Genomic DNA, 57,199 nt, shown 5'->3' with positions numbered 1-57,199 from the left:
GTGTGCAGGGTGTGCAGGTTCAGCGGCAGGTGAGGTGAGGTCGGGTCGAGGCGGCTCACCAGGTGGTGGAACAGTCGCACACCCGACCAGGCTTTGGTGTCGTCGGCGAACATGAACGTGTCATCGGTCTGGTCGTCGCCGAGTTCGCCGATCCAGTGCGCCCAGTAGTTGAGGTTGGCGAGTTCGGCGCGGGTGCCGGTGGTGCGGGCGACGAAGTCGTACAGGTGGGTGCCGTCCCCTGTCGAGGCGAGCGCGACTGACGCGGAGCGGGCCTCGAGCAAGCTGGTCACGTTCCCGTCGGCGACAGGACGTCGCCCGGCGTTCTCCCATTCGTCGCGCAGCCACTCGCCGACCTGACCTCGTCGGTCGAATCCGAGTAGATACACCGCTTGCCGCCGCAGGAGTGCCCCAAGGGGGTGCACGCCGCGTTCCGCAACGGTCATCAGGTGATCGAAGAACCGGGTTTGCTCGTCAGCGCTGAGCGCGGGGCCGGACGCAACGGGTCCCCGTCGGGGGACCTTCGGCGTGAAGCCGTGCAGTTCGGGCGGGAGCTGTCCGGTGAACGGCCACGTGATCAGATTGGTGAGGGTCTTGCGGTGCACGCTCGCGGCGAGCGGGTGCAAGTCGGGGTCGACCCATGCGTTGCCGGCGGTGATGCCGGTCGAGAGAACCAGGTCGGCTTCGACGGCCGCGCGGAGGTGCCGACCGGTTGACGGAGGCGCGCCGAGCCGCGGCAGCCGGGCACACAGTCGGACGAAGTCGCCCGCGTTCATCGCGGCAAGTGGTCGTCGTCCCGACTCCCACCCTTGGACGGTGCTCACGTCCACCGTGAGGCGTTCGGCGAAATTCTCCTGGGTCAGACCTGCTGCCTGGCGTGCGAGCTTGAGGACGTAACCGGACACGACCCCGGCCGCCCGGGAACCCTGACCACCGGTCAGCGTTGCCGATCCTCCGCGCACGGACGCTCCAGGTCTGGCTGATCTCGGGCGAACCGCACTCGTACTCGCGGTCCGTTCTGCTTGCTCGCTGTTGATCGTAGCGTCATGCCGTGGAGCTGGGAGAAGCCTCTGAGCAGGCAAAGCGACAGACCATTGGTGCGAGGAACCAGACATGCCGAAGAGAATCTCCACCGCGCGTGGCCGTGAGTTCGGTGCAGGCCTGCGGGCGGCCATCACGGGTACCGGTCTGACCGGGCGCGCGGTCGCCGGCATCGTGGACTGGGACGAGGCGAAGCTCTCAGATGTGGTGAACGGCAAGGGCGGCGCCAGCCGCGTGGAAATCGCGGCGCTGCTGGGTGTCTGCCGGGCCAGGCCTGCCGAGGTCAGCCATCTTCTGACGCTGTACCCGGAGACGGATGTCAGGGGCTGGTGGCAGCAGCACGGCATGTGCGCACCTGTCCGGCTCCGCACGGTCGTGGAGCACTTGGCGGTGGCCGAGACTCTGACCAGCTGGCACACGCACATGGTGCCGTTCTTTCTCCAGACGGCGGACTACATGCGTGTGGTGCTGCTCGCGTCCGCAACTACGCCAGCGGTTGAGCTCCAAGAACGGGTGGAGGTGTTGCTTGAGATGCAGGAGTCACTGCGGAGCGGCGTGAAATGCACGTACTTCATCCACGAGTTGGCGCTGCACCTGCGGGTCGGCGGCGCCGAGGTGCACGCCGGGCAGTTGCTGCAACTGTTGCACCTGTCGAACTGGCTGAACATCACGATCCGGATCGTGCCTGCGGCGCTGGGCGCCCATGCGGGCCTGGCCGGGCCGTTCACGCACTTGAGCTTCACGAAGTACGAGCCACTGGTGTGGGTGGAAACCGAGAACTCCAGTCTCATCGTGGAGGCGACGGACGCGATCAAGGGTTACGACGAGGTCATTCGCGCACTCGACGAGTACAGCTTGAACGAGGACGACTCCGCGGCACTGATTGTCCGCCGGTACGACGCATCGACGGAAACATAGGACGAGGCACGATGCCCAAGAACTTCAAATCCAGCCTCCAAAACCGTGCGGTCGGCCGTGCGCTTGCGTTGTGGCGAAAGGAAAGCGGATTCAGCTTGGCTGAGGTGGGCGAACGTGTGGGCTGGTCGTCGGCCAAAACCTCGATGATGCAGAACGCGCTGATCCCGGTCATTGACGCTGATGTTGTGGCACTTGCGCTGGTGTACAAGGTCGGCAGCGAGCGCCGAAAGCCGGTGGTGCTGGGGGCACAGCGGGCACGTGATCCACTGAGGTTCGATCTGCTGACAGGTGACGCTTCATCATGCGTCGGGTGGACGTATGCCGAGGTGGAGGCCGAAGCAAGCCACGTGCGGGCGGTCGCGCTGGATGTGCTTTTTCCCTTCGTCCGGACACCGGAGTACGAGGCTGCGCTGCACGGCGTCCAAGTGGACGCTGTGTCCGAACAGCGACAGCGCCACTACGGTGATGCCTACCGCAAGCGAGTGATGCAACACCTCAGCGAAGGGCCTTCGCTGCGGCTGGATCTCGTTGTGGGAGAGGCAGTTCTGCGACGGCCGGTCGGCGGCGCGCTGGTGATGGCCGATCAGTTGTTGCGGTTGGCCGCGCTTGCGGAGCTTCCCGGTGTACAGGTGCGGCTTGTGCCGGACGAGCTGGGTGCGTTCCCGGGGATGACGTCGTTCACCCTGCTGTCGTTCCGCGAGAACGAGTTCGACGACGTGGTGCACGTTGACAACCTGCACGGCGGCACGTGGCTGGAAGCTGAGCCCGAGCGACAGCCGTACAGGGAGACGTTCGAGCGGCTGCTCACCACGGCGCTCCCCGCCGGGGACACCATCGGCCGGTTGGTCGAGGCTGCGCAGTCACTGAAGGACGACGCGGACTGAGCGGCCCGTGATCGCAATCGGTCAGGCGCGGTGTTGCGCGGCGACCGCCTCGACCGCGGGAGCGAGCGCCGCGGCGATGGCGCGGTACCCGGCGCCGGACGGGTGGAAGCGGTCCGGCGCGAAGAGTGACGGATCGGCGGCGAACTGCGTTGAGACCGCCTGCTCGACGTGCGCGACCACGCCGCCCGCCCGGATGACGGCCTGTTGCTGCGCCAGTGCGTAGTCGCGGCTGACCGTCGACACGATGTCGCGCAACGCGGGCGGCACGTGCGCGACGACGCTCAGGTCCGGTGCCGTGGCCACGACGACAGCGGCTCCGGCCCGGCGCAGGTCCGCGACCGCGTCGTGCAGCTGCTGCGCGCCGACGTGTGCGGGGACGAACCGGGTGAGGTCGTTCGCGCCGATCACGATCACGGCGATGTCGACCCCGCTCGTGACGGCGGCCCGCACCTGGGTGCTCAGTCCGGACGAGCGGGCACCGGGTACGGCGTGCACTCTCAGGTCGACCTCGTGGCCGGTCATACGCAGACGCGCGGCGAGCAGCGGGCCGAGGGTGTCCTCGCGTCGCGTGCTGCCGACGCCCGCGGCGATGGAGTCACCGAGCAAACGCAGACGCATGCCCGTAAAACGGCGAGCGTCGTGGCGGTGTTCCGGGTCAGACTGTGACGGTGGACGAACTGCTGGGGTGGTGCGTGGTCGCGAACGTGGCCACCGCCGATCTGAAGCACTTCTCGCTGGGCACGAAACTGTGGGTGCTGCCACCGCAATGGGGTGACGGCGGGCAGGACGTCGTGGTGGTCGGCCGGCACCGCGGCAGCCCAGGGCCGGTGTCCCAGATGGTCGTGCCTCGGGTGCACCTGACGAACTTCCGGGTGCGCGGGGTCTACGAGCCGGCCGTGCACCGCCAGCTCACCAAGCCGCTGAAGCGGAGGGTGCCCAGGCAGTGGGAGTCGCGGGAGGAAGCGGAGAAGGTCGTCGAGTGGTGGGCGCGCGACGCGGCCATCCACGCGGGAGTGCGCCGGCCGCTGAAGCGGGCCGACTTCTACTACCGGCTCTCGGACGTGCTGCCGGGACACGTCCTGCAGCAGTGGGCCGTCCAGGACGTCATGAACCCGAAGCTCCCGTTCGAACTCGGCGAGGTGTTCCGCGACCAGCAGGAGGTGGAGGCGGTCCGCGAACTGCGCGAGCTCCTTGACACCATCGAGACCGCCGGAGTTGCCAACTGGCGGAACAACGAGCTGTGGCCGGTTGTTGAAGCTGTCGCGGGCAAGATCCAGGCGCTCCTGGTTCGGTAAACCGCTGTCGTGCGGGCGTTCGTGTGTCTACACTCCACGATCAACATCATTGAGCGAGTGACGAGAGGAGACCGGCCATGCGCACCGCTGCCGTCCTCCCGTCCCGTTTCGACGTGATCCTCGTGTCTCCGCACCCCGGCTGCCCGCTGCGCGCCGGGCACCGGAGTGTCTGACGAACCCCTGTTTCGGGAGTTCGTCGGCTCATCGCGCTGACCTGTAGTCCTTTCGCATCGAAAAGGCACTGAGCCATGCGCACGATCACCCTGAACGCCGTCCGCAACCTGGGCATCCTCGCCCACGTCGACGCGGGCAAGACCACGCTCACCGAACGCGTCCTGTTCGCCACCGGCACCACCTACAAGCGCGGCGAGGTGCACGATGGCACGACCGTCACGGACTTCGACCCGCAGGAGCGCGACCGCGGCATCACGATCTTCGCCGCGGCCGTCAGCTGCACGTGGGACGGGCACCGGATCAACCTCATCGACACCCCTGGGCACGTCGACTTCTCCGACGAGGTCGAACGGGCGCTGCGCGTGCTGGACGGGGCTGTCGCGGTGTTCGACGGGGTCGCCGGGGTCGAACCGCAGAGCGAATCGGTGTGGCGGCAGGCAGACCGGCACGGCGTGCCGCGGATCGCGTTCGTCAACAAGCTCGACCGGGCGGGCGCGGACCTCGACACCGCAGTGGAGTCCATCCGGACGCGGCTGAACACCGTTCCGCTGGTGGTGCAGCTGCCGATCGGCGCCGAGGACTCGTTCGTCGGCGTCGTCGACCTGATCCGCATGCGTGCCCTGACTTGGGAAGACGCCCTGGAGGAAGGTCCGGTACCGGAAACGCTGATGGCGCAGGCACAACGACGTCGTCGCCTCCTGGAGGAGACGGTGGCGGAGCTGCACCCGGAAGCGCTGGAGGAGTTCTTCGCTGGAGGTTTGTCCGATGAGACTTTGCGCAAGGCGCTGCGGGAACTGACCCGGCAGGGCGCCGGAACCGTCGTGCTGTGCGGCTCGGCGTACCGGAACCGGGGCGTCGAACCGTTGCTGGACGCGGTGATCGCGTATCTGCCGTCCCCTGTGGACGTTCCGCCGGTGCGGGGCGTCGACGGTGAGGAACGGCATCCGGATCCGGAGGGGCCGTTCGCGGCGTTGGTGTTCAAGGTGAACGCCACTCCGAACGGGCGGTTGACGTACGTTCGTGTCTACTCCGGGACCCTCCACAAGGGAGAGACGGTCAGCGTGGCGGGACGGACCGAGCGCATCGGCCGGATCCTGCGCGTCCAGGCCGATCGGCACACGCCGGTCGACCAGGCCACCGCGGGCGACATCGTGGCGCTGGTGGGGCTGAAGTCGGCACGCACGGGGACAACCCTTTGCGCGCCAACGGCTCCGCTGCTCCTCGAACCGCCGGTGTCGGCTGATCCCGTCGTGTCGGTGGCGGTCGAGACGAAGACCAGCGCGGACAACGCCCGGCTCACCGAGGCGCTGGCGCACCTGGTCGACGAGGACCCGTCGCTGCAGGTCAGGACCGACCCCGAGACCGGACAGACGGTGTTGTCCGGCCTGGGTGAGCTGCACCTGGAGGTCGCGGTGGAGAAGGCGCGCACGAACCACCGCATCGAGATCACCATGGGACGGCCTCGCGTCTCCTACCGCGAAACCCTCGCGGCGGGCGTCACGGGATTCGTCTACCGGCACGTGAAGCAGGACGGAGGTTCCGGACAGTTCGCGCACATCGTCATCAGCACCGAACCGCTGGAGACCGGGTTCGAGTTCCGCTCGGCGGTCACCGGCGGGCGCGTGCCGCAGGAGTTCGTCCGCGCGGTCGAACAGGGCTGCCGGGACGCGCTGGCCGAGGGACCGCTCGGCCACCCGGTGACCGGGCTGCGGGTGACGCTCACCGACGGGTCCACGCACGTCAAGGACTCCTCGGAGATGGCGTTCCGCACGGCAGGGCGGCTGGGCCTGCGCGAGGCCCTGAAGGCGGGCGCGATGACGTTGCTCGAACCGATCGCCGAGGTCACGGTCACCGTGCCGGATGACTACCTCGGTGGTGTGCTCGGTGACCTGGCCGCGCGCCGGGGCCGGATCCTCGGTTCCGTCGCCCGGACCGGTACGACGGTGGTCACGGCGAGCGTGCCGCTGGCGGAGATGTTCGGTTACGTGACGAGGTTGCGCAGCCGGACGCAAGGCCGCGGCTCGTTCACCAGCCGCCCAACCGGTTACGCAGCCGCATGAGACACAGGGCGGCCCTGAACCAGGGCCGCCCTGTGCCATGATCGGCAAGGTGGATCCCCTGCGCGTCATGTCGTTCAACCTGCGGTACGCCTCGAACATCGAGCCGAACTCGTGGGCCGCCAGGCGCCCGGTGATGGCCCAGCTCCTGCTCAACGAGCGGCCGACCCTGTTAGGCACCCAGGAAGGCCTCTACGGGCAGCTGCTGGACATCGCGCACGACCTGCCGGACCGCTACGACTGGATCGGCCTCGGCCGCGCGGGCGGCAGTCACGACGAGTTCATGACGATCTTCTTCGACGCGCACCGGCTGGAGCCGCTCGAGTTCGACCACCACTGGTTGTCCGCGACGCCGAACGTCGTGGGCTCGACGTCGTGGGGCAACCGCGTCATCCGCATGGTCACGTGGGTGCGGTTCGGGGATCGCCTGACGGGCAAGCAGTTCGTGGCCGTCAACACCCACTTCGACCACGAGTCGGAGAACTCCCGGCTGCGCAGCGCCGAGTTCGTCCGCGACCGGCTCAACGCCTTCACGCTGCCGGTCGTGCTCACCGGCGACTTCAACGCGCCGGCCGCCTCGCCCACCTACTGCACCCTGACCAACGGCCTGACCGACACCTGGCTGGCCGGGCCGCGGATCACGCCCGCGTACGGGACGTTCCACGGCTACGGCCCGCTCGTCCCGGACGGTCCGCGGATCGACTGGATCCTCACCCGCGGCGCCACGATCCAGGCCGCCGCGATCAACACCTACCGGCAGGACGGCCAGTTCCCGTCCGACCACCTGCCGGTCCAGGCGTCGATCACCTTCTAGGAGCCCGCTCGTACGCCCGCGAGGCTGGCCATGAACGGCGCTTTTGTGGACCCCAGGTCCACAAAAGCGCCGTTCATGGCCAGCCTATCTGGGAGCCCATTCGGGCGGCAGTTCGTGGGAACAGGTGGGTGCACCGGCCGCCCGCGTCTGCCGCTGTTCCAGGTACGGCCCGGCGATCTGGTCTCGTGACACCGGTGCGAGCGCGGTGATGGCGTCGCCCGCGGCCAGCACCTGACGCCGCATGCGTTCGTGGTCGACGGCCTCGGCGCCGAACGAGGGGGCCCAGAGCGTCCACGGCCCCGAGATCATCGCCATCGTCGGCACCAGGTGCGAGTGGAAGTGCGTGCCGATGCCGCCGAACGAGCACTGCGGCGGTACCCGGCCGGGCACCGGCGCGTCGCTGCCGGGCAGGACGAACGTGCGGTTCACCGCCCGTCCCGCGAGCGCCGTGGCGGCGGCCTGGGCGAGCACCGGGCTGCCGGCGAACCAGCCGGACAGCTCCGCCGCGCCGGTCGGCCGCAGAGAACCCGCGCTGGGCAGGAACTCCCGCGTGCCGAGGTGTTCCAGCACGAACGCGAACGCCACGGAACCCCGGTCGTACTCGGCGTCGAGCGCGCGGGCGCGGAACTCGCTGCCCTCCGCCGGGCGGTGCAGGTGGCCGGTCGCGAAGACGAACTCCAGGGTTCTGGGCCGGCACCGCAGTGGCAGGCGGGCGAAGTGCTCGGCGAGCGCGAGGAGGCCGGCGGTGCCGTTCTCCTGCACCCATCCCACGCCGTCGGTGTTGGTGTCGATGACGATCCGCTCGCTGCTCAGGCCCGGCAGGGTCGCGATCAGCGAGCGCGTCGAGGCCGGGAAACGTCCTGCCAGCACACCGATCGTGGTGCGTTCGCCGACCCGCAGCTTCAGGGCCGCGTCGGAGCCGACGAACACGCCGGGCACGCGGTAGTGGGTGCCCAGGTGCGGGTCCCAGTAGCCCTTCACCTGCTCGTGCGGGAACGGGAAGGCGATGACCACGCCCGCCGCACCGGCGATGCCCGCGTCGACCATGTCCTGGTTGAGCAGTGGTTCGGCGAAGTAGCCGCGGTCGACGGCGGGGAAGTCGCGCAGCACGACCTTGCCGCGGGCGTTGGCGGCGGTGATCGGTGTGCCGGCGGGGAGCTTGATCAGTTCACCGGAGCCCAGACCTGGGGCGGAGTAGGGGATCGCGCTCGCGACCGGCACGACGCCGCCGGAGAGGAGCAGGCCGGGACCTGGCTGCCAGCGCAGGAGGGAGAAGCGTTCGGAGCGCACGGACATGCCGGGGAGGCGCTGGACCCGGTGGTCCAGCCAGGAGATGAGCCGGTTGTGGGCCGCGCTGCCGGTGGCGCGCACGCCGAAACCGGCCACCTGGGCGTTGAGATCGCGGAGTTGTGAGGCGGAGGCGAACGTCCGGTCGTCGACGGTGGGGGAGCAGTCCGTCGACGCGCTGACCGGCGACGTCAGCTGGAGGGCGAAAACCGTTACGACAGCTATGAATCCAAGCCATCTGGCAGGGCGCACGAGGCACACTCTGACCCTCGTGAGAGTGCCTCACAATCCGCTGTCCAGGTAGTTCGCGTCAACGGTGAACACGAATGGTTCAGACCATTATCCGCTACGGTCCGCCAGATGCGCCTGAATTCGACGTTCGGCCGCGTCGCGGTGATCGCGTACGCGCTGATGTTCACCCTCGGCTCGACGACCACGGCGAACGCCTCGCGTGGCAGCGAGTGCAGGACCCCGTCCATCGACCGGTTGCAGCAGTGGATCGCCAGCGGCGAAGGTGCCACCGAGCCCGCGACCGGCAGCATCCTCGTGCCGAGGAACAGGCACGACTACGCGGCGAAGATCAAGTTCCTCGCCGACGACTGGGCCGTCATGGTCGTGTGGCTGGGCAACAGGTTCGAGGCCCAGGCGGATCTCACGAAGTCGCACGGCTTCTGGATGACCTACCGCGCCACCGACGACCTCTACGTCCAGCTGCGGCCCGCGTCGCACTGGAGCGGTGGCGACAAATGGGTCACGAAGATCCCGTCGACTCGGGGCAGACTCGTCAAGCGGTTCTTCAGCTTCAACCCTGACAAGTGGACAACTTTGCCCGAACTGGGCAAGCCGGCCTACCCGCTCGCGGAGGCGCTCGACGACGCCCGTGGCCTGGTGTTCGTCGGCAGGACGAAGAACGACCTGGAGTTCCAGGGCCTGAAGATCGACGGTTACCGGCCATCCTGCGTTTACTAGAAACCGGTTAGTGTCCCGGGACGTGAGAGCGCTCCCGGTCCTCCTGGTCACTGTCCTCACCGCCGCGCTGGCGACTCCAGCGAGCGCGGCGCTGAGAGACGACACGAGGTACGTCGACCCGTTGATCGGCTCGGCGGGCGGCGGCAACACCTATCCGGGCGCGGTGCGGCCGTTCGGGATGATCTCGTGGAGCCCGACGTCCACCCGAGGCGACCAGACGAACACGGGTGCCGCCAACGGGTACGCCTACGACGCCACGAGGGTGCGCGGCTTCAGTCTCACCCACGTCAACGGCGCGGGCTGCCACCCCGGCGCGGCGGGGGACGTGCCGATCATGCCGCACGTCGGCGCGATCACGACCTCGCCGACCGCCGACACCAAAGACCAGGTCTACGCCAGCGACTTCGCGCACGCCGACGAGATCGCCGAGCCTGGCCGGTACCGGGTGGGCCTGAAGTCCGGTGCGAAGGCGGACCTGTCCGTGACGACGCGGGCGGGCATCGGCGAGTTCACCTATCCCGCGGCGAACACCGGATCGCTGCTGTTCCGCGCCTCGAACTCGCTCAACGGCAGCGAGGACGCCGAGATCACCATCGACCCGGCGACCGGCACGGTGAGCGGTTCGGTGCTCACCGGCGCGTTCTGCGGCAGGCGCGCGAACGGCGGCGTGAACAACCAGAAGACCTACTACCGCCTGTACTTCACGGCGTCGTTCGACCGCCCGATCACCGCGTACGGCACCTGGGTGAACAGCGAGCTGAAGCCAGGGGCCACCACGGCCCAGGGCGGCGAGGGCTACCTGACCGGAAGTGCCCGCGCGGGCCGGGGTTCCGGCGGCTACGTGTCCTTTGCGGACACTCAGGTGCGGATGCGCGTCGGCATCTCCTACACCGGCGCGGAAGCGGCCCGGCGCAACCTCGCGGTGGAGATTCCGAGACGCGCCACGGTCGCCGACGTCGCGAAGGACGCCCGCCAGGCCTGGGCGAAGCAGTTGCGCGCGGTCGAGATCGACGGCGGCACCACCGACGAGCGGACGATCTTCTACACCGCGCTCTACCACGCCTTCCTGCAGCCCAACGTGGCCAGCGACGTCGACGGCACCTATCTGGGCAGCGACCGGCAGGTCCGCCGGCTCGCGCCCGGCCAGAAAGCCCAGTACGGCAACTTCTCCGGCTGGGACCAGTACCGCGCCCACACCCAGCTGCTGGCCTTCCTCGAACCACGCGTGGCGAGCGACTACGCCCAGTCGTTGCTGAACCTCGCCTGGCAGAACGGCGGCGTCTGGGACCGCTGGGTGCACGTCAACGGCCCGACCCACGTGATGACGGGCGACCCGTCCGCACCGGCGATCGCGGGTATGTACGCGATGGGGGCCAAGGACTTCAACGTGCGCGCGGCCTACGACTCGCTGTTGCGCCAGGCCACCGTCCCGCACCCGGACGGCCTGTCCGACAAGGGCTGCCCCGGCCAGTGCGAGGGCCAGCGCCCCAACCTCGCCGAGTACCTGCGCCTGGGTTATGCGCCGCAGGACACCTGTCACTGCTGGGGCGGCGCCGCCGAAACGCTGGAAGACGCCGTCGCCGACCAGGCGCTGGCGGATCTGGCGAAACGCCTGGGCCGCCCCAGCGAGGAGTTGCGCAAGCGCGCGGGCTGGTGGCGCAACACGTTCAACCCGGCCACCGGTCACCAGCAGGCCCGGCGAGCCGACGGCACCTGGGTGACCCCGTTCAACCCGGCCTCCGACCTGGGCTTCGCGCAGGGCAGCAGCGCCACCTACACCTGGATGGTCCCGCACGACATCGCCGGGCTGGCCGAGGTGATGGGAGGCAAGGACATCGCCGCCACCAGGCTCGACGCGTTCTTCCACCGCCCGGACGGCTCGTGGGCGACCGGCGGCGACGCGCTGAGGTACGACCCGACGAACGAGCCCGGCATCCACACCCCGTGGATCTACAACGAACTGGGCCGCCCGCACCAGACCCAGGAAACCGTGCGGGCGATGGCGAAACTCGTCTACCGCACCGGACCCGGCGGCCTGCCCGGCAACGACGACCTCGGCACGATGTCCGCCTGGTACGTCTTCGCCGCGCTCGGCCTGTACCCGCGCACGCCCAGCAGCGCCGAGTTGCACCTGTCCAGCCCGATGTTCCCCAAGGCCCGGATAGCGCAGCGCAACATCACGATCTTCGCGCCCAGCGCCCCGGACGTCTGTGTCCAGGGCGCCAGGTGGAACGGCCGGCAGGTGGACCAGCCGTGGCTGCCAGAGGAGTTCGTGCAGCGCGGCGGCGTCCTCAGGGTTGATCTACGTGGAGAACGGTGAGGCTGCTCCCTCGGCACGGGTGCGGCCACGCCGTGCGGTGGAGGACAGCGGCATCGCGATGTCCTCCAGCGACTTGTTCTCCGCGTCCACCGCGAGGAACCGCGCGACCAGCCCGCCCGCGATCATCACGACCGCACCGATCAGGTACCCGATGAACAACCGGACGGGGTGCTCGCCGGTGCCGATCAGCGCGCCGTAGATCACCGGGCCGAGCGCGCCGAAGCACTGGGCGATGGCGAAGAAGACACCGATCGCCTTCGCCCGCACCTCCAGCGGGAAGATCTCGCTGACCGTGAGGTAGGCGGCCGATGCGCCGGCCGAGGCGAAGAAGAAGATCACGCACCACGCGATGGTCTGCGTGATCGCGTTCAACGCGCCGGCGTAGAACAGCACGGCCGTGACGCCGAGCAGGGCGCCGGAGATCGCGTAGGTCAGGAACAGCATGCGGCGGCGGCCGATGGTGTCGAAGAGGTGCCCGATCGTGAACGGCCCGACGAGGTTGCCCACCGCGAACGCGATCAGGTAGAGCGGGGTGGACTCCGACGAGACGCCGTAGAACTTGCCCAGCACCAGGGTGTAGGTGAAGAAGATCGCGTTGTAGAGGAACGACTGCGTGATCATCAGCGTGGCGCCGAGGACTGCGCGGCTCGGGTACTCGCGGAACAGCACGCGGGCCAGCGCCAGGTAGCCGATCTCCTCCGCGGGCTTGACCTCGATGGCCTTCTTCTCGTCGACCTCTGGCAGCTTCGCGCCGGACTCCTCCTCGACCTCGCGTTCGATGCCGGTGATCGTCTTCTCGGCGGCGTCGTTGTGGCCGTGCATGATCTGCCAGCGCGGGCTTTCCGGCAGGTGCCGGCGCACCACCAGGATCACCAGGCCCAGCACCGGTCCGATGAGGAACCCGAGCCGCCAGCCCAGCGACAGCTCGACGTGGTTGAGCAGGATGTACGAACCGAGCGTGCCGAGCACCGCGCCCGCCCAGTAGGTGCCGTTGACCGCGATGTCGACGCGGCCCCGGTAGCGGGCGGGAATGAGCTCGTCGATCGCGGAGTTGATCGCCGCGTACTCACCGCCGATGCCCATGCCGGCGATGAACCTGGTCAGGTACAGGAAGATCAGCCAGCCCGTGCCGTTGCCGAGGGTGAGAGCGGTCAGGCCGGAGCCGACCAGGTAGACGCCCAGCGTGATCATGAACAGCTTGCGCCGGCCCCACCGGTCGGACAGGTGGCCGAAGTACAGCGCGCCGACGACCTCACCGATCAGGTAGACCGTGGCGAGCAGGCCGACCGCGGTGGAGGAGAGCCCGAGCGTCTCCGGTTTGGTCAGCGTGTCGGCGATCGCGCTGGCGACCGTGATCTCCAGACCGTCCAGGATCCACGCCACGCCCAGTGCCACGACCATGCGGGTGTGGAACGGTGACCACGGCAGCCTGTCGATGCGCGCTGGAATCAGCGTGCGTACCCCAGAATCCATCTCTCAGCCCCTCGCCGCGATGAGCGCTTGCGGTGCGCTCTGCTTGATCCGCGTCTTCAACCACGCGAGCTGGCGCGCGGTGTCCTGTTCGCACGAGCTCACGACGTCCATGAGTTCCTTGTCGCGCAGGCCTTGCGCGGCCTGGCCGACGACGGTCCAGGTGATGTCGGTGAACGACGCCAGGGCGTACAGGTCCTGCAGGTCGCGCAGCAGGCCGACGCCGCCGGTGCGGGTCTGCTCGAACTCGGCGGCGTGCAGGCGTTCCGGTTCGGGCTCGCGGTGCTCGCCGTACCTTTCGACGATCGGGCCGAGCTTCTCGACCTCGCTGTCGATGCACTGCGCCAGCACCTGGCAGGTGCGCTCGACGTCCGGTTCGTCGCCGTGGCCGTCGGCGACCTCGCGGAACGCGCCGGCCAGCGTCCGCAGCGACTGGTGCAGGAGTCCCAGATAGGTCGCGAGGTGCATCAGACCCTCCTGATCCGCACGGCGCTGATCTTGAACAGCGGCTGCTTCGACACCGGGTCCCACTCGGTGCGGGTCACCTCGTTGGCGGCCTGGAAGCCGTAGTGGAACGGCAGGAACACCACGCCGTCCCTGCACCGTCCAATGCGGACCGGCACCTCGACGCCACCGCGTTCGGACTCGACCCGCACCACATCTCCTTCCGCGACACCGAGTTCAGCCGCGTCCGCTGGCGAGATCTCGACCCACGGATCGGGCGCGGCGTTCTGCAGTTCGGCAGCGCGGGCGGTCTTGGTGCGGGTGTGGAAGTGGTAGACCGAGCGTCCGGTCGTGCAGAGGAACGGGTACTCGTCGCTCGGCTGCTCGGACGCCGGCGTGTACTCGGCGGCCTTGAGGAACGCGCGCCCGTCCGGCCGTTGGGCCCGGTAGTCGGTCGGCGTGGTCGACGCACCGGTGAGCAGGTCGTGGCCGTAGTCCTCGCAGTAGTCCGCGGCGGTGGGGAAGACACCATCGGCGTAGAGCCGTTCCTTGCCGCCCCATGGGATTCCGCTGCCACCACGCAACTTCTCGTAGGAGAGGTCGCTGTAGTCGCACGGACGGCCACGGCTGCACTCACGCCACGCGTCGAACGCGCCCTCGGCGTCCTTCCACTTGATCAACGGATCGCCGTCGCGGTCGCGGAACCCCATGCGGTACGCGTAGTCGAGGAAGATGTCGAGGTCGCTGCGGGCCTCGCCGGGCGGTTCGACGGCCTGCTCGGACAGGTGCACGACGCGGGAGAGGTTCGTGAACGTGCCCTGCTTCTCGCCCCACAGCGCGGCGGGCAGCACCACGTCGGCCAGCTCGGTCGTCTCGGTGCGGAACGCGTCCTGCGCCACCACGAACAGGTCTTCCTTGCGCAGGATGTCCCTGATGCGTGACAGCTCCGGCAACGACACCGCCGGGTTGGTGGCGGAGATCCACAGGAACTTGATCGAACCCTGCTCGGCGTACCGCCAGATCTGCATCGCGTGGGTCGGTGGCGCCCAGTGCGGGATGGTCAGCGGGTCGACGTTCCACAGCCGCGCGAGCTGCTCGACGTGCTCGGGGTTGTCCCAGTTGCGGAAACCGGGCAGGTCTCCGTCGGCGCCGGTCTCGCGGGTGTTCTGCGCGGTCGGCTGGCCGTTCATCTGCAGCACGCCGCTGCCGGGCTTGCCGATCAGGCCGCGCACCAGGTGCAGGTTGTTGACCTGGCAGGACGCCGCGGTCGCCTGGTGTGACTGGTAGAAGCCCTGCAGCACGGTCGAGAGCACCCGCTCGGAGGTGCCGAAGATCTCGGCGGCCCGCAGGAGGTCGGCGGTGGAGACGCGGCAGATCTCGGCGACGTGCTCGGGCGTGTACGGGTCGACGGTCGCCTTGAGCTCGTCGAACCCGAGCGTGTGCTGAGCGATGTAGTCGTGGTCGAGCCAGCCGTACTGGATCACCGCGCGCACCAGGCCGTTCAGCAGCGCCTGGTTCGTGCCGGGCAACGGTGCCAGGTGCACGTCGGCGGCCTCGGCGGTCGGTGTGCGTCGCGGATCGACGACGACGGTGCGCGGCCGGTCCGGGCCCGCGATTCGGTCCAGCACTCGCGCCCACATCACGGTCTGCGTGGCGGCCATGTTGTGCCCGAACAGGAACAACGCGTCGCACACGTCGATGTCGGCGTGGCAGGCGGGCTGGCCGTCCGAGCCGAACGTCTCCTTCAACGACGCCGCGGCGGTCGCCGTGCACAGCCGGGTGTTGCCGTCCATGTGCGGCGTGCCGATGCCGGCTTTGCCGATCACGCCGAGCGTGTAGTACTCCTCCAGGAACAGCTGCCCGCTGGTGTAGAAGCCGTGCGAGAGCGGTCCGAGCCCGGCGAGGAGTTCCTGGGAGCGGTGGACGACCTCGCTCATCGCCGTGTCCCAGTCGGTTTCGACCAGCACACCGTCCCGGCGGATCAACGGCTTGGTGAGGCGATCGACGCCATGCGCCTGCCACGAGCCGTAAAGCCCTTTCGGGCCAAGTCTGCCGCGGTTGACGAGGTCTGCCGCACGTCCGCGAACACCGACGATCCTGCCGTCCTTGACCGCGATGTCGCAGCCGCACCCGTTGCTGCACAGGACGCACGCCGACTGGACCCAACGGTCCACATCGGACTCCTCCAGGCCGTCCGCGAGCTGCTGGTCGACCCGGACCGGCCAGTTCGTGTCACGCCCGTGCGGAGTGCGTGGTCCCCATACGTCGGAGATGCGATCCACCAAAAAGCAATACCCGGCGTTCTTGAAATGAAACTCAGTGCAAATTTGAGCAGTTTGCCCGATTTCTTGGGCTTCCGGCTGATCAGGACCGGCCGTTGGGCACGCCGAGGTGGACCATCTTGGTCGTGGTCATCTCGTCGAGCAGTTCAGGCCCGTAAACGAAACCGGAACCCGAGGCCCCGCGCGGCTGGGCGGCACCGCCGGGCGCTCCGCCGAACACGGCGTTGACCTTCACCGTGCCGACGGGCAGTGCCCGCCAGGCGCGCTGCGCGTGTTCCATCGAGCTGGTCAGCACGGTCGCGGCCAGGCCGTAGGCACCGGAGCAGGCCTCGGCCAGGCCCTCGTCGAACGACGACACCAGCTGCACGGGCGCGACCGGGCCGAAGGTCTCCTCGCACATGATCCGCATCGCTCCGGAGCACTCCGCCAGCACCGTCGCCGGGTAGTAGGCGCCTCGGCCTTCCAGGATCTCTCCGCCGACCAACGCCCACGCGCCCGCGGTGACCGCCTCGGACACCTGGCCGTGCACGAACGAACGGTGGCGTGTGTCGACCAACGGCTGTGGGTCGCTGTTCCACGAACGAGCCTCGGCGCACAGGGCCTCCAGGAACGCCGGTGCGATCGTCTTGTGCGCGTAGATCCGCTCGACCGAGTTGGACAACTGTCCCGCGTTGGTGAAGGCTCCCAGCGCCGCCTGCCCCGCCGCCCAGATCGGGTCCACGTCGTCGTCGATCAGCAGCGGGTCGTTGCCTCCGTTCTCCAGCAACAGTTTCGCGGTGGAGGTGCGCGCGATCGCTCGTCCGGTGGCGGTGCTGCCGACATGTGCGACGACGTCGACGCCGGGAGAACTCACCAACGCGGCACCCACCTCTCCGTCGCCCACCAATGTCTTCAGCACCCCGGACGGAAAGTGCGGCTGGAGAAGCGTCGCCAGCAGCAGGCCCGTGTGCGGGCAACGTTCGCTCGGCTTGTGCACCACGGAGTTACCGGTCACCAGAGCCGCACCGAGCAGGCCGCACGCCACCGCGATCGGGTCGTTCCACGGAGTCAGCGCCACGACGACGCCGCGCGGTTCGGGAACCATGAAGTCGACCGCGGAGCCGAGCAGCGACCGTCCACGATGGACCGGACCCAGTTCGGCGTACTGCTCGAGCGTCGCCGCGGCCGCCAGCACGCCCTCACGAGCCGACCCGAACGGCCGGCCCGTCTCGGTCTCGACCACGGTCGCGAGGTCGCCTGCCCGTTCTCGCAACGAAAACGCGGCGGCCCGGACAGCGGCGCCGCGCTCCGACGCCGCCGTGGCCGCCCACTCCGGCTGAGCCGAACGGGCGGCCGACAGGGCGTCTTCGACGTCGGACGGGGTCGCGGTCGGGAGCCAGCCGATCAGCTGGGAGTCGCGCGGGCTGTGGACGTCGATGGCGTGCATGGCGGTCATGGCAGGCGGGTACCCGTCACCGCAGGTCGAAACCCCTGGAGGAGCCATGCCCGGACGGCGGGAACTGACCAAGGACGAGCTCATGGGCGCCATCGGGATGGCGAACGACCGCGAGACCGCGCGAGCACGATCATGAAGGTCGTGATCACCGGCGCGACCGGCAACGTCGGCACGGCACTGCTCCGCAGACTCGCCGACGAGCCCGACATCCAGGCGCACGGCATCTCCCGCCGCCCGCCCGCGGCCGGGCCGCCGTATCAGGGCGTCGACTGGACGCCGATCGACATCGGCCAGGCCGGCGCGGAAGAACCGCTGGGGGTGGCGTTCGAGAACGCCGACGCGGTGGTCCACCTCGCCTGGCTCATCCAGCCCTCTCACGACGAACGCGAGCTGTACCGGACGAACGTCGCCGGATCGTCGCGCGTGTTCAGTGCCGCGGCCGAGGCGGAGGTGCCGCACCTGGTCCACCTGTCCTCGGTCGGCGCGTACTCGCCGACCCGCAAGGATCACCGGGTGGACGAGTCGTGGCCGGTCAGGGGTGTGTCGTCGTCGTTCTACAGCAGGCACAAGGCCGCTGTGGAGCACATGCTGAACCAGTTCGAGGCGCGGATGCTGATCTCCCGGCCCCGGCCGGGGCTGATCCTGCAGTCCGACGCCGGCTCCGAGATCCGCGACTACTTTCTCGGCGGCCTGGTGCCGAAAGCCCTGTTCCGGCACCGGATTCCGATCTTGCCGCTGCCGCGGAACCTCGTTCTGCAGTTCGTTCACGCGAACGACGTCGCCGACGCGTTGGTTCGTATTCTGCGGAAGCGGCCGCACGGACCGGTGAACCTCGTGGCCGAGCCTGTCGTCACCCCTGGTGTTCTCGCGGACGTCCTCGGCGGCCGGCACGTGCCGATCCCGGCGTGGCTGTTGCGTCAGGTCGCGAACGTGTCCTGGAGGCTGAGGCTGCAGCCGACTCCGCCGGGGTGGGTCGATCTGGCGCTGGCGGCACCGCTGCTGGACGCGACACGAGCGCGGACCGAACTCGGCTGGGAACCGGCGTTCGACGCGCTGGAGGCACTTCGAGCCCTGGTACGGGGAATCGGGCACGGTGAGGAGGTCCCGGCCAGCCCGGTGTTGTGAACCGTCCGAAGTGGACCGCGAGATCCGGGAGTTTGTGGTCGCCCACCGCGAGGAACCTTCTTGGCCATGACGGAAGACGAAGAGCTGGAGTCCGAACTCCCCGCCGATCGGCCCTCCCGGGTCGTGATCGCGGCGAGCGTCACCGCCAGGGGTGGCGCACTGTGGGTGCCGGTCGCGGGCCTGCTCGCGTTGGCAGGCAAGGGCAAGGCGGCGAAGCAGGGGCTGCTCGCCGCGGCCGTCGCGATGCCGATCGGCCATCTCGTGAGCCTGGTGGTGCACCGCCGCAGGCCGCAGGCCGCGAACCTGCCCGCGCGGCAGGCGTTGCCGGAGCACCCCGACTCGTCGTCGTTCCCCTCCAAGCACGCGGTGACGGCCGCCGCGTTCGGCACCGCCACCGCGTTGGGGGATCCAGCGACGGCTGTGTTCGTGACGCCGTTGGTCCTTCTGGTCGCCTACAGCCGTCTGCGGACCCGTGTGCACTGGCCGTCGGACGTGCTGGGCGGCCTGGTCATCGGTGCGCTGGTCGCGCTCGCTCAGGCCGGGATCGGGCGCTCGGCCAGGGCCAGGGCGACCGCGTGCAGGTTGGCGGCCATGGTGCGGCCGGTGTTCTCCGACCACTCGTGACCCTCGCCGGTGTCGGCGTAGCTGGGGCCAGGCCCCGGACCGCGGTTCCAGTACGTCCAGGCCTGGCCGGGGATCGTGTAGCCGATGTCGCCGAGCCCGCCCGCGATCTCGCTGATCACGTGGTGCGCGCCGTCCTCGTTGCCGGTCACCACCACGCCCGCGACCCGGTTGTAGGCCACCGGCCGGTCCGCGTCGTCGGTCTCGGAGATCATCGCGTCCATCCGCTCCAACGCCCGTTGCGCGAGCGAGGACGGGTGGCCGACCCACGTCGGGGTCGCGAAGATCAGGATCTCGGATTCCAGCAGCGCGGCGTGGATCCGCGGCCAGTCGTCGCCGGGCCCCAGGTCGGTCGTGACGCCGGGCGGAATGTCGTGGTCGGCGAGCCGGAACGTGGCCACCTCGACCTCCTTCTTGATCAGCTCGTCGATCACCACCTGGGCGAGCAGGTCGGTGTTGGACTGGTCTGGGGACTTCTTGAGGGTGCAGTTGAGCACCACGGCACGCATCGGGGCTGCCTCCTGTTCTCGTCGGCGATCAGTTGGTCAGGACACGCGAGTACCCGTCGGGGTCGCCTGCAGGCGGAGACCGAAGTGGTTCAGCGTCTTGGGCAGCGGCTCGGCGAGCACGGGGAACGAGAGGTGCTCGCTCAGCGCGTCCAGCATCGCGCCGGCGGTGGCCAGCACGAGGTCGCGCCCAGGGCATTCGCCGGGTCCCGCGCTGAACGGCACGATCGCGGGGTCGCGCGGCCCGTCCCAGTACTCCGGCGCGTACCGGTCGGCGAACGGCAGCCGGTCGGCATCGCGGTGGAAGAACGGCGTGAACACCACGAACTCGGTGCCGGTGGGCAGCCAGGTGCCGTGCCAGCGGGTCGGTTTCGTGCTCTCCCGCAGGATGATCGGCGTCGTCGGCCACAACCGGGCCGACTCCAGGATCCCGTGAGCGCCGCGGCCGCCGATGGCCAGCGCGCGCATCGTGACGATGCCGGCCGCGTCGAACGCGAACAGCCAGTGCGGCACCTGGTCGGGGAACGCGGGGTTGTACTCGTTCAGCCGGTGCTGGAAGCGTTCGCGCAGATCGTTCCGCGGTGGATGGAGGAACGCCCAGTTCGCGTTCTGCCGCAACGCCTTGAGGTCGTCGGTGAGCTGGTGGTCGTTGCGCGCGGTGTCGCCGAGGACGATCCGGCGCACGATCCGCCACCACGCCTGGTTGAACGCGTCCCAGGTCAGCTCGCCGGTGCTCATCACGTGCCGCAGGAGCAGGTCGGCCTCGTCGCGCACGATCGGCTCGACGTTCAGGTTCTCCGGCCGCAACGCGCGTTCGTTCTGCTCACGCCTGCGTTCCCGGTCCGCGCCTTCGGAGATGAGCACGCCGTGCGGCTGGAAGTGCTTGAGAGCGGCCTTTTTCTCCTTGGTGGCCAGGGCGAACGGCTCGGGTGACTCGCGGAGCAACCTGCCGACATCGGTGGGGTCCACCAGGATCGCGACACTGCGGCCGGTGATGCGCAGGCGGACCGGCTCCGGGCCGTAACTGTCGCGCAGGTGCCGCATGGTGTCGATCGCGGTGCCGTCGGACTGGAGCTTCCCGGCGAGCGCCATCACCCCTGGTCTGCGGGCGATGACGCCCTTGGCCAGCGTGGGCAGCAGCACGGTCGCCAGTACTCGGGCGGTGTCGAATCGAGATGAGATCGCCATACCGACGGCTACCCGGTCACCGGTGTGTGAACCACCCCGACCGGGGGTATTCGCGGGACAGCTCGAACCAGGAGGTCGTGATGCCAGCGGGATCGAACGCCAAACGTGAACGCCAGTACGAACACATCAAGGACTCCGCCCAGGACCGCGGCGCCTCGCCCAAGCGCGCGAAGGAGATCGCCGCGCGCACGGTGAACAAGAACCGCGCCCAGGCAGGTGAGTCCAAGACCGCCAGCCGATCGTCCACGAACGACATGTCGCCGCAGAAGCGCGGCGGGCAGCGGTCGGGCACGAACAGGCCGAAGGGTCCGACGAAGGAGCAGCTCTACAACGAGGCCAAGAAGAAGAACATCAAGGGCCGCTCCACGATGACCAAGAAGGAACTGGCCAACGCGCTCGGACGCTGACGTGGACAAGCCCTCGGCGCTGACGATCCTCACCACCGAGCACTACACGCTGCAGATGATCCGCACCGCGACGATCACCGACGCGGCCAGCCGGGCGGGCCACCTGCTCACCACGATCTCCGCGTCGATGATCGCACTCGGGTTCGTGGCGCAGGTGGTGCCGCTGAAGGTGTTGCTGACGCTGATGCTGGTGATCTTCACCGGCCTGTTCGCGATCGGTCTCGCCACCCTGTTCCGCACGGTGGAGCTGACCATCGAGGACGTGCAGGCAGGGCTGGGGATCAACCGGATCCGGCACATCTACGGCGACCTCGAACCGTCCACTCGGGACGCGTTCGTGCGGCAGGTCCACGACGACACGGCCGGTGTCGAGGCGGACGGCGGCCAGACCGGCTGGCGCAAGGCGCGGCGGCCGCGCCTGATCGGCACCGCACTCGGCGTCGCCGGTCTGGTCAACCTGGTCAACGGACTCGTCGCGGGCGCCATCGCCGGTGCCGCCGCTGGCCTGCTGAACGCCAGCCTCACGTGGTCGATCGTCGTCGGCGTCGTGGTCGCCGTGGCGGTCATCGCAGGGTTCGGCGTGGCGCTCGCCCGGATCGGACGGCGCGGGGTCGCGCCCATCAGCACTCGTTATCCCAGGAACCAGCAGTAGGAGGACCGCCGTGCAGTACGACGTCGTCGACCTGATCATGCAGGACCACCGCGAGGTGGAGCGCCTGTTCGACGAGCTCGAGAACCACCCGGAGAAACGGCCGCTGCTCACCCCGGTGCTGTGCGGCCTGCTCGTGGCGCACAGCCGCGCGGAGGAGGCCGAGGTCTACCCGGTCGCCGTCAAGGAGGCGGGCGAGACCGACGAGGTCGAGCACAGCCAGGAGGAACACGCCGAGGCCGAGCGGCTGCTCGCGAAGTTGCTGGACTGCGACTGGGACACGCCGCAGTACGTGCAGGCGCTGAAGAAGGTCGTCGACGCCGTCTCCCACCACGTGGAAGAAGAGGAGAAGACGGTCCTTCCCGGTATGCGCAAGCGGCTCAGCGCGGAACGCCGCTACCAGCTCGGTGAGCGGTTCGCGAGCAGCCGGGCCGAGCACCTCGGCGAGCTGCCCGGTCAGGCCACCCGCGAGGAACTCCTCACCCAGGCGCGCAACCTCGGGGTGACGAACGCGGCGAGCATGAGCAAGAAGCAGTTGAAGAACGAGCTGCAGAAGGCCGGCTCCTAAACCTTTTCCGGCGTCCCGAAGTCACGGGACGACGGCACCAGTGCGGCCAGCGCGGGCGCGGCGAAGCAGATCACCGAACAGGCGATCAGCACCGCGCCCGCTCCGTACGTCGAGAGGGCCGGCGCGATCAACGCCAGTCCGATCGGTGCCAGGCCGTAGGACAGCAGGAAGTCCAAAGAGGACACTCGGGCGAGTTTCCGCGGCTCGACCTCGCGCTGCGTCGCGGTGAACCACGGCACGTTGAACAGGTCGAAGCCGAGCCCGGCGATCGCGTACACGGCGATCACGACGAACGGGTGCACCGGCAGCAGCAGGCACAGCGGCGCGAACCCGTACAGCGCGAGGCCGCAGAGCCCGGTCCACCCGGCGGCCCGCGGCCGCCAGCGGGCCATCAGCACCGCGCCGGCCAGCGCGCCCGCCGTGAAGGCGGTCAGCGCGCCCGCGAGCACGGCTTCGCTGCCGTAGCGGTCGCGGCTGATCAGGGGGAGCACCACGCTGGTCGCCGAGTAGCCGGTGGCGATCACCGCCGAGAGTGCTCCCAGGCCGGCCAGGAACCACGGATGCCTGCGTGCCTCGCGCAGGCCCTCCAGGAACTCGGCCACGAAACCCGCGCCGGAAGACCCCGCCACAGTGCCGGAACCGGCCGGCGACACCAGCGCCGCCACCAGCCACAGCGCGCCGATCCCCAGCAGCAACCCCTCCGTGTTCACGAAGAGCGCGATCAACGCGGTCAGCCCCGGCGCGGCCAGCGTCGTCACCCGGATCGACATGACCATCGCCGCGTTGGCCTCCTGGCGCGCGCCCGGCTCGACCACTTCGGCGGTCAGCGCCGAGAACGCGGGACGGCACGCGCCCTGGCCAGCACCCATCGCGACCGCCGCGACCGCGGCCGGCAACAGGGAGTTGCCCACGAAAGCGGCGAGCACCGGCGCGGCGGCGGCAGCGGTCAGGCCCGACCACAGGACGACCTGGCGGCGGAGGTAGCGGTCGGCCAGCACCCCGCTGACCGGGACCGCGGCGAGAAAACCGATGGTGCGCGCGGCGAGCAGGACGCCCAGTTCGACGGCGGTCAGCGAGCGGGACAGCACCGCCAGGCCCAGCACGAACGGCAGCGACCACGTCGCGATGCCCGACGCGGTGGTCGCCGTCCAGAGACGGAGGAACTGGGTGTCGCGCAGCACCGAGGGGCGGCGCATCGTGTCGAGGACCACGCACTGATCGTGTCGCTCGTGGTCGCCGTCCGAACAGGAGTGTCCGTGAGTTGGCCAGAGATTGGCCGGTTACGCGGGAGGCGGCTTCCGGAAGGCCAGGGTGGCGAGCAGGGCGATCGCCCGCTGGCGGAGGGTGCGCCGTGGCCCCTCGCTCAGGGATCGGGCGAGGTCCGGTTCGGCTGCCCGCAACCGCCGCTCGATGTCGACGAGCCGCTGTCGTTCCTCTCGACTGAGCATGGTGCGCTCCAGTGCCGGTGGGGCTGTCGCGGGGGCCGTACCCAGTGCGTTCGCCGCCCAAACCCGCGCGGTGCGGTGTGTCGGTGAGCCGCTCATGGGTACTCGGCGAAAGGACCCGAAACGAGGGGAGAACCGCCATGCGCACCGCTCTCCACGGCCTGGCCGAACGGGGCCAGAGCCCGTGGATGGACCAGCTCTCCAGAGACCTGTTGCGCGGGGGTGACCTGGCCGCGCTGGTCGAGGCCGGCGTGCTCGGGGTGACGTCGAACCCGACGATCCTCGCGGACGCCATGAGCGCCGGCGACGCCTACGACGCCCAGAAACGAGACCTGGACGGGCAGGACCCGAAGGAGGTCTTCCTCGCACTCGCCGCCGACGACGTCCGCAACGCCTGCGACCTGCTCGCCGGCAAGGGCACGTCACCGCAGGACGGCTGGGTGTCGATGGAGGTCGACCCGAACCTCGCGCACGACACGCAGGCCACCATCGCCGAGGCCCGCCGGCTGCACGAGATGATCGACCGGCCGAACCTGTTCGTGAAGATCCCGGGCACCGTGGAGGGCCTGCCGGCCATCGAGGAGTCGATCGCGAACGGCATCCCGGTCAACGTCACGCTGCTGTTCTCGCTCGACCGCCATCGCGCGGCCGCCGAGGCCTACGTCCGAGGACTGCACCGGTTGCGTTCCAGCGGCGGCGACCTGCGCAAGGTCGCGTCGGTGGCATCGTTCTTCGTGTCCAGAGTGGACACCGAGGCCGACGCACGCCTGGACGCGATGCACGGTCACGAGGTGCTCAAGGGAAAGCTGGCGATCGCCAACGCGAAGCTCGCCTACCAGCAGTACGTGGAGATCTTCTCCGGCAAGGGCTGGGAGGAGCTGGCGCGCGCCGGTGCGTCGCCGCAGTGGTGCCTGTGGGCCTCGACCTCGACGAAGAACCCGGCCTACCGCGACACGCGCTACGTCGAGGAGCTGATCGGCCCTGAGACGGTGACCACCATGCCGCGCAAGACGATCGAGGCGTTCCTCGACCACGGCCGGGTCGCCGAGACGCTCACCCGAGGCGTGGACGCCGCGCGCGGCGTGCTGGAGCGGTTCGGCGAGATCCGGATCAGCTACCGCGACCTCACCGACACGCTGGAACGCCAGGGCGTGCGGAAGTTCGCCGACTCCTACCAGCAGGCCATCGAACGCCTGACCGCCCAACCAGCTCGGAGGTGACCTTTGCCGCACAACGACTTCCGTCACGACCTGGCCCAGCAGCTGCGGGTCGACTCGATCCGCACGAGCGACGCGGGCGGCTCCGGCCACCCGACGTCGTCGATGTCGGCGGCCGATCTGATGGCCGTGCTGCTCGACGGCTACCTGAAGCTCGACTACACCCACACCGACAACCCCGCGAACGACCACCTGATCTTCTCGAAGGGCCACGCGTCCCCGCTGTACTACGCGATGCTCAAGGCCGTCGGCGCGATCACCGACGAGGAACTGCTGACCTTCCGCACGCTCGGCAGCAGGCTGGAAGGCCACCCGACGCCCCGCATCCCGCCGACCGACGTGGCGACCGGCTCGCTCGGCCAGGGGCTGCCCGTGGGCGTCGGCCTGGCGCTGGCCGGGAAGCAGCTCGACCGGCTGCCGTACCGCGTGTGGGTGCTGTGCGGTGACTCGGAGATGGCCGAGGGCTCGATCTGGGAGGCGTTCCAGCACGCCGGCTGGTCCGCGCTCGACAACCTCACCGCGATCGTCGACGTGAACCGGCTCGGCCAGACCCGCGAGACCATGCTCGGCTGGGACCTCGACGGGTACGTGGCCCGTGCGGAGGCGTTCGGGTGGAAGGCCATCGCGATCGACGGCCACGACCTGGACGCGATCGACGCGGCGCTGGCCCAGGCCGTGCAGACCACGGACCGTCCGTCGGTGATCTTCGCCAGGACGCACAAGGGACGCGGTGTGAAAGCCGTGGAGGACCAGCCGGGCAAGCACGGCAAACCGCTGGAGGAACCCGCGGAGGCGATCGAGGAACTGGGCGGCGCCCGTTCGTTGAGCGTTTCCGTCAAGACGCCCACGCCCGGAGCGCCGCACCGCTTCCCGACCGAGGGAGGCGAGTTGCCGCGCTGGGAGCTCGGGGAGGAGGTCGCGACCCGGCAGGCTTATGGCGTCGCGCTCGCCCAGCTGGGCGGGCTGCGCGGGGACGTCGTGGTGCTGGACGGCGAGGTCTCGAACTCGACGATGTCCGAGCTGTTCGCGCACGCGCATCCCGACCGCTACTTCGAGATGTTCATCGCCGAGCAGCAGATGATCGCCGCCGCGGTGGGCATGCAGGTGCGCAACTGGGTGCCGTTCGCGTCCACCTTCGGCGCGTTCCTCACCCGTGCGCACGACTTCATCCGGATGGCCGCGGTGTCCCGAGCGGATCTTCGCCTGTGCGGCTCGCACGCTGGTGTGTCGATCGGCGAGGACGGGCCGTCGCAGATGGCACTCGAGGACATCTCGATGTTCCGCTCGATCCACGGCAGCACGGTGTTGCACCCGTCCGACGCCAACCAGGCGGCGGCGCTCGTCGCCGAGATGGCCACGCTGCCCGGTGTCTCGTACCTGCGGACGTTGCGCGGCAAGACGCCGGTGCGCACCTCGCCGGACGAGAACATCCGCGTCGGTGGCAGCCGCGTGTTGCGCAACAGCGACCACGACGACCTGACGATCGTCGCGTGCGGGATCACCGTTGGTGAGGCCGAGAAGGCGGCGGAGGTCCTGGACGGCGAGGGTGTGCACGCTCGGGTGATCGACTGCTACTCGATCAAGCCGATCGACGCGGAAACCCTGGTGCAGTGCGCTCGCGAGACAGGCGCGGTGCTCACCGTGGAGGACCACTGGCCGGAAGGCGGGCTCGGGGACGCCGTGCTCGAAGCGCTGGCCTCGGTTCCCACGCGGGTGCGCAAGCTCGCCGTGACCGAGATGCCGGTGTCGGGCAAGCCCGGTGAGCTGCTGCACGCCGCCCACATCGACGCGGAAGCCGTGGTGGAGGCGGCGCGGCAGCTGGTGAAGGACTGAAAGTGCTCACGAACTGAGCACTTTCCGGCCGGAGCCAAAACGCTACCGACCCCGATTTTTCTGGGCTGTTTTTCGGGGCTTGCTCAGGTGGGTTCCGGCATCGGCGGGACCGGATCGGGGTCGGGCCCCGGCGGCCGCAGGGGATCCGGATCCGGTCCGGGTGGCTGCGGCTGGTCGGGGCCGGTCGGCCGCGGCTGGTCCGGCCCCGGCGTGTTCGGCAGCGGTTCGGGAGGCGGTACTGGCTGGCTCATATGCGCCGGGTACCCGCTTCCCTGCCTGTTCACCAGATTCCGCCTGCTCACCGGATTCCGCCTGTGTTCGAATACGCCTGATTCCGCTAATGCGCAGCGCATTCCGTCCGACAATCCGCTGAGTCTGTTTGGGGCCGGTGGGGTTCGGGGAGGGTGGGCGGATGGCGCTGTCCAGGATGACCTCGCAGGGATGGTTCCCCGGTTCCGACCGGACGCGCGGTTTGCAGTTCAGCGGCGCACTCGATTTGTTGCGGCTGCTGGATCGGCTCGCCACCCGGCCGCGCTGGCCGTCTCGTGACGTGCCGTTGCCGATCGTGTTCCTGCGCCGGCCGCCGGGAGTGGGGAGTCCGCTCGAAGCGTTGGCCAACCGGCCCGCGACCGCGCGGGGTCGTCGGGTCGCGTTCGCGCTCGTGGACGGTTCCGGGGAGTCCGAACGGCGGTTGCTCGACGACGTGGTCGGGCAGCTCGCGGGCGAGGTGCGGGGTGTGGCGCGGTTGCGGTTCCCGCATTACGCGCTGGTCGGGTGGTTGCTCGCGCTGACGTTGCCGGCCGGGGTCGAGGCCGACGAGGAGGAACGGGAGATCGCGCGGGAGTTCCGGCAGCACCTGCGGCGGCGGGTGCGGATGACCGCGGACGGCGCGCAGGACCTCGCGCAGGACTTCCCGTGGTGGATCCGGCTGCTCATCGGGTTGATGCCGCGGATCGGGCTGGCGTTGACGGCGTTGCTGTGGCGGCCGGCGACGTGGGTGGGCGAGCAGTCGTCGCGGCAGAGCTTCTACCGGCTGGCGCGGGCTTTCGCGAAGGAGCGGCTCGCGGAGCGGCCCGAGGTCGGCGACCTGCTCGTGCGCGCGCTGCTCGAAGATCTGCGGCGTTCGCATCGGCGGTGGACGGTGTGGGGGACGGGCCGCCGGCGGACCGGGTACCCGTGGTTGCTGATCGACAACGTCTCGGCCGGCACGTCCGGGCAGTGGTTGATCGACGCCATCGGGCGTGCCCGCAGCACTGTGCACAGTGGACGTTCGCGGCGAGGACAGTCGTGGCGGGCGAGTCCGTTGAGTCGCCCCGATCCGTTGCTCGTGGTCGCGGCCGGTCAGTCACTCGAGGTGCCGCCGACGCACGCGGCGGACGCGCTCGCCGGGTACCACGACTGGCTCCGGCACCTGTCTCGGTCGGAGAACTGGGTGCTGGCGCTCGACACCGACGCGTCCGAGGTGTCGCACGGCGTGATCGGCGGGCTTTCCGAGTTGCCGTCGCTGCGGTTGCGCCGGGCCGTCGCCGCGCCGCTCGTGCTGACGTTGTGCGCGGGTCTGCTGATGGCCGTGCCGTTCCACAACTACGCCAGGTGCGACGAGTGGTGGTCGCCGTCGGTGCGCTCGCCGCTGGAACGGGTCGGCGCGGAATGCATCGGCGTGTCGGCGGATCCGTTGCGGCACTTCGTCCCGGACTCGGTGCCGGACGACATCAGGCCGGCGTTGCAGGACGTCTACGGCCGGATCATGGCGGAGAACGTCAAGGCTGCGGCGCGGCCGGACGCGATCACGATCGTGTTCCTGAGCGTGCTGACTCCCAGCACCGCCAACAGCTTCCACGCGCTGGTCGAGGAGCTGCGCGGCGTGTGGGTGGCGCAGAAGACCAGTGACGTGCCGATCCGCCTGCTGCTGGCCAACGGCGGCGAGGGGCCGGGCGGGCGAGGTCTGGCGTCCGGTGACATCGCCGCGGACAAGATCATCGAACTGGCCGCCCGCGACCGGAGCGTGGTGGCCGTGACCGGGTTGTCGATCAGCACCGACACCGCCAAGTCGGTCGTGAAGCGGTTGGGCAGCAACGCTTTGCCGGTCATCGGCACGCTGACGTCGGCCGACGACATGGCCACCGTCAACGAGTACTACTACCAGGTCGGCCCCAACAACGTGCGTGAGGCGAAGGTCGCCGCCTACTACGCGCAGAGCCGGCTCGGGGTGACCGACGTGGCGATCTTCTACTCCGGCGACCCGACGGACCGCTACAGCCGGAACCTCGCCGAGGACGCCCGGATGTCCTTTGCGGAGAAGGGAATCACGGTCAGCCAGTACAAGTCCTACCGGGTCGCGGCCGATGACGAGGGCCTCGCGCCGGCCAGCCTCGGGCAGGGCGCCTGTCCCGCGCAGGCCCGGCCGGGGTACGCGGTGTTCTACGCCGGGCGGGCCCAGTACCTGGCGGAGTTCCTGCGCGGCATGAACAGCAAGTGCCAGGGCAGCACGCCACCGGTGCTCGCGAGCGACTCGTCCACCCGGTTCATCCTGGAGGGCACGATGGCGCAGTTCCCCAACGTGCGGCTGGACTACCTGTCGTTCGCGAGCCCGGCGGCGTGGGCGGACTGCGCGAAGGTGCCGTTCTACAAGAACTACCTCGACGTGTTCCGCAGGACGTGCCAGACGCTGAGCGACGGCCGGTCGGCCGCGGCCTACGACGCCATGCAGGTTCTGGCGGAGGGGGTGCGGCAGGTGCGGCGGACGGACCCTGGCGCGCGGGTGCGGGAGGGGCTGCTCGCCGGGATCGGCAGCATCCGGCCGGACAACGCGATCCAGGGCGCCACCGGGACGATCGGGTTCGGCGCCAGCACGCGGTTGCCGACGAACAAGGCCGTGCTGGTGTTGCAGGGCAACACCGACACGACCTCCACGCCTCGGTTGCTGTGCGGGGAGCTGCCGTTCGGCGACGGTCTGGTGGTGGGCCCCGACGGCGGTTGCCCGCGGGATCCCCAGTAGTAATGCGCAGTAGGGGATTCGCAGTAGGGGATTCGCAGTAGGTCAGCGTTCGTTGCCCAGCACGGGTTTGACGTCGACGATCGGGGTGCCGTCGAGCGCTTCCAGGCCGTCGACGTGCACCCGGACCCCGTCGACGGCGACGATCGTGGCGCGGTGCAGGCCGATCGGGTTCGGCCGGTCCGGTGACCGGGTGGAGAACACGCCGGTCTCCGGGCGGTCCGGGTCGCTGCGCGGGTGCACGGCGAGCACGGACCGGTCCGCGCGGTCGAGCCAGGTCAGCACGAGAACGTCCTGCCCGGCGGCGAGTTCGGCCATCGCCCGCCCGTACTCCGGCGCGAAGACGAGCCAGGCGTCCGGCGCGCCCTCGTCGCCCTGCCTGGGCGCGGCGGAGCGGTCGGTGAGCGATGATTCGACGTGGCCGATCGGCTGCAGCTTCATCAAGTCCCGCAGTAGGTCTGGTAGGTGGCGCTGAAGTCTTGCGGCGCAGGGGTTGCGTAGTATTCCATCCCCGCGCGCTCGCCGTACGGCGCCCTCACCGCGGCGAGCAGCCGTTGCAGCGGACCGAGATCACCGTCGGCGCCGGCGGCCAGCGCCTCCTCGACGAGGTGGTTGCGCGGGACGTAAACCGGGTTGACCTTGCTCATCGCGTCGGCGTCCGGGCCGAGCTCCCGCCAGCGCGCGATCCAGGCGTCGATCCCGGCCAGGTCGAGGAACAGCGACCGGGCGGGCTCGGTGTCGCCGTTCGCCGCCTTGCCGAGGTGATGGAAGAACGACGTGAAGTCGACGTGGTCCGCGTGCATGAGCGTGAGCAGGTCCTTGAGGAGTGGCTTCACGTCACCCGTGACCCCGAGCTTGGCCTGCATACCGCCGATCCACGCCCGCTCGAAGTGCTCGTCGAACGTGCCGAGTGTCTCCACGGCCAGGGCGACGGCCTGGTCCTCGTCGTCGGCGAACAGCGGCAGCAGGGCCTCGGCGAGCCGGGCGAGGTTCCACTCGGCGATGATCGGCTGGTTGCCGTAGGCGTAGCGGCCGCGGTGGTCGATGGAGCTGTACTTCGTCGTCGGGTCGTACGCCTCCATGAACGCGCACGGGCCGTAGTCGATGGTCTCGCCGGAGATCGTCATGTTGTCGGTGTTCATGACACCGTGGATGAAGCCGACGAGCATCCACTGCGCCACCAACGCCGCCTGGGCGGCCACCACCTGTCCGAACAGTTCCAGGTAGGTGCTGCCGGGGTAGTGGCGGGCGATGGCGTGGTCGGCGAGGCGGCGCAGCAGGTCGAGATCGCCGGTGTTGCGGGCGTACTGGAAGCTGCCGACCCGCAGGTGACTCGCGGCCACCCGCGTGAGCACGGCGCCTGCCAGCGGTTCCTCGCGCTGGACGACGGCTCCGGTGGCCACCACGGCCAGCGAACGGGTCGTTGGTACCCCCAGGGCGTACATCGCCTCGCTGAGGACGTACTCGCGCAGCATCGGGCCGACCGCCGCCAGCCCGTCGCCGCCGCGGGCGAACGGAGTCCGCCCGGAGCCCTTGAGGTGCAGGTCGCGCAGCCGTCCGTCGGCGTCCGTGAGCTCGCCGAGCAACAGGGCCCTGCCGTCGCCGAGCCTGGGGGAGTAGCCGCCGAACTGGTGCCCCGCGTAGGCCTGGGCCACTCCGGGCGCCGCGTTGCCCACGAGAAACGACAGCCCTTCGGCAGACCGCAGCCAGGTGGGATCGAGGCCGAGTTCCCTCGCGAGCGGCTCGTTGAGGGCGAGCAGTTCCGGTTCGGGGACTCCGGCGGCCTCCCAGGAGACGGCCATCTCCGGAACCGCACCGGCGAAATCGCTGCTCAGGCTGATGTCCACGGACCCAAAGGTACCTGCCTGATCGGGTGAACCCGGAGGCCACCGGCGCCACCTCGGCTCTGACGGCCTCGTTGTGTGGCTACCCTCTGCCCATGCGCTACTCCGCCATCGCGCTGGCTTTTGTGCTGGTCGGGTGCGGTACCGGGACCACGTCCCTGCCCACGATCACCCCCACGCCGACCACCTCGTCCGTCTCGCCGCTGCCGGCGCTGCAACCCCGGCTCGACGCGATCGGTGTCCTGCTCACCGCCTGCATCCCCCGGCTGCGCGGCGAGCCGGTCGACCAGATGGACAACTGCGCCAACCTGATGCCCGACGTGACAGGTGTGCTCGACGAGGTCGAGAAGCAGTCGGACAAGCTGCCGCCGACCAGCAGGTCCGCCGTCGAACAGGCCCGCAGGTCGCTCACGGACATCGCGCCGTGCGAGCCGTGGTTCGCCGCCGGAGGGTCCAGTGCCGACGCGCAGCTCGACGATCGCTGCAACAAGGCGTGGGACGCGCTCTTCAAGAGCTACAACGCCTTGAGGAACGCCGCCTGACGGAACCGCGATCAGGTCTGGGACACAGGCTCGGCGAACTGGGCGGTCAACGCCGTCGAGATCTCGTAGTGCCGCACGAGGAACGCGCGTTCGTCCAGCTTCTTGCGCCGCAGCCAGCCCGTGACCTCGGCGTTGCACTTGCTGGCGTTGCACGAACCGCACGCGGGCACGACGTTGCCGAGCGTGTAGCGGCCGCCGCGCGAGATGGCCTGGATGCAGTCCTTCTGCAGCGAACCCGTTGTGCTGCCGCAATAGGCGCAGCCGGACCAGGACGTCTTCAGCGCGTCCCACTGCGCGTCGGTGAGGTCGTGGGTGACGCGGGCCATGCGCTTCTTGCGCTTGCGCGCGGCGCGAACCTGTTTGCTACCGCCGGTCGGCACGGTTCGTGAGACTACGCGTCGCGATGGTCAACAGGTCGGAGGCGGGGCCTCGGGGTGTCCGGCCGGTCGGCCACACGGCGCGCAACGCGCGGTGCAGGTCCAGGTCGCTGACCTCGATCCGCACCAGCGTGCGGGTCGCCAGGTCGGCGGCCACCGCGTGCACGCTCAGCACCGCCGGGCCGATGCCGCCGATCGCGGCGGCCTTGATCGCCGTGGTCGAGGACATCTCCAGCAACGGTCCGGCGGACTCGGTGATGCCCGCCGTCCCGAGCGCGTGTTCCCACGCCTGGCGTGTGCCCGAGCCCGGTTCCCGGCTGACCAACGGTGTCGCGGCGGCTTTCGCGGCCGTCACGCGGCGGCGCCTGGCCCAGGGATGCGCGGGGGCGACGACGACCACCAGTTCGTCGTTGGCGACCACGCGGCTCGCCAGTCCGGCGGGTACGTCGGTCGACTCGATGAACCCCAGGTCGGCCCGCTCGGCCAGGATCTGCTCGGCGACGTGCACCGAGTTGCCCGCCGTCAGCACCGTCGCGGTGTCCGGACTGACCGTCCGCAACGCGATCAGCCACGCGGGCAGCAGGTACTCGGCCACGGTGAGGCTGGCGGCGATCTTGAGCTGGCTGTGCCGGTCGGCCCGCAGGCTGGTGAGACCGGCGTCGAGGTCGACCGCCCGCGCGAGCACCGGGGCCGCCCACCCGGCGACCAGTTGACCGGCCGTGGTGAGCCGGGCGCCGCGCGAGGTGCGTTCGAGCAACGCCACGCCGACGCGGGCTTCGAGCAGCCTGAGGCGTTCGCTGGCCGACGGCTGCGACATGCCGTGTGCCGTCGCCGCCCGGCCGATGCTGCCCAGCTCGGCCACGCTCAGCAGCAGGTCGAAGCTGGTCAGGTCGGTGACCCTGGACGGCAGAGGCATAGGCACAGCCTATGCGTTCATCGGTGATCGACGCCTACCGAGGTGGGGCGGGCGCGAGGATTGTCGTGTCGTGACCGCTCTCGCACCTCACCCACACCGTGCCCCCGAGGTGCGACGAGCGGCGCCTTTCGGCCCGAACCTGTTCGCCTCCGTGATGGGTACGGGGATCGTCGCCACCGCCGGTGCCTCCCTGCCCGGGCTGCGCACCCCCGCCACGTTCGTGTGGGCGCTGGACGCCGTGCTGCTGGTGTTGCTCGTTGCCGCCGCCGTCAAGCGCTGGACGTGGGCGACCGTGCGGGACCAGTTCGCCGACCCGGTGATGGCGCAGTTCTGGGGCGCGCCACCGATGGCGTTGATGACCGTCGGCACCGGCGCGTTGCTGCTCGGCCGCGACTGGATCGGCCTGCCCGCCGCGCTGGCGGTCGACTGGACGTTGTGGACGGCCGGCACGCTGCTCGGGCTCGCCACGGCGGTCCTGGTGCCGTTGCGGATGATCGGCAGCGGCGAGCGCGCGTTCGGCGGCTGGCTGATGCCCGTCGTGCCGCCGATGGTGTCCGCCGCCTCCGGTGCCCTGCTGGCCCAGCACCTCGACGGATCGGCCAGACAGGCCATGGTGCTCGGGTGCTACGCGCTGTTCGGTGTCAGCCTGTTCGCGACGATGGTGATCGTGCCGCAGATCTGGCAGCGGCTCGTCCAGCACGGCCTGGGCGCGGCGTCGACCGTGCCGACGCTGTGGATCGTGCTCGGGCCGCTGGGGCAGTCGATCACGGCCGCCAACCTGCTCGCCGGGGTGCCGGTGCTGCCCGGCCAGGCCGCGTTCGGGGTCCTGTACGGCACGATCACGTGGGGGTTCGCCCTGCTGTGGGTGGCGCTCGCGGCGACCGTCACGGTGCGGACCGCTCGGCGCGGGTTGCCGTTCGCGTTGACGTGGTGGGGTTTCGTCTTCCCGCTGGGGACTTTGGTGACCGGTACGAGCGCGCTCGCGGTGAGGGTGCCGTCGGCGATGTTCACCGGCGTGGCCGTGGTCCTGTACGGCGCGCTCGTGCTCGCCTGGGTCACCGTGGCCGCGCGCACGCTGCTGCGGCGATAGCGGAGCCGAGCACGTCTAGTGCCGTAACCGGCAACCTTCGCCGCGATCCACCCGTCTGGACACCGAAATACGGGGCAAAGGCTGCCGGTTACGGCACCAGCAAATGAGACGGAGTTTTGCGGACAAACGACCTCATCCTGTGAGAGCGTTCCCCGCAGGGGTGCAAACCGTGATCTTCACAGGGGGTCCACAACCATGAAGCAGCGACGGCTGAGCCTTGCCCTGGCGGGCGCCGCCAGCGTGGCTTTCCTCGCCGGGACGTCGGTGGCCGCACCGCCGCCGCCGGCCCCGGCGCAGGAGGGGCAGAGCTACGTCTACCGCGTTCCCGCGCCGCTCGGGCAGAAGGCGCAGGACCTGCTCGCGCGCGGGTTCGACGTGCTGGAGCAGCGCGACGGCGACGACCTGTTCGTGCTGGGCTCGAAGGACGTGCACACCAGGCTCGCCGAGGCCGGGTTCACCGGCACCGTCGAACAGGTGATGGCGCCGTCCACGTTCGCGCCGGCGACCAAGGGCAGCGGCGTCAACGAGACGTACTACGGCGGCTACCGCACGGTCAAGGCACACCACGCGCACCTCAGCCAGGTCGCGTTCAGGTATCCGGGCCTCGCGACCGTCGTCGACTACGGCGACTCGTGGCGCAAGACCCAGGGCGCGGGCGGCTACGACCTGAAAGCCATCTGCATCACCAAGAAGTCCCGCGGTGACTGCAAGCTGACCCCGGACGTCCGCAAGCCGAGGCTGTTCGTGTCGGCCCAGATCCACGCCCGCGAGATCACGACCGGCGACATGGCGTGGCGCTGGATCGACCACCTGACCAAGGGGTACGGCAAGGACGCCGAGGTCACCTCGCTGCTGGACACGACCGAGGTCTGGGTCGTGCCGATCGCGAACCCGGACGGCGTGCAGATCGTGCAGTCCGGTGGCGACACGCCGAAGCTCCAGCGCAAGAACGCCAACTACACCAACGGTCCCAAGGTGTGCCCGACCTCCGAGCAGGACCCGAACGCCCAGATCGGCATCGACGTGAACCGCAACTTCACCGTCGAGTGGGGCGACAACGGCACGTCGTCCGACCCGTGCAGCCAGGTCTACCGCGGTCCGAAGGCCGACTCCGAAGTCGAGACCAGGGCGATGGAGACGTTCTTCCGCAAGCTCTACCCGGACACCCGCGGCCCCGGCCGGACCGACCCGGCCGACCCCAGGACCCGCGGCATGGTCATCACCATGCACTCGGCGCTCAACGTCGTGCTGCTGCCGTGGGGCTACACCACCACGCCGTCACCGAACGACGGACCGCTGCGGGCGATGGCCAAGGACATGGCCCAGCTCGCGGGGCCCGACTGGCAGTACGGCCAGCCCGGTGAACTGCTCTACACCGCGGGTGGCTCGATCGACGACTGGGTGTACGGCGAGCTCGGTGTCCCGCACTACACCTGGGAGATCGGCAACTGGGAGGGCGACTGCGCCGGGTTCACGCCCGCGTACTCCTGCCAGGACGGGCACTGGGCGAAGGTCAAGCCGATGCTGACCTACGCGGCGCGCAAGGCCGCGAACCCGTACGGCGGCTGATCGTGCACGGTGTCAGTCCGGCGGTTCGCTCTCGTCCTCGGTGGTCTCCTGCTCCGGCACCTCGGGTTCCGGAGTGTCGAGATCAGTCAGATCAGGTGTACCGGGGGAGTGCGGCGCTTCGGGGTTGAGTGGATCGGTCATGCCGCACGGGTACCCGTGCGGCATGACCTCAAGCTTCACGCGGGCACGGTCCACCTCTGGTTGGCCCCACCCGTGCAGGACCAGATCTGCAGTTTCGCGCCATCGGCCGTGTTGTTGCCGATGACGTCGAGACATTTGTTGCTGCCGACGTTCACCAACGTCCCGTTGGACGCGCTCCACCGTTGGTTTCCGCCGCCGAAGCAGTCCCACAGCTGGACCGCTGTGCCGTCCGCGGTGCCGTTGCCGGTCACGTCGAGGCACTTGCCGAGTCCGCGCACCGTTCCGTCCGCCGCGAGCGTCCACGTCTGGTTCGCACTGCCGGCGTAGCAGGTCCACAGCTGCGGCTGGTTGCCGTTCGCGGTCGAGCCGTTGGTGACGTCCAGGCACTTGCCGCCCAGGCCGGTCATCGCCCCGGTGCGGCCGGGCTGGCCGGGGTCGAGCGTGCCGGGCCAGGTGAAGGTCGCCATCGCGCCGGCCGGGAGGGTGTAGCCGAAGGTCTGGCCGCCGTAGGAGACGCGGAAGCTCTGCTGGCCGCCGGAGTTGAGGGCCACCAGGACGATCCGGCCGTCCGGGTTGCGGAAGGCGACGTTCTGGATGCCGCCCTCGCCGTACCCGGTCGAGTCGATGCGGACCGCGCCGGGCTGCACGAACTTCGACAGGTGGCCGAGCACGTAGTACTCGGCGTTGTAGGTGACGTCGTTGCCGTTGGTCCTGACCACGCCGGTGCAGTTGGTGCAGCTGCCGATCACCGGGCCGTTGTTGTTGTCCAGGGCCATGTTCCAGATCGCGACGGAACGGGCGTGGTTGCGCGTGGCGCCGATGGCGAGGTTGATGCCCTGCCAGCGCAACGTGTCGCGGAACGTCGCCGCGTCGTCGCCCGACCTCGTGCCCGAGCACTCGGTGAAGAAGATGTCCTTGCCGGGCTGGTTGTTCTTCACGACGGACTGGCCGCTGGGGTTGCCGCCGTAGCAGTGCCACGCCGAGCCGATCACGTTGCCGCCCGCGCCGTTGTTCACGGTCTGCGGGTAGGTCGTGTCGTCCCAGTTGTGGTCGTAGCCGAGGATGCGGGCCTGCTGGCCGGCCGCACGCAGTTTCGGCACCAGGTTGTTGATGACGTTCACCTGCTGTTGCGCCGACATCCGCATGCCGGGGTAGCCGGGCGGCTCGAAGTTCGGCTCGTTCTGCACGCTCAGGTAGTCGATCGGCGCGCCGGCCGCCTGGTAGGACTGCGTGAACTTGACCAGGTAGTCGGCGTAGACACCGATCCGGCTGTCGTTGAGCGAGCCCTGGATGAGGCTGTTGTTGTTCTTCATCCACGCCGGGGCGCTCCACGGCGTCGCCATGATCGACAGCTGCGGGTTCAGCTGCTTCGCCTGCCGGATCAGCGGCAGGACGTAGGCGTTGTCGTGGGCGGTGGAGAACCGGGAGAGCGCCGGGTCGGCCGCGCCGTCGTCGTAGGTGTAAAAGTTCCGCGAGAAGTCGGACGCGCCGATCGGCTGGCGGAGGAAGCTCAGGCCGATGCCGTTGCCGCGATCGAACAGGTTGTTCATGATCTCGTCACGGCGTGGTGAGTTGAAGATGTTCCACGCCGCCGCGTCGGTGAACGAGGCGCCGAAGCCGACCATGGACTGGTAGGTGGAGTTCGGGTTGACCGTGATCGTCGGACCGGTGCCGCCCGAGCCGAACGTCACGTCCGCCTGTTGCCGCAACAGGTTCGAGCGGTCGGCGGTGGTGAGCCAGACGCTCGCGTTGGTCGCGGCCGTCGCGGACGGGGTGGCGAGGCCCGCCATCACGACCGCCGCGACGATCGCCGTGCTGCGCCACCGTTTTGTCGTCATTGGCATAGCGCTCCTTGCAGGGTTTGGGCGCCCGTGGAGGTGATCGCGGTTCGTCTCATGTAACACGCGTTCATCACTGTGAAACATCAGCTTTCATGATGAAACACGGGGGTGTGGCGACGGTCAATGGTCTGGCCGAGTTCCGGTACATTGACCTCGTGGAACGTAAGATCGAACACGTGAAACAACGCGCGAGTCTCCGTGACATCGCCGCGGAGACAGGCGTGTCGATCGCGACCGTCTCCCGCGTGCTGAACGATCACGTCAACGTCGCGCCGCGCACCCGTGACCTGGTCCTCCAGGCCGTCGAACGCCGCAAGGAGCTGCCCACGAGGCTCAGGACCGTCTACGTCCGCTGCCCGTACGTGCTCACCGACTACTTCGGGCTGATCGTCTCCTCGATCGCCGAGACGCTGAAACTGCACGGCCTGCGCCTGCTGCTCGACGCGGGCGAGTCCGGCCAGCACAGCGACGCGCTCCAGGCGTTGCCGCGCCAGGCCGACGTCGACGCCGCGATCCTGATCCTCCCGCCGGAGGAAGGCGATGAGCTGGTCGCGTTGTCCCAGGCCGGTTTCCCGTTCGTCGTGGTCGATCCCCGCACCCCACCGCCACCGGACATCGCCGCCGTCTCGGCCGCGCACTCGTCCGGAGCGCGGGCCGTCGCCGACCACCTGATCGGCCTGGGGCACCGCGACATCGGTGTGATCGCCGGACCGGAGGAGTGGCTGGCGGGTGACGCGCGGCTGGCCGGCCATCGCGCGGCCCTGGCGAAGGCGGGTGTGCTGCTGACTCAGGATCGCTTGCGGCACGTGGAACCCACTACCGCGCAAGGCAAACGCGCGGCCGCCGAGTTGCTCGACCTCACGCCCCGGCCGACCGCGATCGTGTGCTTCAACGACAAGGTGGCCGTGGGAACGCTGCAGGCCGCGCGGGAACGGGGCCTGCGGGTGCCGGAAGACCTGTCGGTGGCGGGGTTCGACGACATCGACCTGGCCGAGGTGACCGATCCGCGGCTGACCACCGTGCGGCAACCGTTGCAGGAGATGGGCAGGATCGCGGTCACGCAGCTGATGCGCGTGCTCGACGGTCACCAGCCAGAGGCGTTGCACATCGAGCTGGCGACCACGCTGGTCGTCCGGGACTCCACCGCCGCTCGCTAGTGGAGGGCGCCCCAGGTGCGGGTCGCGGGGTCGACGAGGATCTTGACCTGCTGTTCGCCGCCGTAGTGGCGGCACCGGTGGTGCACCTCGAAACCGTCACCCGACACCGGAATCCACAGCCTCAACAGGTGCATGACGGAATCGCCGTCGTCTTCCGCGATGCTCTCGCGCACCTCGGCGAGCACAACGGTTCCCGTGGCGCGCAACGCAACGGTCTCCTTCGCGTCGCTGCCCGCCGACGACCAGATCGCCGCGCAGAAGAGCACGGTCACCAGCAGGCCCAGCTCTCCCAGCAGGATCGCCCACCACGGCCCGCCGGCGAAAGCGAGCGCGACCATGCCCGCGAGCGTCGCGACGAACGCGAACCCGGCGACGACGCGCTGCCCCAGGGCAGAACGCGTGCTCGTCAGGACGACTTCGGCGGAGTTCGTGGTCACCACCCGATCCTAGTGCCGCGTCGCGGCTTAGTTCTGGCGCTTGCCCCGTGGATGAAGGGACCCTTCATCGACCTGAGGTGGATGAAGGGTCCCTTCATCCACAACCGGGAGCACAACTAAGCCGCGACACGCTACTAGAACGCTGATGACCACGAACTCGCTGGTTCACGGCCGAAGGGTGACCGACTGCCCCTTCCTCAGCGTGATCCGCTTCTTCCACCGGCCGAACCGGACCTCGGTCTCGGTGCCGCCCACGCTGTGCACGACAGCGCTGGTGACCTTGCCGTCCTGCCACGCCAGGTCGACGGAGAAGCCGCCGCGGGCACCGATTCCGGTGACCGAGCCGGACTTCCACGCCGACGGCAGCGCCGGCAGCAGTTCGATCACGCCCGGTCGCGCGTACAGCAGCATCTCCAGCATCGCGGCGGGAGCGCCGAGGTTCGCGTCGATCTGGAAGATCGAACGGTCGCCGAAGCTGTACATGTCGAAGAAGTTCGGTGCCGTGCCGTTGGCGTAGTTGATCGACGGGCGGATCACCTTGGTCAGCAGCTCGTAGGCTCGGTCCGCGTCTTTCAGCCGGGCCCAGCAGGCCGCGCGCCACGCGAGACCCCAGCCGAAGCTCTCCATGCCGCGGGTGATCAGGTGCTGCTTCACGCCGTCCAGCAACGCCGCGGGGGAGTCGTCGCGGTTGATGCGGTCGCCGGGGAAGAAGCCGACCAGCGGTGACAGGTGCCGGTGCGTGGTCTCGCCGAGGTCGTCCGGCGACATCCACTCCTGCAGCATGCCGGTCTTCTGGCTGACCACCGGCAGGTAGAGCCGGTCGCGCAGCGCAGAGATCCTGCGGCCGTACGCCTGGTCCTTCCGCAGCACGTCGGTCGCGGTGCGGTACTTGCCGAACAGGTTGTGCACCAACTCCTGCGCGTAGGTGATGCCGCGCGCGTCCTGCGGGCCGTGTTCCGGCGACCAGTCGTGGTCGTCGACCAGGCCCTGCGGGGTCTCGACCAGGCGTGCTTCCCAGAACTCGCAGGCGCCCTTGAGCAACGGGTAGATCTTGGCCAGGTAGTCGCGATCGAGCGTGTACTCGTAGTGCTCGAACAACGACATGCACAGCCACGCGTTGCCGCCGGGGTGCCACCACCAGCCGCTGCCGCCGTAGATGTTGGTGGAGAAGGCGACCGCCCACCCGGCGACCCGGTTGTTGGTGTTGCGGAACCTGTTGCGCGGGTCCTGGAACAGCGCCTGCGTGGAGTTCGTCCACGCGGGCAGTTGCGCCACGCAGTAGTTCGCGAACGCCTCGAAGGTGTCCGAGAGCGCGGCCCGGTCCGCGAGCCAGTAGTTCATCTGGATGTTGATGTCGGTGTGGTAGTCGCTGTACCAGTCGGGATTGTTGTTCGACAGCCACAGACCCTGGAGGTTGATCGGCAGGTTGTCGCGCGATCCGGTGATGGTGAGGTACCGGCCGAACTGGAGGTAGCTCGCCTCCAGTTCCGGGTCGGGCCTGCCGCTCGACGCGCGGTTCCGCAGCCGCGCCCACGTGTCCAGCGCGCGCTGGGCGTCGGTCGACCTGCCGAGGTCGACCTTCTGCCGGTCGTACTTCTTGCGGTAGTCCGCGACGTGGGTGCGCAGCAGAGCGTCGCCCGTGGCACGGACCTTCGCCTTGTCCAGCGCGATCCTGGCGGGCTCCACGAGCGGGTCGAGGAAGCCCACGGAGGCGTCCGGGACGTAGTTGGTGCCGCCGGAGAACACGATCACCAGGTCCGAACAGCCGGTGAACGACAGCTTCGCGCCGTCGACGGTGACCGTCCCATCCGGACTGAACGCCGTCACGACACCGCTGTACGCCAACCGGTTCTGGAACGAGCCGGTGAACAGCGCGGCCGTGTGCGGGGTGTCGCCGACGGACGGCTCACCGTGCGCGCCCACCAGCGAGATCGTGCCGGTCTGGTCCGGGCCGACGAGCCGGACGATCACCACGTCGTCCGGGTGGCTGGAGTAGATCTCGCGGCGGTACTGCTTGCCGCCGTGGGTGTACCTCGTGGTGACGATGCCGTTGCTCAGGTCGAGCTCGCGGCGGTACCCGGTGGCGCCCGCGTGGCCCGGCATCTCGACGTACAGCTTGGCCAGCAACGAGAACGTGCCGAAGTGCGTCGGGTCGTACGGGAACTGGCCGTCGCCCTCGAGCGCGTCGTTGAGCTCGCCGGTCCACAGCGTGACGTCGGTCAGGTACAGGAAGTCCTTCTCGACGCCACCGCCGACGAGCGCGCCGAGACGTCCGTTGCCGATCGGCAGACCCTGCTCGATGATCTTCGCCTCGTCGGCGGGAGCGGGGTACCAGAGGGTCGTCGGGGTGGAGTTCAGCGGGTTTCCGCTGGGCCGTTGCGGTTCGGCGTGCGCGGTGAAGGCCGGCAGGACCAGTGCGCCCAGTCCCAACGCGCCGGAGGCCTGCAGGAAGGCGCGACGAGTCGTCATCGTGGTGCTCCTCGGAAATGGCGGGGTCAGGAGAGGTTGGCGACGTGCACGGCGTTGTCCGGGCCGCGCACGGCGACCCACGACGAACCGTTCGCGCCCGCCGCCGCGCCGACCGCGCCGGTGAGTGCGTTGCTGACGTACTGGTCGCGCTTTGACCACCAGGTGCCCGCGCCGTCGACGATGTCCTGCTGCCACAACGTGTAGTCGCTGCCGCGGACGAACACGCTGACCCGGTCGCCGTTGGCGAGTGCCGTCGGGCTGCCGCTGATCACGCCACCGAGCGAGGTCCACGCGGACCAGCCGTTCGCGGTGCGCCTGCGGTACCAGGCGGAGTCGTCCTGCAGACGGACCGTGACGACCGTGCCGGAGGACACCGTTGCCGCTGAAGGCCTGCCGTAGATCTGCTGGTTGCCGGGCGAACCGGCCGAGGTCCAGGTGCTGTTGCCCTGGTCGCGCGTCCACACGCGACCGTCGGCGCCGCGGCCGAACAGGCTCCAGCTGTCCGGCCCGGTGAACGCCACCGAGACCGAGTCGGTCAGCGTGCCGCCGAGCGACGTCCAGCCACCCCACCTGCTGTTCGCGTAAGTCCGTTGGTAGGCAACGTCGTCGGTGCCGCGGACGAAGAGGTCGATCCGGCCGTTCGGGCCGGCGAACGCCGACGGCTGGCCGAGGATCTGGCCGTTGCGCGGGCCGCCGAGCGTGACCCAGCCGCGCCATTCGCCGTTCACCATCGACCGCTGCTGGAGCCGCCCGGACCTGTCGCGCGCGAACACGGCCATGTTCTGGTCGTCGTGGCGGACGAGCGCCGGGCTCGCGGAGGTCTCGCCGCCGAGATCGGTGCCCGGGACCGCGGTGTCGCCGCGCAGCTTGAGAAACGCGGTGCCGTGCGCGGGAACCGTGACGGTGTACTGGTTCGCCGTGGTCCCGAGGTCTGCCCGCGCACGCAGATCGCGGACGGAGACGGTGCCCTTCAGTCCGGCGTCAGCGAAGCTGACTGTGTACTCGGCGGGCTGGTCGTTGCGGTTCAGCACCGCGACCGCGCGCTCACCCTTGCCGGACAACACCTTGCTGTAGACGTCGACGTTGTTCGAGCCCGCGACCCTGACGCCCTGGATCGCCAGCGGGTCCTGGTCGACCGCGATGATCTCCGGGTTCTTCAGCGTGTCGATCATCGACGGCGGCAGCGTGCGCGGGTCCGAGCCGATGATCAGCGGCGAGGCCATCACCGACCACATGACGAGCTGGGAGGTCGACTCCTCCTCGTTCAGCTCGTACGTGCCCTGCTCGGTTTTGCGCATCGGGATCAGGTAGTCCGGGTCGTTGTAGTGACCGGGTCCCTGCGCGCCGGGCCGGTACAGATTCCGGTCCATGTTCCGGAGCACGTCCCGCCAGATGCCCTCGTACGGCGTGCCGAACGCGACGTCCGTGCTGGTGCGCCACGAGTCACCCACGCGCGGTCCGTAGGTGTAGGCCACGTAGGCTGTCTGGTCCCAGCGGTGCGGCACGCCCCACTCGTCGGTGACCGGGTTGCAGAGGTTGAGGATCATCTTGCGGCCTGCCTTCCGCACCGCCGCCGAGAACTGCGTGAAGGCGACCGCCGGGTCCATGTTCTGCGCGATGCCGCACAGGAAATCGATCTTGATGGCGTCGAACTTCCAGCCGGCGAACTGCCTGGCGTCCGCCTCGTAGTACCCGCCACCGCTGCCTGCCGCGCAGTTCTTGCCGTCCGACGCACCCGCGTCGGTGTAGATGCCGGCCCGGAGACCCTTGCCGTGCAACGTGTCCACGAGTTTCGTGAACCCGGACGGGAACCGCGCGGGGTCGGGCACGAGCGAGCCCTTGCCGTCGCGGGGCGGGCTGGCGTTCCAGCCGCCGTCGATCCACACGATGTCGTAACCGGCCTTCGCCAGCCCGCTGCTGACGAGGAAGTCGGCGACCCCGAGCACCTTCTCCTCCGACGCCGCGCCAACGGCGAAGTAGGTGTTCCACCCCATGTACGGGGTGCGTGCGATGCCGGAGTCGTAGTAGGTGGGCGCGCCCTGGTCCACACCCGCGTGCTCGGTCGGTGGGGTGGGCGCGGCGGCCGCGGTGGGCGCCAGCAGCGTGAGGGCGATGGTGGCCGCGGTCAGCAGGGTTCTCGGCATACCCGTACCTCTCGTCGTCGAGTGGCCACAGCATGCGGTGGCCGCCCGACTGCGTCAAGAATAAATACTAAAATAGGGTTAGTAGCCCCTGCGCCCGCGCATACCGTAGCAGTGGTCCGATCTATGTGGACTTGGCGTGCGCAAATGACCTCCCGGCGGCCGAGTTGCCGGGAGGTCATCCGAGGTGTGTGGTCGGATCAGGGGACCACGAGCACCGGCCAGTGGCCCGACCTGATCAGCCTGGTCGCGACGGATCCCGCGAACCGGTGTCCCGCCTGTTGCGAAGCCCCGACCACCACCATGTCCGCCTGGCAGCGGTCCGCGGAGTCGCGCAGGGTCGTGTACGGGTCGCCGAACGTCTTCACGAACGTCACCGGCACGTCCAGTTCCTCCGCGAACGACCGGATCTGGTCGCTCAGTTCGGCGTGCAGGTGCGCGGTCGCCTCGTGTTCGAACACCGACGCCACGGCCGGGCTGAGCGCCGCGAGCGACGAGTGGGACACCACGAACGTGACGACCAGCCGCGCGTTCTGGCGGCGGGCCATGCCGAACGCGAAGGCGGCCGCGCGCATCGCGGTGTCCGAGCCGTCCACGCCGACGAGGATGATGCGCGCGGTCGGTTCCGGGCGCGGGCCGTAGGAGTTCGTCGTGGGTTCGAAGGCGGTGCTCATCGCGTCACCGCTGGTTCCTTCTGCTCCAGGTCGATCGTGGTGCGCAGGGTGATCGGCCTGAGCAGCAGCGCGGCGATCACGCCGATCACGCCCACGGCCGCGGAGATCAGGAAGATGTGCGCCGTCGCGTCGCCGTAGACGGTGTGCACGACGGTCTGCACCTGCGGTGGCAGGGCGCTGAGGTTCAGTGCGCTGGTGTCCCCGGTCGACTGGCCGGCGGGCACGTGCAGCGCGGCGGACAGGTCGGCGGTGACGCGGTTGGCGAGGACCGCGCCGAGCACCGAGACGCCGATCGTGCCGCCCAGCGATCGGAAGAACGTCACGGTGGCGCTGGCGGCGCCGAGTTCGCTCAGGGGAACGCTGTTCTGCACGGCCAGCACGAGGTTCTGCATGGTCATGCCGACACCGATGCCGACCACGGCCATCGCGGCGCCGACGATCCACAGCGCGGTCGCGTGGTCGACGAAGCCCAGGCCGAGGAAGCCGAGCACCAGGATGATCGTGCCCGAGACGATGTACGGCTTGATCCGCCCGGAACGGCTGATCATGCGGCCGGAGATGGTGGACGACACCAGCACGCCGGCCATCAGCGGCATGGTCAGCAGGCCGGCCTCGGTCGGTGTGTAGCCGCGGCCGATCTGGAAGTACTGGCCGAGGAACACCGCGCCGCCGAACATCGCCATGCCGACCGAGAGGCTCGCGACGATGGCGAGCGCCGGAGTGCGCTGGACGACGATGTGCAGCGGCACCACGGGTTCCTTCACCCTGAGCTCGACCGCCACGGCGGTGCCGAGCAGCACGAGACCGCCCGCGACCATGGCCGCGGTCTGCCACGACAGCCAGTCGAACGAGTTGCCGACGAACGAGACCCAGATCAGCAGCACGCTCACGCCTGCGGCGATCAGCGTGGCGCCGAGGTAGTCGATCCTGACGTTCTCCCGGCGCACGGTCTCCAGCTTCAGCGTGGCCTGCAGCACCACGAACGCGATCGCGGCGATCGGCACGGCGACCCAGAAGCACCAGCGCCAGCCCAGCCACGACACGTCGACGATGAGCCCGCCGAGCAGCGGGCCGCCGACCGTCGCGACGGCCATGACGGCGCCGAGGTAACCGTTGTAGCGGCCGCGTTCGCGGGGCGGGATGATCGCCGCGATCACCACCTGGACCAGTGCCTGAAGACCGCCGACGCCGAGGCCCTGGAACGCGCGGGCGGCGATCAGCTGGCCGGTGTCCTGGGCGAACCCGCTGAGCAGCGAGCCGATCACGAAGATCACGATCGCGGCCTGGACCAGCGTCTTCTTGTTGAACAGGTCAGCGAGCTTGCCCCAGATCGGGGTCGTCGCCGTCGCCGTGAGCAGGGTGGCGGTGACCACCCAGGTGTACTGGGTCTGCGTGCCGTTCAGCGAGCCGATGATCCGCGGCAGCGCGGTGGACACCACCGTGGAGCTGACCATGGCCACGAACAGCGCGAGCAACAGCCCGGACAGCGACTCCAGTACCTGCCGGTGCCCCATCGCCGGTGTTTCGATCTTCACGTCCCGCACCCTTCGTCGCTCCTTATTCTTGCGCGTTGTGCAAATTTGCGCAATGAGCAACTTGCGTGGGGTTCAGAGCACGTAGATCTGTCCGGTCTGCCGTCCCTCGATCGACCGGACGTAGGCCTGCGCCACGTCGGCCAGCGGTACCGGCTTCATGCCGGGGAAGAAGTCGCCGTAGACGTCGAGGGCCTCGGTGAACACCGTGGGGCTGATCGCGTTGATGCGCTGCGGTGCGATCTCGATGGCGGCCGCGCGGACGAACGCCTCCACCGCGCCGTTGGCCATCGCGGCGGCCGCTCCGGTCACGACCGGTTCGCGCGCGAGCACACCGGTGATCAGCGTGAACGACTCGGTGACGTGCGTGAGGCCTTCCTTGACCAGCGCGATCTGCGACAGGACCTTGCCGGTCACCGCGGCCTGGTAGTCCGGCACGGTGAGTTCGGCGACCGGCTTCCACGGAACGTGGCCCGCGGCACTCGCCACGGCGTCGACCTGGCCGACGGTCTGGTACAGGTCCGCGACCTGGGCCGGGTCGGTGACGTCGTACTGCAGGTCGCCTCCGGTCCGTGCGACGGTCACGACATCGTGCTTTCGTGCGACGAGTTCCTGGTGCACAGCCGTGCCCAGCATGCCGGTGGCTCCTACGAGCAGAATTCTCATGCCGTTGACGCTAAGCCTGGTTCTGGTGGCTGTGAAATGCCGTTCGTGCAGCACTTATGATCGGTGGTTATGAATGTCGAGCTGCGTCACCTGCGGGCACTCGCTGCGATCGGCGACCACCGTTCGATCACCGCGGCCGCACAAGCGTTGCACGTCACCCAGCCCGCTCTCTCGCGCACGCTCGAACAACTGGAGCGCCGTCTGGGCGTGCGTCTGGTCGAACGCACCACGCGCCATGTCGCCCTGACCGACGCCGGGCACCGTCTGTGGGAACACAGCCATCGCATCCTGACCTCGCTCGACACGGCCCTGGCCGAAGCCGTCCAGCCACAACCGCTGCGGCTGACGTTCGCCTGGGCCGCGCTCGGCCGGATCACCATCCCGTTCCTGCGTTCGTGGCGGGCGGAGAACCCGGACGTCCTGGTGCGCATCCGGCAGTCCGACGACCCCGAAGCGGCCCTGCGGCGCGGCGAGGCGGACGTCGCCGTGCTGCGCACCGAACCAGCCGAAGCCGGCATCGACCACGTGGCGTTGATCGAAGAGCCCCGGGTCGCGGCCGTCGCGGACGATCACCCGCTGGCGTCGCGCGAGGTTCTCCTGCTCGACGATCTGGTGAGCGAATGCGTCGCCGTGTGCGAAACGGCGGCCACGACCACCGCGGACCTGTGGCCGTCGGGCGCGCGCCCGCGAACCGTGGACGTGCCCGGCGTGGTCGAGTGGCTGACCTCGATCGCGACCGGTACGACCGTCGGTGTCACGGCGGCGGGCACGGTGCACCACCACCCGCACCCCGGCGTGACCTACCTGCCGCTGGCCGACGCCGAACCGATCACCGTGCACCTGGCGTGGCCGGCACCGGCCGCGCACCCGTCGACGGCGGCGTTCATCGCGCTGGCTCGGCACCACCTGGCAGCCACAGCCGGAGCTGAAGCATCGCCGCGAACCGCGCGTCCGGATCACTGAGGTCGATCTCCCCGACCTCCGACAGCCGCCGCAGCCGGTACCGGAAAGTGTTGGGGTGCACGAAAACGGCCGCCGACGCGGCCGCGACGTCCCCGAACGCGTCCAGCCACGCGTTGAGCGTCTCCACCAGACAGCTGCTGTGCTTGCGGTCGTAGGCGATCAGCCGCGCGACGGGGCCGGACAACGTGTCACCGCGCTCGGCGATCAGATCCGACAGCTCCAGCAGCAGGCCCTCACTGTGCACATCGGACACTCGCGCGACCTGGTGGTGCGCCCGGCCGGCCCTGAGCACCCGCAAGACGAGATCGGCGCCCGTCCTCGAGCGCGACAGCTCCAACCCGTCCGTCACCTGCCCGACGCCGACGAGCACGTGGTTGCCGATGCGGTTGCGGAAGTCGGTGGCGATGCGCAGCGCCCGGTCCTCCGACTCGGCGGGCAGGATCGCGTAGGCGACGTCGCCGATCAACGCGGCGGCGGCGCGCGGGTGGACGGCGGTCAGGTGCATGGCGAAGGCGTCGGCGATCTGCTGCCGTTCGGCCAGCAGGCGGGCGTGGCCGGCGGGATCGTCGCCGTGCGAGTGGGCCAGCGCCAACGCGAGCACCACGCACGACTGATCCGCGAGCCCGAGCCGCCGCACTGCTTCCGCCGCCCCGCTCCCACCCTCGACGGCGGTGCTGACGAGGTCCGCGCGCAGCCGGCGTTCGACGTCGGCGCCCGCCCGCTGGCGCATCATGTGCAATGCCACCAGTTTGGCCGCGTCGCAGAACGCCTGCGACCGGTCTTCGGGCAGTGGTTCGCGGACCGCGGCCCAGATCGAGCCGAGAAACTCGTCGCCCGCCCGGACCGCCACCGCGACCCTCGGGAGACACAGGGTGCCGTCGTCGGCGGGCAGACCCTCGATGTAGACGGGCTGGTCGCTGCGGTAGAGCTGCTGGAACACCCCGCGTGCCTCCAGCATCTGCGAGTAGCGCGCGGGCACCTGCCGGCCGAGGATCGTCTCGACCCGCGACGAGTCGGCCTCGTCCTGGCGGCCGGAGAACGCGAGCACCCGCGAGCTGCGGTCCTCGATCGTCACCGGTGCGCCGATCAACGACGCCACGGCGTTGGCCAGCGCGAACAGGTCCCCGGCCGGCACGCCGCCGAGCGTCTCGGACGGGTCCACCTCGCCCTCGGCCAGCAGCGACCGCAGCATCGCGGCCAGTTGCGTCCACGACGCGCCCGGCGCGAGGCCGAGCAGCGCCACGCCGGACCGGTCGACGGCCTCGGCGATCTCGTCGGTCACGTCGACCGGTCCGCGCACGACCAGGGCCGCGGCCCCGTGCTTGCCCAGTTCGTCGAGGATCTCCGCCGGCTCCCGCACGCCGACGCCGAGCACCAGCGCGGACGCCGGCAGCGCCTGGTCGTCGTGCGGGTCGTGGATCACCACGCCGCCGATGTCGACTGCCCGGCCCGGATCGCCCCGGACCAGGTCGATCAGCGTGGTGCCGAGGTCGTCCAGGACCCTGGCGAGGCCTGTTCGCGGGCTCATGGCTCCACCTTGCCAACCGTCTACAGAGGAATCCAGCGCTTGGTTGGTAGTAGTTGCGCGCTCGATGATCATGGGTTGGTAGTACTTGCACACGCCAAATCGGCACGCGGGGCGCGGCTCACACCGGGATCCACTCCGTTTTGACCGTTACGGCGTCTAGGGCGTCCGGTAGGGGGGTCACGCCCAGGCCTGGGCTGGTCGGCACGGTGAGGTGGCCGTCGTCCAGCACGAACGGCTCGGTGACGTCCATCGCGTAGTAGCGGTCGGACGCCGAGGTGTCGCCGGGCAGCGTGCAGCCGGGCAACGCCGCCAGCGCCACGTTCGCGGCACGGCCGATGCCCGTTTCGAGCATGCCGCCGCACCACACCGCGATCCCGTGCGCGGCGCACACGTCGTGGATGCGCCGGGCTTCCAGGTAGCCGCCCACGCGGCCGGGCTTGATGTTCACGATCTGGCAGGCGCCGAGCTTGATCGCGTCGGCGGCCGAGCGGGCCGAGGTGATCGACTCGTCCAGGCAGATCGGCGTGCGGACCGTCTGGGCCAGTGTGGCGTGCGCGAGGATGTCCTCCTCGTCCAGCGGTTGCTCGATCAGCAGCAGGTCGAACGGGTCTAGCCGGGCCAGGTGCCGGGCGTCGGCGAGGGTGTAGGCCGTGTTCGCGTCGACCTGCAGCAGCACGTCGGGGAACCGTTCGCGGACCGCGCGGACCGGTGTGACGTCCCAGCCGGGCTCGATCTTCAGCTTGATCCGGACGTAGCCCTCGTCGACGTAGCCGGTGACGGCGTCCAGCAGTTCGGGGATCGAGTTCATGATGCCGACCGACACACCGCACGGCACGCGCGTACGCACCGCGCCCAGCTCACGGCCGAATGACACGCCACGCGCGCGTAGTTCGGCGTCCAGCACCGCCATCTCCAGCGCGCCCTTGGCCATCCGGTGTCCGCGGAACCGGGCGAGCCGCGGTGCCACCGACACTCCGTCGATCGGGCCGGTCAGGGCCGGGATCAGGAACCGGCGCAGCACGTCCGCGCAGCCCTCCAGGTACTCCGACGAGTACACCGGGTCGGCCATCGCGACGCACTCGCCCCAGCCCTCGGCCGAGTCCGTGACGGCGCGTAGCAGCAGTAAGCCGCGCACGGTCTGGGTGCCGAACGACGTCCGGAAGGGCGACTTCAGCGGCATCTCGACCCAGCGGAGCTCCACACCGGACAGCTTCACGACTCGTTCCTCTCCACGACGTACCACCCCGACCTGTCGAACCCGGTGACGCGGCCGCCCGCCATCAGCAATCCGCCGAGCACGTCGCGCACGGCGTGCCGCCACTCGCGAGCTGCGGCCGGGTTCGTGGCCCGCAGCGTCTCGATGTCCGGCGGCACCGCGACCAGCACGGTCTGACCAGCGGCAACGCCACGCACGGGCAGGCCGTCGGCCGAGATCCCCAACGCGACCGCGCCCGTCGCCGCCACCACCCGCGGTTGTCCCGAGCACGCGGCGACGACCGCCGGCGCCGAGACGCGCCAGCTGATCAGCAGCCGGTCGCTCTCGGTGCCGCCGTTGATGTCGTCGTGCATGTGGCCGTAGAAGTCCGGCAGGTACTCGGTCGCGTCGGCGCCGAGCTTGCCCAGGTTGAAGTAGGCGTTGCGGCGCACCAGCGGGTCGAACGTCCAGGTGACCTCGTTCAGGCCGCGTTCCAACGCCCACGCCCGTTGGTCGAGCTTCAACGCGTAGCCGACGTTGCGTCCGCGCGCGCCGGCAGCGACACCGGCGATGTGGCTGTGCAACGTGCCGAGGGCGGGCGGCGAGCAGAAGCCGATGCACGCACCGATGAGGTCGTTGCCGTCGAACGCGCCCGCGACGTAGCTGCCCGCCTTGGTCATCGCCCGCAACAACTCGGCGGTGACCGGGGGAGTGTTGCCGTTCGGTCGCCAGATTGACTCGTACAACTGTTGGGTGGCAACGAGTTCGTCGAACGCTACGAGCTGACGGACGACCACCTGCGTCACGACTGTCATGCCAGAAGCTCCTTCACCAGTGCCGCGAGCAGCGTGGTGCGCGGCACGAGCTCCGACACCAGCACGTGCTCGCTCTCCGCGTGCGCCCCGCCGCCGACCGCGCCGAGCCCGTCGAGCGTCGGAATCCCCACGCCCGCGGTGAAGTTGCCGTCGGACGCGCCACCGACCGCGGCCGAGGTGAGCTGCATGCCCAATCCGGCGGCGATTCCGGAAGCCAGCTCGAACAGGCCGGCGGACATCGAGAGCTCCATCGGCGCCCGGTTCGGGCCGCCGGTCACCTCGATCTTGGCGCCGTCGACCACCGGAACCAGCGCCCGCATCGCCTCGTCGACCCGCAGCTGCTCGGCGAGGTTCCGGACGCGCACGTCCACCATGAACTTCGCCAAGGCAGCAACGGTGTTCATCGTCGTGCCGGCGGACAGCACGGTCGGCGTGACGGTGGTGCCGACCGCGAGATCCGTCAGCTCCGAGACCGCCAGCACTTGGTGTGCTGCCTCAACAGTCGCGCTCACACCGCGTTCGGGCTCAAGGCCGGCATGCGCCGCACGGCCGTGCAACGTCACCTCGTACATGGAAGTGCCCTTGCGCTCGGTCTTCAACGCGCCGCCGTCCGCCGAACCCTCGGTGACCAGCACGGCCGTGTGCTGCCGCGCCTCCTCCTCGATCAGGCCGCGCGACGACGGCGAGCCGATCTCCTCGTCGCCGGTCACCAGAACCGTGACGCCGTCGGGGGAATCCAGTGACGCCACCGCGTGAAAGATCATCGCCAGCCCGGTCTTCATGTCGAAGCAACCCGGTCCGCGCAGCACACCGTCGCGCACCTCGAACGGAAGCCGCGCGAGCGACCCGATCGGCCACACCGTGTCGTGGTGGCCGAGCAGCAACACCTTGCGCGGCCCGGAACCCAGCCGCCAGCGCAGGTGTGTGCGGCCGTCGAGCACGATCCGTTCCGGTGACGCGCCGAGCAGAGCGGAGCCCACCTCGGCGGTGACGTCCGCGCTGCGGGCGACCGCCGCCAGGTCGGTGGACGGCGACTCGCAGGTCACGAGCCGCTCGATGGTGTGGAGCAGGTTCATCTCAGGACACCTTCGGCGTGGCGCGGACACCCATGTGCACGTACTGCTCGCCCGTGGGCAGCGTGTAGAACACGACGGACGACCAGCTGCCGTTCTCCGTCCACCGGCACACGAACGACGAGTCGTCGAGCGGCAGGAGATCGACCTCCGGCAGCTGGGGGACCAGCTCGGCCAGCGAACCGGTGACCGTCGTCCTGAGCCGCAGTCCCTGGTCGCCCTCGATGACGTCGAGGGTCATGGACGCCCGTTCGTACCGGCCGAGGTACCGCGCGTGGTCCACCGCCGGGGGTTCGTCGGCCGGCTGCACCGGGCGCGGCATGGCGACGCCCGCCAGTTCGGCGAAGATCTCCCGGTACAGGTCCAGGTACAGCTCCCGCGCGTGGTCGCCGTTGGTCAGCAACGTGACCGCGAGGTTGTGCCCCGGCAGCAGGCGGAGGAACGCGGACTGTCCGATGGTGTTGCCGTCGTGACCGATCAGCCGGTGCCCGTCCCAGCCGAACCGGATCCAGCCGACGCCCCACGAGTCGCCCAGCGCGTTCGGGTCGGGCACGTCGGTCTGCTTCTCGGTCATGACGAGCGCGGACGCCTCCGACAACACCCGTGTGCCGTCCGCAGCCAGCCCACCTTCAAGATGCATCCGAGCGAAGGCCAGGACGTCCGCGGTGGTCGAGAAGATCGTCCCGGCCGGGCCGACCGATCGCGGCAGCATCCACACCGGTACCGGTTCCTGCTTGCCGTCCTTGTCCTGGTGACCGACGGCGGCGCGGTGCAGCAGCGCCTCCTCTGGCAGCGTTCCGGTGCGGGTGAGGCCGAGCGGAGTGAAGAGCTTCTCCCGCATGGCCGCGTCCCAGGTCTTGCCGGTGAGCTTCTCGATCACCCGGCCGGCCAGCACGAAACCGGAGTTGGAGTAGGAGAACGTCGCGCCGAGCGGGTGGTTCTGCGCGGCCTCGGCCAGCAGCTCGGTGTACCGCTCCAGGCAGTCGTCGCCGCGGCCGGTGTCGGTGAAGATGTCGCCGTCGATGCCGCTGGTGTGCGTGAGCAGGTGCCGCATGGTCACCTTCTGCGTCACCACGGGATCCGCGAGCTTCAGCTCCGGCAGCACGTCGATGATCGGCGCGTCGAGGTCGAGCAGGCCCTCGTCGACGAGCCGCATGACCACGGTCGTCGTCCACACCTTGCCGATCGAGCCGATCTGGAAGATCGAGTCGTCGGTGACCTCCACACCGGTCGACGTGTTGAGAACGCCGTGGTGTGCCTGGACGATCTCGCCGTGGTGCAGGATGCCGAGCGCCGCGCCGGGCACGCCGTGCTTGGTGGCGAGCGCGGAAAGCCTGCGCTGCCAATGCTTCGCGTCCAGCGGCACGCGCTCTTCCGCGTGCTCGCGCACCCAGTCCACGACGCGGCGGTTGAAGTCCTCGCGGTGTGACGGCTTGCCGCTGAGGATGAACAGGTGCGACTCGTCGGGGTAGAGCACGAGCTTGGCCGGCACGTCGTTCTGGCGCAGCGCCATGAACCACTGCTCGGCCTGACCGACCGGGCACCTGTCGTCCGCGGCGCCCTGGTAGATCAACGTGGGTGTGCGGACGTCACCGACGAGCGTGAACGGGGAGAGTTCCGCGATGTGCTCGCCGGGTCCGCCCAGCTCCAGTTCGGTCAGGTAGCGGCCGCCGTCGGACGTGCCCGCCATGCTGCTCAGGTCGCTCACCACACCACCGGCGACCGCGGCGGCGAACCTGGTGTCGCGGCTGGTCAGGTAGCAGGTCATGTAGCCGCCGTAGCTGTAGCCGGTGACGGCCAGCTTCGCCGGGTCGGCCAGTTCCTCGGCCACCAGCTGGTCGATCGGCTCCAGGAAGTCCTTGGCGTCGGCCTTGCCCCAGGCGCCGAGCGCGGCCTGGTAGAACGCCTCGCCGTAGCCGTCGCTGCCACGCGGGTTGAGCAGCAGGATCGCCCAGCCCTGCTGAGCCAGCACCTGGTGGTACAGATGGATCGGGTCGGCGGTGCCGTTCCACGCGTTGTGCGGGCCGCCGTGGATGTCCAGCAGCAGCGGCAACGGACCGGTGCGTTCGGGGTCGCGCACGAGCCAGCCGTGCACGACCGTGCCGTCCGAGATGGTGAACTCCCGCTCCTCGCGGACGAACACCTCGGTCTTGTTGTGTTCGGTGTGGACGGTCAGCTCACCGCTCGCCAGGTCGACCGTGGCGATCTCACCGTACGAGGTGGCGGTGCCGAGGACGAGCGCCGCAACGGTGTCGGTGGCCGAAAGCCCTGCTACGACACGAGAATCACCGCCGACGACCAGCCTCGGCTCACCGCCGTCGAGGTCCACGGCGTAGAGCTGGGTGCAACCGCGGTCGCGGGCGCAGAACAACACGGTGCGGCCGGTCAGCGCTGGAAGGCCACCCGGATAGCCGGACATGCCGGGCATGACGTTGCGGTCCAACGACTCCGACAGGTTGCGCACCTCACCGTCGAACGAGAGGAGCAGCAGGCTGAGGTGCCCGCTGTCGGCGGAGGTCCGTCCGGTGACGAGCAGGCCGTCCGCGGTCCACGCGACCGTCGCCGCCTGCCCGTCGGCCAGTCCGACGAGCTCCGGCTGCGTTTTGCCGCTGACGTTCACGACGTGCACCGGCACCCGGAACGTCAGATCGGAGTCCTCGTCCAGCGCCCCCGCGAACGCGAGCCGGGTGCCGTCCGGTGACCACGCGGGCGTGCCGGCGTGCCAGTCGCCGTCGGTGATCTGCTCGACCTCACGGCTTTCCAGGTCGACCACGTGCAGGTGAGCGCGGATGGAGCGCAGATAGCCGGACCCGTCGGACTTGTAGTCGAGGCGCTCGGCGACGATCGGCGCCTTGGCGTCCGCGATGTCGACGGGCGCGGAGAACGCGAGCTTCGTGCCGTCCGCGCTCCACACCGGCGCGCCCGCGCCGAGCGGCAACGACGTCACCTGCTCGGGCTCGCCCCCGTCGGCGGGCAGCAGCCACACCTGCGCCGGGCCGTCCTGGGCGCGCAGGAACGCGATGCGGCTCCCGTCCGGCGACCACGCGGGCGCCGCGTCGGACTTCCCCCTGGTGAGCTGCCGGGGTTTGCCACCGGACACCCGCCACAGCGCCCGCTCGTCGCGGTCGCCCTCGCGGTCCGTGGTGCGCAGGACGTACACGATCTCGGTGCCGTCCGGCGAGAGCGCGGGCTCCTCGGGCAGCGCGAAGCCGTACAGGTCCTCGATGGTGGTCACGATGCGGATCCCCTCGTCAGCTCGGAACGGAACAGGTCGAGCACGTTCTGGCCCAGCACCAGCGCGATGTCGTCGTCGGGCCAGCCGCGTTTCCGCAGCGCCTCGGTCACCAGCGGCAGCCCTGCCGGCCCCTCCAAGCCCGGCAGGAACCGGTCGGTGGGCACGCCCTCGATGAACTGGGCTTCACAGCACGGCGGCGTGACGTCCTCGAGGACCTCCTTGACGAAGTCCGGCCCGAGGCCGACGTGCCGTACGCCCATGACGCCCGCGATGTGCTCGATGTGGTCGATCAACCGCTCGATGCGGAAGTCGAACTCGTGCAGGAACGGTGCGAAGAAGTTCACGCACACCACGCCGCCGTTGTCCGCGATGCCTTTCAACTGTGCGTTGGTCAGGTTGCGGTGGTGGTCGCGCAACGCCCGTGCGGACGAGTGCGTTGCCATCACCGGACGGGTCGCCATCTCCAGCACGTGGTCGACGCCCGCCGCGCTCAGGTGGCTGACGTCGAAGATCATGCCGAGACGTTCCATCTCGGCGAACGCGGCCACACCCGCCCTGGTGAGCCTGCTGCCGGTGGCGTCCTCACCGCTGCCGTCGGCCAGCGCCGTGCGGCCGAAGTGGGCGAGCGAGGCGATGCGCACCCCAAGCCGGTACAGGGTTTCCAGCAGTTCGACGTCCTCACCGACACCGGGCGCGCTCTCCAACGCCAGCACGAGCGCGATGCGGTTTTCGGTCAGGGCGACGTCGATGTCGGTGCCGTTCAGACAGAGTCGCACGGTGTCCGGGTTGCCCTCGGCGATGCGGTGCGCCGCCTCGATCATCCGCAGCGTCTGCCGCAGCGCGCCTTCCGGGCGGAACACGTCGTCGATGAACACCGGCAGCACCTGGAGGTTCACCCCACCCGCGTGCAACTGGGGCAACCATTGCTCGCGGAAGTGCGGAACCCAGCGTTCGACGGGCCGGTGGACGATCGCGTCCAGCAGGTCGTTGTGCGTGTCGGCGACCACGCTGCGCCCGTGCAGGTCGTCGATCATGAAGCCTCCAGCCTGGTGT

The 57,199-nt window shown here is 69.6% G+C and carries 50 protein-coding genes and 1 pseudogene (2 of these 51 running past the window's edge); 20 read left to right on the top strand and 31 right to left on the bottom strand.

The window, feature by feature from the left end; translation table 11 throughout:
* On the bottom strand, window positions 1–959 hold the 5' portion of the coding sequence (locus B0F77_RS07665; RefSeq protein ID WP_158102632.1) for a helix-turn-helix domain-containing protein. Its footprint begins 160 nt before the window's first position; the window shows 959 of its 1,119 coding nt (coding positions 1–959); its start codon is at window positions 957–959; its stop codon lies beyond the left edge, outside the window.
* A gap of 151 nt (window positions 960–1,110) precedes the next feature.
* On the opposite strand from B0F77_RS07665, the gene B0F77_RS46975 reads away from it, so the two are divergent.
* Both B0F77_RS46975 and B0F77_RS07655 read left to right on the top strand, forming a co-directional pair.
* On the top strand, window positions 1,111–1,956 hold the full coding sequence (locus tag B0F77_RS46975; RefSeq protein ID WP_143466615.1) for a helix-turn-helix domain-containing protein: 846 nt from the start codon (window positions 1,111–1,113) through the stop codon (window positions 1,954–1,956).
* Between the two features lie 11 nt (window positions 1,957–1,967).
* Complete coding sequence (locus B0F77_RS07655) at window positions 1,968–2,840, top strand: DUF5753 domain-containing protein (protein ID WP_143466614.1); 873 nt, start codon at window positions 1,968–1,970, stop codon at window positions 2,838–2,840.
* A gap of 21 nt (window positions 2,841–2,861) precedes the next feature.
* On the opposite strand, the gene B0F77_RS07650 is transcribed toward B0F77_RS07655, so the two are convergent.
* Complete coding sequence (locus tag B0F77_RS07650) at window positions 2,862–3,458, bottom strand: SGNH/GDSL hydrolase family protein (RefSeq protein ID WP_086662061.1); 597 nt, start codon at window positions 3,456–3,458, stop codon at window positions 2,862–2,864.
* A 50-nt stretch (window positions 3,459–3,508) separates the two neighbouring features.
* Between B0F77_RS07650 and B0F77_RS07645 the strand changes: the two genes are divergently transcribed.
* The 3 genes from B0F77_RS07645 (at window position 3,509) to B0F77_RS07635 (ending at window position 7,180) form a co-directional block, all read left to right on the top strand.
* Window positions 3,509–4,135, top strand: a complete 627-nt coding sequence (locus B0F77_RS07645) for a hypothetical protein (protein ID WP_143466613.1) — start codon at window positions 3,509–3,511, stop codon at window positions 4,133–4,135.
* A 248-nt stretch (window positions 4,136–4,383) separates the two neighbouring features.
* On the top strand, window positions 4,384–6,369 hold the full coding sequence (fusA, locus tag B0F77_RS07640; RefSeq protein WP_086662059.1) for an elongation factor G: 1,986 nt from the start codon (window positions 4,384–4,386) through the stop codon (window positions 6,367–6,369).
* 49 nt (window positions 6,370–6,418) lie between these two features.
* Entirely contained in the window at window positions 6,419–7,180 is a 762-nt protein-coding gene (locus tag B0F77_RS07635) for an endonuclease/exonuclease/phosphatase family protein (protein WP_245847876.1), read from the top strand.
* Between the two features lie 84 nt (window positions 7,181–7,264).
* On the opposite strand, the gene B0F77_RS07630 is transcribed toward B0F77_RS07635, so the two are convergent.
* Complete coding sequence (locus tag B0F77_RS07630; RefSeq protein WP_143466612.1) at window positions 7,265–8,719, bottom strand: hypothetical protein; 1,455 nt, start codon at window positions 8,717–8,719, stop codon at window positions 7,265–7,267.
* 108 nt (window positions 8,720–8,827) lie between these two features.
* Here B0F77_RS07630 and B0F77_RS07625 point away from each other — a divergent pair, with 108 nt between their 5' ends.
* Both B0F77_RS07625 and B0F77_RS07620 read left to right on the top strand, forming a co-directional pair.
* The gene (locus B0F77_RS07625; RefSeq protein ID WP_425435631.1) at window positions 8,828–9,436 is read left to right on the top strand and encodes a hypothetical protein; all 609 of its coding nucleotides are present in this window, start codon (window positions 8,828–8,830) and stop codon (window positions 9,434–9,436) included.
* A gap of 22 nt (window positions 9,437–9,458) precedes the next feature.
* Complete coding sequence (locus B0F77_RS07620; protein ID WP_245847875.1) at window positions 9,459–11,756, top strand: GH92 family glycosyl hydrolase; 2,298 nt, start codon at window positions 9,459–9,461, stop codon at window positions 11,754–11,756.
* Here B0F77_RS07620 and B0F77_RS07615 read toward each other — a convergent pair.
* The 4 genes from B0F77_RS07615 to B0F77_RS07600 form a co-directional block, all read right to left on the bottom strand.
* The gene (locus B0F77_RS07615) at window positions 11,739–13,229 is read right to left on the bottom strand and encodes an MFS transporter (protein ID WP_086662055.1); all 1,491 of its coding nucleotides are present in this window, start codon (window positions 13,227–13,229) and stop codon (window positions 11,739–11,741) included. The two genes, B0F77_RS07620 and B0F77_RS07615, sit on opposite strands and share 18 nt — an antisense overlap.
* Before the next feature lie 3 nt (window positions 13,230–13,232).
* Window positions 13,233–13,694 (bottom strand): hypothetical protein, encoded by a 462-nt coding sequence (locus B0F77_RS07610; RefSeq protein ID WP_086662054.1) that lies wholly within the window; start codon window positions 13,692–13,694, stop codon window positions 13,233–13,235.
* Window positions 13,694–15,955: a molybdopterin oxidoreductase family protein gene (locus B0F77_RS07605; RefSeq protein WP_086662053.1), complete on the bottom strand. Its 2,262-nt coding sequence runs from the start codon at window positions 15,953–15,955 to the stop codon at window positions 13,694–13,696. The genes B0F77_RS07610 and B0F77_RS07605 overlap by 1 nt, the downstream gene beginning before the upstream one ends.
* Window positions 15,956–16,034: 79 nt before the next feature.
* Window positions 16,035–17,387 (bottom strand): aldehyde dehydrogenase family protein, encoded by a 1,353-nt coding sequence (locus B0F77_RS07600; RefSeq protein ID WP_086662052.1) that lies wholly within the window; start codon window positions 17,385–17,387, stop codon window positions 16,035–16,037.
* Window positions 17,388–17,519: 132 nt separating this feature from the next.
* On the opposite strand from B0F77_RS07600, the gene B0F77_RS07595 reads away from it, so the two are divergent.
* Window positions 17,520–18,512, top strand: coding sequence for an NAD-dependent epimerase/dehydratase family protein (locus B0F77_RS07595; RefSeq protein WP_086662051.1), 993 nt, complete (start codon window positions 17,520–17,522; stop codon window positions 18,510–18,512).
* A 66-nt stretch (window positions 18,513–18,578) separates the two neighbouring features.
* Entirely contained in the window at window positions 18,579–19,136 is a 558-nt protein-coding gene (locus B0F77_RS07590) for a phosphatase PAP2 family protein (protein ID WP_086662050.1), read from the top strand.
* Here the strand turns inward: B0F77_RS07590 and B0F77_RS07585 are convergent.
* Together B0F77_RS07585 and B0F77_RS07580 are read right to left on the bottom strand one after the other, a co-directional pair.
* Window positions 19,046–19,642: a flavodoxin family protein gene (locus B0F77_RS07585; RefSeq protein WP_086662049.1), complete on the bottom strand. Its 597-nt coding sequence runs from the start codon at window positions 19,640–19,642 to the stop codon at window positions 19,046–19,048. The two genes, B0F77_RS07590 and B0F77_RS07585, sit on opposite strands and share 91 nt — an antisense overlap.
* A gap of 36 nt (window positions 19,643–19,678) precedes the next feature.
* Complete coding sequence (locus B0F77_RS07580; RefSeq protein ID WP_086662048.1) at window positions 19,679–20,827, bottom strand: cytochrome P450; 1,149 nt, start codon at window positions 20,825–20,827, stop codon at window positions 19,679–19,681.
* Window positions 20,828–20,907: 80 nt separating this feature from the next.
* Between B0F77_RS07580 and B0F77_RS07575 the strand changes: the two genes are divergently transcribed.
* From B0F77_RS07575 to B0F77_RS07565, 3 genes are read left to right on the top strand one after another with little or no spacing between them, the layout of a single operon-like run.
* The gene (locus B0F77_RS07575) at window positions 20,908–21,234 is read left to right on the top strand and encodes a plasmid stabilization protein (protein ID WP_086662117.1); all 327 of its coding nucleotides are present in this window, start codon (window positions 20,908–20,910) and stop codon (window positions 21,232–21,234) included.
* A 1-nt stretch (window position 21,235) separates the two neighbouring features.
* Window positions 21,236–21,886: a hypothetical protein gene (locus tag B0F77_RS07570; protein WP_086662047.1), complete on the top strand. Its 651-nt coding sequence runs from the start codon at window positions 21,236–21,238 to the stop codon at window positions 21,884–21,886.
* Window positions 21,887–21,896: 10 nt separating this feature from the next.
* On the top strand, window positions 21,897–22,451 hold the full coding sequence (locus B0F77_RS07565) for a hemerythrin domain-containing protein (RefSeq protein ID WP_086662046.1): 555 nt from the start codon (window positions 21,897–21,899) through the stop codon (window positions 22,449–22,451).
* Here the strand turns inward: B0F77_RS07565 and B0F77_RS07560 are convergent.
* Entirely contained in the window at window positions 22,448–23,647 is a 1,200-nt protein-coding gene (locus tag B0F77_RS07560) for an MFS transporter (protein ID WP_086662116.1), read from the bottom strand. The genes B0F77_RS07565 and B0F77_RS07560 overlap by 4 nt on opposite strands.
* Window positions 23,648–23,731: 84 nt before the next feature.
* Entirely contained in the window at window positions 23,732–23,899 is a 168-nt protein-coding gene (locus tag B0F77_RS47760) for a DUF3040 domain-containing protein (protein WP_158102631.1), read from the bottom strand.
* Between the two features lie 137 nt (window positions 23,900–24,036).
* On the opposite strand from B0F77_RS47760, the gene tal reads away from it, so the two are divergent.
* Both tal and B0F77_RS07545 read left to right on the top strand, forming a co-directional pair.
* Complete coding sequence (tal, locus tag B0F77_RS07550) at window positions 24,037–25,116, top strand: transaldolase (RefSeq protein WP_086662044.1); 1,080 nt, start codon at window positions 24,037–24,039, stop codon at window positions 25,114–25,116.
* A 3-nt stretch (window positions 25,117–25,119) separates the two neighbouring features.
* Entirely contained in the window at window positions 25,120–26,946 is a 1,827-nt protein-coding gene (locus B0F77_RS07545) for a transketolase (RefSeq protein WP_086662043.1), read from the top strand.
* An 83-nt stretch (window positions 26,947–27,029) separates the two neighbouring features.
* Here B0F77_RS07545 and B0F77_RS48645 read toward each other — a convergent pair whose 3' ends face one another.
* A complete protein-coding gene (locus tag B0F77_RS48645; RefSeq protein ID WP_169730895.1) occupies window positions 27,030–27,197 on the bottom strand; it encodes a hypothetical protein in 168 nt (55 codons plus the stop codon).
* 161 nt (window positions 27,198–27,358) lie between these two features.
* Here B0F77_RS48645 and B0F77_RS07540 point away from each other — a divergent pair, with 161 nt between their 5' ends.
* Entirely contained in the window at window positions 27,359–29,944 is a 2,586-nt protein-coding gene (locus B0F77_RS07540) for an ABC transporter substrate-binding protein (protein ID WP_086662042.1), read from the top strand.
* A 42-nt stretch (window positions 29,945–29,986) separates the two neighbouring features.
* Here B0F77_RS07540 and tsaA read toward each other — a convergent pair whose 3' ends face one another.
* Both tsaA and B0F77_RS07530 read right to left on the bottom strand, forming a co-directional pair.
* Complete coding sequence (tsaA, locus tag B0F77_RS07535; RefSeq protein WP_086662041.1) at window positions 29,987–30,382, bottom strand: tRNA (N6-threonylcarbamoyladenosine(37)-N6)-methyltransferase TrmO; 396 nt, start codon at window positions 30,380–30,382, stop codon at window positions 29,987–29,989.
* Complete coding sequence (locus B0F77_RS07530; RefSeq protein WP_245847874.1) at window positions 30,382–31,788, bottom strand: protein adenylyltransferase SelO; 1,407 nt, start codon at window positions 31,786–31,788, stop codon at window positions 30,382–30,384. Before B0F77_RS07530 ends, tsaA begins: the two co-directional genes overlap by 1 nt.
* A gap of 92 nt (window positions 31,789–31,880) precedes the next feature.
* Here B0F77_RS07530 and B0F77_RS07525 point away from each other — a divergent pair, with 92 nt between their 5' ends.
* Entirely contained in the window at window positions 31,881–32,327 is a 447-nt protein-coding gene (locus B0F77_RS07525) for a hypothetical protein (RefSeq protein ID WP_143466611.1), read from the top strand.
* An 11-nt stretch (window positions 32,328–32,338) separates the two neighbouring features.
* Here the strand turns inward: B0F77_RS07525 and B0F77_RS07520 are convergent, their stop codons facing one another.
* Together B0F77_RS07520 and B0F77_RS07515 are read right to left on the bottom strand one after the other, a co-directional pair.
* Entirely contained in the window at window positions 32,339–32,707 is a 369-nt protein-coding gene (locus tag B0F77_RS07520) for an HNH endonuclease (protein WP_211293703.1), read from the bottom strand.
* Window positions 32,691–33,620: a LysR family transcriptional regulator gene (locus tag B0F77_RS07515; RefSeq protein WP_086662039.1), complete on the bottom strand. Its 930-nt coding sequence runs from the start codon at window positions 33,618–33,620 to the stop codon at window positions 32,691–32,693. The genes B0F77_RS07520 and B0F77_RS07515 overlap by 17 nt, the downstream gene beginning before the upstream one ends.
* A gap of 109 nt (window positions 33,621–33,729) precedes the next feature.
* Here B0F77_RS07515 and B0F77_RS07510 point away from each other — a divergent pair, with 109 nt between their 5' ends.
* Entirely contained in the window at window positions 33,730–34,710 is a 981-nt protein-coding gene (locus B0F77_RS07510) for a TDT family transporter (RefSeq protein WP_245847873.1), read from the top strand.
* A 195-nt stretch (window positions 34,711–34,905) separates the two neighbouring features.
* Window positions 34,906–36,279, top strand: coding sequence for a M14 family zinc carboxypeptidase (locus tag B0F77_RS07505; protein WP_086662037.1), 1,374 nt, complete (start codon window positions 34,906–34,908; stop codon window positions 36,277–36,279).
* Window positions 36,280–36,291: 12 nt separating this feature from the next.
* Here B0F77_RS07505 and B0F77_RS47755 read toward each other — a convergent pair whose 3' ends face one another.
* Entirely contained in the window at window positions 36,292–36,459 is a 168-nt protein-coding gene (locus B0F77_RS47755) for a hypothetical protein (protein ID WP_158102630.1), read from the bottom strand.
* Entirely contained in the window at window positions 36,456–38,258 is a 1,803-nt protein-coding gene (locus B0F77_RS07500) for a ricin-type beta-trefoil lectin domain protein (RefSeq protein ID WP_211293702.1), read from the bottom strand. Before B0F77_RS07500 ends, B0F77_RS47755 begins: the two co-directional genes overlap by 4 nt.
* A gap of 158 nt (window positions 38,259–38,416) precedes the next feature.
* On the opposite strand from B0F77_RS07500, the gene B0F77_RS07495 reads away from it, so the two are divergent.
* On the top strand, window positions 38,417–39,418 hold the full coding sequence (locus B0F77_RS07495) for a LacI family DNA-binding transcriptional regulator (protein ID WP_211293701.1): 1,002 nt from the start codon (window positions 38,417–38,419) through the stop codon (window positions 39,416–39,418).
* On the opposite strand, the gene B0F77_RS07490 is transcribed toward B0F77_RS07495, so the two are convergent.
* The 6 genes from B0F77_RS07490 to B0F77_RS07465 all read right to left on the bottom strand — a co-directional run bounded on the left by B0F77_RS07490 (window position 39,415) and on the right by B0F77_RS07465 (window position 47,337).
* Complete coding sequence (locus B0F77_RS07490; protein ID WP_143466610.1) at window positions 39,415–39,855, bottom strand: hypothetical protein; 441 nt, start codon at window positions 39,853–39,855, stop codon at window positions 39,415–39,417. The two genes, B0F77_RS07495 and B0F77_RS07490, sit on opposite strands and share 4 nt — an antisense overlap.
* A 165-nt stretch (window positions 39,856–40,020) precedes the next feature.
* Entirely contained in the window at window positions 40,021–42,324 is a 2,304-nt protein-coding gene (locus B0F77_RS07485; protein WP_086662034.1) for a glycoside hydrolase family 95 protein, read from the bottom strand.
* Window positions 42,325–42,350: 26 nt separating this feature from the next.
* On the bottom strand, window positions 42,351–44,468 hold the full coding sequence (locus B0F77_RS07480; RefSeq protein WP_086662033.1) for a DUF8189 domain-containing protein: 2,118 nt from the start codon (window positions 44,466–44,468) through the stop codon (window positions 42,351–42,353).
* Window positions 44,469–44,665: 197 nt separating this feature from the next.
* Window positions 44,666–45,139 (bottom strand): universal stress protein, encoded by a 474-nt coding sequence (locus B0F77_RS07475; RefSeq protein ID WP_086662032.1) that lies wholly within the window; start codon window positions 45,137–45,139, stop codon window positions 44,666–44,668.
* On the bottom strand, window positions 45,136–46,653 hold the full coding sequence (locus B0F77_RS07470) for an MDR family MFS transporter (RefSeq protein ID WP_086662112.1): 1,518 nt from the start codon (window positions 46,651–46,653) through the stop codon (window positions 45,136–45,138). The genes B0F77_RS07475 and B0F77_RS07470 overlap by 4 nt, the downstream gene beginning before the upstream one ends.
* A 93-nt stretch (window positions 46,654–46,746) precedes the next feature.
* Window positions 46,747–47,337 (bottom strand): short chain dehydrogenase, encoded by a 591-nt coding sequence (locus tag B0F77_RS07465; RefSeq protein ID WP_086662031.1) that lies wholly within the window; start codon window positions 47,335–47,337, stop codon window positions 46,747–46,749.
* A gap of 69 nt (window positions 47,338–47,406) precedes the next feature.
* On the opposite strand from B0F77_RS07465, the gene B0F77_RS07460 reads away from it, so the two are divergent.
* Window positions 47,407–48,300, top strand: a complete 894-nt coding sequence (locus B0F77_RS07460; RefSeq protein ID WP_086662030.1) for a LysR family transcriptional regulator — start codon at window positions 47,407–47,409, stop codon at window positions 48,298–48,300.
* On the opposite strand, the gene B0F77_RS07455 is transcribed toward B0F77_RS07460, so the two are convergent.
* From B0F77_RS07455 to B0F77_RS07425, 7 genes and pseudogenes are all read right to left on the bottom strand, one after another.
* Window positions 48,221–49,828, bottom strand: a complete 1,608-nt coding sequence (locus B0F77_RS07455; RefSeq protein ID WP_086662029.1) for a PucR family transcriptional regulator — start codon at window positions 49,826–49,828, stop codon at window positions 48,221–48,223. The two genes, B0F77_RS07460 and B0F77_RS07455, sit on opposite strands and share 80 nt — an antisense overlap.
* Before the next feature lie 118 nt (window positions 49,829–49,946).
* On the bottom strand, window positions 49,947–51,044 hold the full coding sequence (gene menC / locus B0F77_RS07450) for an o-succinylbenzoate synthase (RefSeq protein WP_086662028.1): 1,098 nt from the start codon (window positions 51,042–51,044) through the stop codon (window positions 49,947–49,949).
* On the bottom strand, window positions 51,041–51,838 hold the full coding sequence (locus B0F77_RS07445; RefSeq protein ID WP_086662027.1) for a GNAT family N-acetyltransferase: 798 nt from the start codon (window positions 51,836–51,838) through the stop codon (window positions 51,041–51,043). The genes menC and B0F77_RS07445 overlap by 4 nt, the downstream gene beginning before the upstream one ends.
* The gene (locus tag B0F77_RS07440; RefSeq protein ID WP_086662026.1) at window positions 51,835–52,914 is read right to left on the bottom strand and encodes a M20 family metallopeptidase; all 1,080 of its coding nucleotides are present in this window, start codon (window positions 52,912–52,914) and stop codon (window positions 51,835–51,837) included. The genes B0F77_RS07445 and B0F77_RS07440 overlap by 4 nt, the downstream gene beginning before the upstream one ends.
* A gap of 1 nt (window position 52,915) precedes the next feature.
* On the bottom strand, window positions 52,916–56,146 hold the full coding sequence (locus B0F77_RS07435; protein WP_245847872.1) for a serine hydrolase: 3,231 nt from the start codon (window positions 56,144–56,146) through the stop codon (window positions 52,916–52,918).
* Window positions 56,143–57,180, bottom strand: a complete 1,038-nt coding sequence (locus B0F77_RS07430; RefSeq protein WP_086662024.1) for a dipeptidase — start codon at window positions 57,178–57,180, stop codon at window positions 56,143–56,145. Before B0F77_RS07430 ends, B0F77_RS07435 begins: the two co-directional genes overlap by 4 nt.
* Before the next feature lie 8 nt (window positions 57,181–57,188).
* Window positions 57,189–57,199: pseudogene (locus tag B0F77_RS07425) on the bottom strand (ATP-binding cassette domain-containing protein); its annotated part runs 718 nt beyond the window's last position; the annotation flags it as partial.

The sequence above is a fragment of the Lentzea kentuckyensis genome, assembly GCF_002150765.1.
GTDB lineage: Bacteria > Actinomycetota > Actinomycetes > Mycobacteriales > Pseudonocardiaceae > Lentzea > Lentzea kentuckyensis.
Note: the sequence above shows the minus strand (reverse complement) of the source record. Positions and strands in the feature narration are given on the sequence as shown.

Bases quoted from the DNA above. Each gene is read 5' to 3' on its own strand.
- B0F77_RS07440 (WP_086662026.1), bottom strand. From the start codon at position 52,914: ATGAACCTGCTCCACACCATCGAGCGGCTCGTGACCTGCGAGTCGCCG.
- B0F77_RS07430 (WP_086662024.1), bottom strand. From the start codon at position 57,180: ATGATCGACGACCTGCACGGGCGCAGCGTGGTCGCCGACACGCACAAC.
- B0F77_RS07515 (WP_086662039.1), bottom strand. From the start codon at position 33,620: ATGCCTCTGCCGTCCAGGGTCACCGACCTGACCAGCTTCGACCTGCTG.
- B0F77_RS07525 (WP_143466611.1), top strand. From the start codon at position 31,881: ATGCGCTACTCCGCCATCGCGCTGGCTTTTGTGCTGGTCGGGTGCGGT.
- B0F77_RS07445 (WP_086662027.1), bottom strand. From the start codon at position 51,838: ATGACAGTCGTGACGCAGGTGGTCGTCCGTCAGCTCGTAGCGTTCGAC.
- B0F77_RS07595 (WP_086662051.1), top strand. From the start codon at position 17,520: ATGAAGGTCGTGATCACCGGCGCGACCGGCAACGTCGGCACGGCACTG.
- B0F77_RS07590 (WP_086662050.1), top strand. From the start codon at position 18,579: ATGACGGAAGACGAAGAGCTGGAGTCCGAACTCCCCGCCGATCGGCCC.
- B0F77_RS07500 (WP_211293702.1), bottom strand. From the start codon at position 38,258: ATGACGACAAAACGGTGGCGCAGCACGGCGATCGTCGCGGCGGTCGTG.
- B0F77_RS07480 (WP_086662033.1), bottom strand. From the start codon at position 44,468: ATGCCGAGAACCCTGCTGACCGCGGCCACCATCGCCCTCACGCTGCTG.
- B0F77_RS07580 (WP_086662048.1), bottom strand. From the start codon at position 20,827: ATGGCGATCTCATCTCGATTCGACACCGCCCGAGTACTGGCGACCGTG.
- B0F77_RS07600 (WP_086662052.1), bottom strand. From the start codon at position 17,387: ATGACCGCCATGCACGCCATCGACGTCCACAGCCCGCGCGACTCCCAG.
- B0F77_RS07610 (WP_086662054.1), bottom strand. From the start codon at position 13,694: ATGCACCTCGCGACCTATCTGGGACTCCTGCACCAGTCGCTGCGGACG.
- B0F77_RS47760 (WP_158102631.1), bottom strand. From the start codon at position 23,899: ATGCTCAGTCGAGAGGAACGACAGCGGCTCGTCGACATCGAGCGGCGG.
- fusA (WP_086662059.1), top strand. From the start codon at position 4,384: ATGCGCACGATCACCCTGAACGCCGTCCGCAACCTGGGCATCCTCGCC.
- B0F77_RS07625 (WP_425435631.1), top strand. From the start codon at position 8,828: ATGCGCCTGAATTCGACGTTCGGCCGCGTCGCGGTGATCGCGTACGCG.
- B0F77_RS07655 (WP_143466614.1), top strand. From the start codon at position 1,968: ATGCCCAAGAACTTCAAATCCAGCCTCCAAAACCGTGCGGTCGGCCGT.
- B0F77_RS07470 (WP_086662112.1), bottom strand. From the start codon at position 46,653: ATGGGGCACCGGCAGGTACTGGAGTCGCTGTCCGGGCTGTTGCTCGCG.
- B0F77_RS07505 (WP_086662037.1), top strand. From the start codon at position 34,906: ATGAAGCAGCGACGGCTGAGCCTTGCCCTGGCGGGCGCCGCCAGCGTG.
- B0F77_RS07560 (WP_086662116.1), bottom strand. From the start codon at position 23,647: ATGCGCCGCCCCTCGGTGCTGCGCGACACCCAGTTCCTCCGTCTCTGG.
- B0F77_RS07460 (WP_086662030.1), top strand. From the start codon at position 47,407: ATGAATGTCGAGCTGCGTCACCTGCGGGCACTCGCTGCGATCGGCGAC.
- B0F77_RS07540 (WP_086662042.1), top strand. From the start codon at position 27,359: ATGGCGCTGTCCAGGATGACCTCGCAGGGATGGTTCCCCGGTTCCGAC.
- tsaA (WP_086662041.1), bottom strand. From the start codon at position 30,382: ATGAAGCTGCAGCCGATCGGCCACGTCGAATCATCGCTCACCGACCGC.
- B0F77_RS07575 (WP_086662117.1), top strand. From the start codon at position 20,908: ATGCCAGCGGGATCGAACGCCAAACGTGAACGCCAGTACGAACACATC.
- B0F77_RS48645 (WP_169730895.1), bottom strand. From the start codon at position 27,197: ATGAGCCAGCCAGTACCGCCTCCCGAACCGCTGCCGAACACGCCGGGG.
- B0F77_RS07485 (WP_086662034.1), bottom strand. From the start codon at position 42,324: ATGACGACTCGTCGCGCCTTCCTGCAGGCCTCCGGCGCGTTGGGACTG.
- B0F77_RS07650 (WP_086662061.1), bottom strand. From the start codon at position 3,458: ATGCGTCTGCGTTTGCTCGGTGACTCCATCGCCGCGGGCGTCGGCAGC.
- B0F77_RS07585 (WP_086662049.1), bottom strand. From the start codon at position 19,642: ATGCGTGCCGTGGTGCTCAACTGCACCCTCAAGAAGTCCCCAGACCAG.
- B0F77_RS07465 (WP_086662031.1), bottom strand. From the start codon at position 47,337: ATGAGAATTCTGCTCGTAGGAGCCACCGGCATGCTGGGCACGGCTGTG.
- B0F77_RS07615 (WP_086662055.1), bottom strand. From the start codon at position 13,229: ATGGATTCTGGGGTACGCACGCTGATTCCAGCGCGCATCGACAGGCTG.
- tal (WP_086662044.1), top strand. From the start codon at position 24,037: ATGCGCACCGCTCTCCACGGCCTGGCCGAACGGGGCCAGAGCCCGTGG.
- B0F77_RS07455 (WP_086662029.1), bottom strand. From the start codon at position 49,828: ATGAGCCCGCGAACAGGCCTCGCCAGGGTCCTGGACGACCTCGGCACC.
- B0F77_RS46975 (WP_143466615.1), top strand. From the start codon at position 1,111: ATGCCGAAGAGAATCTCCACCGCGCGTGGCCGTGAGTTCGGTGCAGGC.
- B0F77_RS07475 (WP_086662032.1), bottom strand. From the start codon at position 45,139: ATGAGCACCGCCTTCGAACCCACGACGAACTCCTACGGCCCGCGCCCG.